The sequence below is a fragment of the Nocardia sp. NPDC005825 genome (assembly GCF_040630175.1).
GTDB lineage: Bacteria > Actinomycetota > Actinomycetes > Mycobacteriales > Mycobacteriaceae > Nocardia.
This window is the reverse complement of sequence record NZ_JBEXXC010000003.1, coordinates 569474-627144: the sequence shown is the minus strand read 5'-3', so window position 1 is coordinate 627144 and position 57671 is coordinate 569474. Positions and strand designations below refer to the sequence as shown.

Sequence of the window (57671 nt, the reverse complement as noted above, 5' to 3'; positions counted from 1 at the left end):
GTGGCGGATCAAGGATCTGCCCTCGGGCGTCATCGTCGAGCAGGCCGCGTTCGCCAAGTTCTACCACCGGTATTCGCTGTTCTTCCCGAATATGGCCGGGGCCGGGATGGTGCCGGACCTGCGCTGGATCTCCGCCCGCAAGGACCAGGTGGCGCAGCGGCTGCTCAGCATGCTCAGCGAGGGACCGCAGTCGGGGCTGGCCCCGGCCGTGCACAACCCGATGGGCGCGCCCGTGTCGCAGCGCGGCCCGGTCACCAAGGCCAATGGCGATCCCGACAGCGTCGGGGTCGGGGGCGGCGGGGTGGCCGTCGACTTCTCCGGCGCGGCCGCGCTCGACCCGGCCAACCGGGACCTGCTCGCCACCCAGGTGGTGCTCACCCTGTCCGGGGCCGACGTGCTGGGTCCGTACCTGATCAACGCCGACGGCAAACCACTGGTCGAGAAGTACTCGGCGGGCTGGCAGCGCGCCGATGTGGAGGCCCGCAGTCCGGATGTGATCGCCCGCAATCGGACCGGTCTGCACGCTGTCCGTGACGGTTCGCTGGTGGCGGTCAACGGCAGCGGCATCACGCCCGCCCCCGGCTTCTTCGGCAGCACCCACGCGCTGCAGTCGGTGGGGCTCTCACCGGACGGGACGCTGGTCGCCGCGGTGGCCCGCTCCGGCCGTCCGGACCCCGAACCCGAGCGCACCCTGATCGTCGGAACCTATGACGGGCAGGGCTTTCCGGTCGCCGCCGGCGGCACCTTCACCCGGCCCACCTGGCCCGCCGACGGCAGTTCGGCCTGGTCGGTGGTGGACGGGGACCGGGTGATCCGGGCCGTGCACGACCGCGGCACCGGCAATGTGTCGGTGCAGGACGTCGACATCGCCGACCTGATGGCGGCGGCGATCAACTCGACCTCGCCGCGCACCCCCATCACCGAACTGCGCATCTCCCCGTCCGGGGCCCGGGCGGCGATCATCGCCAACGGCAAGGTGTACGTGGCGGTGGTGGTCCCGAAGCCGAACGGGAAGTTCGCGCTGTCCTCGCCGCTGCCGCTGGCCATCGGACTGTCCACGCCCGCGGTGTCCCTCGACTGGCTCACCGACGAACGGGTCATCGTGGCCCGCGACGGCACGGTCGACCCGGTGGCCGGGGTGCTGGTGGACGGTTCCGAGTACCGGGCCCAGTCCTCCCAGAACCTCACCCCGCCGGTGCGGGTGGTGAGCGCCGCCCCGGATCAGGAGTACGTGGCCGACTCGCGCGCGGTGCTGGAACTGACCCGCAATCCCGAAGGGCGCGAGGACTACTGGCGCGAAGTTCCGGGTCTGGGGGCCAACGCGGTTCCGGTGCTGCCCGGCTAGGCGCACACTGGGGGCATGGGGGAACTGCTGGATCTGATCCTGCCGCGCGCCTGCGGCGGGTGCGGGCGAGCCGGTATCTGGTGGTGCGCGGACTGCGCCGCCGCGCTGTCCGGCCCGCCCATCCGGATCCGCCCGCGCGCCGATCCCGGGGTGCCGTGCTGGGCGCTGGCCGCGTACGCGGGTCCGCCGCGACGGGCGGTGCTGGGCGTCAAGGAGCAGGGCCGGCGGGAGCTGGCGCGGCCGCTGGGAACCGGATTGGCCAGGGGGCTGGATCATTTGCGGGACGCGTCCCGGCCTCTGGCGCTGGTGCCCGCGCCCAGTCGGGCGGCCGCGGCCCGGCGGCGCGGCGGGGATCCGGTGGTGCGTGCCGCGAGCGTCGCGGCGGGTTGGCTACCGGGTTGCCGCCTGGTACGCGTGTTGCGCATGGGTCCCGGTGTGCGGGATTCGGTCGGCCTCGGGCACCGCGATCGCCAGCACAATCTGCGCGGGCGGATCATGGTAGCCACCACCCGGCCCCCGAGCGCGCTGTTTCCGGCAAATGCCGAGGTAGTGGTGATCGATGACGTGTTGACCACCGGTGTCACGGTGACCGAATCGGTCCGCGCGCTCACCGCCGCGCGGATCGCCGTGTGTGCCGTGCTGGTTACCTGCGCTGCTTGATTCTTCGAAATTTGCGTGAACACTGGCGGACAGGTCGCTGGCGCACTAGGTTGGCGATCAGACACCCGAACCGCAAGTTTGGAGGTGGCGCCTCGGACATATGTGCCGATGCGAGTTCCATCGGTCGGCACACGTTTCAATCCCGCCGCACGAGCGGCTTGTGCGGCCAGATCCGGGAGGTACGCGTGACGACTTCTTCACGACTCTCAGCGAAGAATGCAAGCACTACGGTGCTGCTCGATGACGAGCTCATCGACGAATCAGCCAGTCGGGCCACCACGGCGGACGTCGTGGTCAAGGGCAGGACCCTGGGGGAGGGCGGAGTGCCCGACCATTTCCGAATTCATGTGGCGGACAAGCTGTCTCGGCTCGAGCGCTTCGACCCCACCATTTACCTCTTCGACGTGGAGCTCACCCACGAACGTAACCGTCGTCAACGCAAGAACTGCCAGCGGATAGAGATCACCGCCCGGGGCAAGGGCCCGATCGTGCGGTCCGAGGCCTGCGCGGACAGCTTCTACGCCGCCCTCGAGGGCGCGGTCGAGAAGCTCGAGAGCCGATTGCGCCGGCTCAAGGATCGCCGTCGCGTGCATCACGGGGACAAGACGCCGATCTCGGTCGCGGAGGCGACCGCGGGTCTGGTCGACGAATCGCTGTTCTCCGACAACGGATCCGAGGCTCACGACCATTCGGCTGCGATGGAAGGCGAATCCGCCGGTCCCGGCCATGTCGTGCGCACCAAGCAGCACCCCGCGATACCCATGACGGTCGATGACGCCCTCTACCAGATGGAGCTCGTCGGCCACGATTTCTTCCTGTTCCAGGACAAGGAGACCGACCGACCGTCGGTCGTCTACCGCCGTCACGCCTTCGACTACGGGCTCATCAGGCTCGCGTAGTCGCGGTCATCAGGGACATCCACTTTTCGACCGGGGTCATGGGACAGGCCCCGGTCGCCTGTTGTCCGGGCAAGTCTTGCTGTTACGGCGCGTATCAGTTAAAACTGTGCCATGGCTACCAAGGGCGCTCGCCGTGCTGTCATCGTCGCCGGGGCGCGGACCCCGTTCGTGCGGGCATTCACCGACTTCACACGCATGGACTCCATCGACCTGGCCAGCATCGCCGTGCGCGGGCTGCTGGAACGCACCGGACTGCCCCGGGGTGACGTCCAGGGCATCGTGTGGGGCGGCGTGGTGCTGCCCAGCGCCGCGCCGAACATCGCCCGCGAGATCGCGCTCGACCTCGAACTCGACCCGGGCTGCGAGGGCTACACGGTGACCCGCGCCTGCGCGTCGGGCCTGCAGGCTGTGGTGTCCGCCGCCGCCGCCATCGAGCGCGGCGAACACGACATCATGATCGCCGGCGGCAGCGACTCCACCAGCAATGCCGAGGTCAAGCTGCCGCAGAAGCTGGTGCACGCCGCCGCGCCGCTGGCGCTGGGCAAGCCCAAGGCCAAGGACTACCTCACCGCCGCAACGCAATTGGCCCCGTTCTACGACCTCATGCCGCGCCGACCGCAGATCGCCGAGCGCACCACCGGCGAGGTCATGGGCGAATCCGCCGAGAAGATGGCCCGCATCCACGGCGTCTCCCGCGGCGCGCAGGACCACTTCGCCGCCACCTCGCACCACCGGGCCGCGGCCGCCATCGAATCCGGCCGCTTCGACCGCGAGGTGCTCTCCGTCAGCACCCCCGACGGCGCCGCCGTCACCCGCGACGGCCTGGTGCGCCGCGACACCAGCCTGGCCAAACTCGCCAAACTGGCGCCGGTTTTCGCCGAGAACGGCACCGTCACCGCGGGCAACTCCAGCCCCCTCACCGACGGCGCGTCCGCGGTGCTGCTGATGAGCGAGGAGAAGGCCCGCGCCCTCGGCTTCACGCCGCTGGCCGCCTTCCGCTCCTGGAGCTTCGTCAGCGTCGACCCGCGCGATCAGGTCCTCATCGGCCCCGCCATCTCCATGCCGCGCGCCCTCGATCAGGCCGGAATGTCGCTGGGCGACATCGATTTCGTCGACATCCACGAGGCCTTCGCCGCCCAGACGCTGTCCGTGGTCTCCGCCCTGGCCAGCGACGAATGGGCCAAGACCCGCCTCGACCGGGACACCGCCGTCGGCGAGATCGACCCGGCCACGCTCAATGTGCACGGCGGTTCGGTCTCCCTGGGTCACCCGTTCGGCGCCACCGGCGCGCGCATGGTCACCACCATGGCCAATGAACTCGCCCTCACCGGCAAGTCCACCGCCCTGCTGGGCATCTGCGCCGCGGGCGGCATCGGAGCCTCGGCGGTGCTGGAAGCCGTCTAGCTGACACGTTTCTGTGTCACCGGTGTGAATGCTGGTAGGCCGGTGCCCCGGCGTGGGCTACGCGACCGCGTCGCAGCACCGACATTCGGCACTGATGCGCCTTCGTGCAGGTGAGACCCCGATCCGCCAGGGCGGACCGGGGTCTCCGGCGAGCGGATCGAAAATCGTTGGTGGAGACGCGGCGTCGAATGGGTATCCCTGGGGAAACGAGCTGGGCGGAGGCGGATCATGAACGGCAGGACGATGATCGGCTCCGCGGCGGTCCTGCTCGCGGCGGGGATCGCCGGGGCGGGAAACGCTGCGGCGCTGCCACTTCCGGCGACCGGGTCCGAGGGTGGGCAGCCGGTCTCCGATCTGAAGCTGCGGCTGCACGACGCCGGACGACATGTCGGGGAACGGTATTCCGTCTACGGACTGGTGTACTCGGACGCGGCGGTGTGGACGCTCGGGTTCGTGCACGGCGAGCCGACCAGGTACTACACGATCGACGGGGCGCGCGTGGAGCTCACCGGACCGGTCCGGGATTCGGTCAAACAGGGTGACGAGTTCACCGGGACCATCACCATCAACGGCAAGAACGACTCGGGGGATCCCGTGGTCACCTTGGACGACGTGTCCGTCATCGGGCACCGCGCCACCGACGCGCTGCGCTGAGCCGGGACCCGCCGCGCCCCTCGGAATGATTGCAGCGTGAAACACATCCGGTACACAATCGAGGTGTGGGATTCCGGGAGTGGAAGCAGACGGTATCCAACGGCGACAGTGACCGCGCCATCGCCGCGCGGATGGGCACCAACCAGATGCGGGTGTCCCGGCACCTGAGCAGCGACTCGCCGGTCGCGGAAACGGTCATCGCGTTCAGCCGCACCTACGGTGTGAGTCCGATCGAGGGTTTGATCGCGGCCGGCTTCCTCACCCGCGACGACGTCCTGCGCGCCTCCCTGGTGGAGGCGCTGCGCGAGGCGACCGGCGCGGAACTGGCCGCCGAGGTGACCCGGCGCCTGACCGATCCCGAACCGGACGCCGCCGAGGAGCAGTCCACAACCACAGGACGCGAACGGCTCGGGCGCGAATTGCTGGAGGAATAAGGCCGGGGTTTCGCGTATCAGTCGTCCGAGCGGGGTGTGAACCGCTCCCAGTGGATGGCCGATTCGAGCGGGCGGCGATTGCGCCAGCCGAACCGTTCCAGGTCCGGGACCTGCTGGAACTCGTGCACCGGGCCGACGCAGAGCCAGGCCACCGGCTTCACGCCGGGCGGCAGGTCGAGCAGGTCGGTCAGGAACGGCTCGTCGTAGAAGCTCACCCAGCCCACGCCCACGCCTTCGGCGGTGGCGGCCAGCCACAGGTTCTGGATGGCCAGGATGGTGGAGTAGATGCCGGTCTCGGGCACCGTGGCCCGGCCGAGCACGTGGGTGCCGCCGCGGGCCTGATTGTGGGTCACCACGATCCCGGTGCCGCTCTCGACGATGCCCTCGATCTTGATCGGATTGAAGGTCTCGGCGCGGTCGGCGGGCAGCGAGTCGTTGAACTCCTGCCGCTTCTCGGCCACGTGGTCGGCGAACTTGCCGAGCGTGCCCGGATCCCGCAGCACCACGAAGTCCCACGGCATGGAATTGCCGACGCTGGGCGCGCGATGGGCCGCCTCGAGGATCCGCAGCAGCGTGCCGTCGTCGACCACCTCGCCGGTGAATTCGGCGCGGACGTCACGACGCAACTTGATGGCGTCGTAGACGCTCAGACATTCGAGGGGGCTGATCGGGCCTTCGGAACACACGTGGTCCAGTGAACCAGGCCGGATCCGCGCCGAACCTGGCAGCCCTCCCCAGCGAAAACGCCTCCCGCCGGGAGTCCGGCGGGAGGCGTTTTGCGGTCGTGGGGGACTAGCCCGCCATGGCGGGCTCACGGCGGGCCAGCTTGCGACGGCCCTCCTTGAGCGCGGTGCGCAGGCCCCGGCGGCGGCCGGTCATCGGGTCCACGGTGGTCGCGCCGCCGAACATCTTCTCCGACTTGGTTTCCGGAGCGTCGTCGGTGGAGCGGCGCAGGTACTTGTTGGGCAGCGACAGCTTCATGATGGTGCGCCACGACTTGGCGTACTGCACCGGCAGCGACCCGGTGGTGTACGGCAGGTCGTACTTCTCGCACAGCGCCCGCACCCGCACCGCGATGTCCTTCAGGTGGTTGGACGGGATGTTCGGGTACAGGTGGTGCTCGATCTGGTGCGACAGGTTGCCGGTCATGAAGTGCATGACCGGGCCGCCGGAGATGTTGGCCGAGCCCAGCATCTGGCGCAGGTACCACTCGCCCTGGGTCTCGTTGTCGCAGTCGAACTTGGTGAACTTCTCGGCGCCGTCGGGGAAGTGGCCGCAGAAGATGACCGCGTTGGTCCACACATTGCGGACCACATTGGCGGCCAGGTTCGCGGTCAGCGTGCCCAGGAAGGACGGGCCGGTGAGCAGCGGGAAGATCAGGTAGTCCTTGGCGGCCTGCTTGCCGATCTTCTTCAGAACGGTTTTGCGGTCCTCCTCGAACTGGACACGCTCGGGCGAATCCGGGGCCCACTTCTTCTTGGCGACCTTGCCCAGCTCCAGGTGCTGGATGGCGACGCCGTACTCGAAGAACATCTGCAGCAGCAGGTTGTAGACCGGCTGGCCGAGGTAGAACGGCGTCCAGCGCTGGTCGCGGGTGACGCGCAGCAGGCCGTAGCCGATGTCGTCGTCCATGCCCAGCACGTTGGTGTACTTGTGGTGCAGGAAGTTGTGGGTGATCTTCCAGTGCTCGGAGGGACCGGCGTTGTCCCATTCCCACTTGGTGGAGTGGATTTCCGGATCATTCATCCAGTCCCACTGCCCGTGCATCACATTGTGGCCGATCTCCATGTTCTCGATGATCTTGGCGGTGCCCAGCAGGGCGACGCCGGCCAGCCACGCGGGCGGGAACAGACTAGCGAAAAGCACTGCGCGGCCACTGATTTCGAGGCCGCGCTGGAGACGGATCACATTGCGGATGTAACGGGCATCCTTCTCGCCCAGGGATGACTCGACCTCGCGGCGGATCGCGTCCAGCTCCGCCCCGATCGCTTCGACATCCTCCGGGGTGAGGTGCGCGTATTCCTTGACATCCGAGATCGCCATGCTGGTTACAGTACCGTAGGTTACGGTCCCGTAGGTTACGGCGATCGAATCTCTAACGTGTCGTATACCGCATTGTTTTCGAGATCGTCGTCTGCTAGCGATTGCGGCGGAGTTTACGCGAGAACCAACCCTCGCGCTGAGCTTTCTCGGTCAGCAAAGCCTTTTCCGCCAAAGCCTTTTCGCGCAAAGCCTCCTTGGCCTCGCGCAGCACCTGCTTCTCGTGCGCGGCCTTCTCCTTGAGCGCCACCTTCGCCTCCTGCAGCGCCGACCGCAGCCCGCGCCGCTCACCCGTCTCCGGGTCCAGGCCCCAGGTCGGCTGATGCTCGGCCAGCCACTCCGACGCATTGTGCACGGCCAGCCACTCGCCGGACTTGTTGTGCTCGGCCAGCCACTCGGAGCCGTTCCAGGCCGGCAGCGAGATGCCCGCGAACTTGCGCTCCGAGGAGGTCTCCGGCGCGTCGTCGGCCGTCCGCTTCAGCCACTGATCCGGCAGCGCCAGCTTGTGAATCGTGCGGAACGCCAACAGGTACTGCTTGCCCAGCGAGCCCGTGGTGTACGGCAGGTCGTACTTGTCGCACAGCTCGCGCACCTTCACCGACACCTGCGCGTAGCGGTTGCTCGGCAGGTCCGGGAACAGGTGGTGCTCGATCTGGTAGCTCAGGTTGCCGCTCATGAACGCCATGGCCGGGCCCGCGTCGAAGTTCGCGCTGCCCAGCATCTGCCGCAGGTACCACTCGCCCTGCGTCTCGTTCTCGAACTGCTCCTCGGTGAACTTCTCCGCGCCGTCGGGGAAGTGGCCGCAGAAGATGACCGCGTAGGCCCACAGATTGCGGACCAGGTTCGCGGTCGCGTTCGCCTTCAGCGTCGACTTCCACGCCGGACCGGTCAGCGCCGGATAGATCACGAAGTCCTTGGCGACCTGCTTACCGGCCTTGCGCCAGAACGCCTTGTTCGGCTCGGTCAGGATGTGGCGCGGCGGGAAGAGCTGCGACGGGGGCACACCCATCTGCTCCTTGGTGGCAGCCAGATCGTGCAGCGCGATACCCCACTCGAACAGCGCGGCCAGCACCAGATTCGCGACCGGCTGCACCAGGTTGATCGGCTTCCACTCCTCGTCGCGCGTCATGCGCAGGATGCCGAAGCCCAGATCGTCATCCATGTCGAGGATGTTGGTGTACATGTGGTGCGAGTAGTTGTGCGCGGCCTTCCACTGCGCCGACGTCCCCGTCATGTCCCACTCCCACGTGGTGGAGTGGATCTCCGGGTCGTTCATCCAATCCCATTGCCCGTGGCTGACGTTGTGCCCGAGCTCCATGTTCTCGATGATCTTCGCGACCGACAGCAGGGCGGTGCCGGTCAGCCACGCCCAGCGCTTCCGGGAAGCGAACAGGGTCGCCCGCCCGGCCGCCTCGAGGATCCGCTGCGCGGCGATGGTCCGCTTGATGTAGCGGGCGTCCCGCTCACCCAGCGAGTGCTCGACATCGCGCTTGACGGTGTCGAGCTCCTGGCCCAGGGTCTCGATATCGGCCGCCGTCAAATGGGCGAACGCCTTGATGTCGGTGATGGCCACCGGCAGGTCCTTCCGTGGTTGATCTGCCTCGCACCGCTGCGCGGATGGGCGGCCCCGACAGGGGCCGGTCAGGCTCGATTGCTATCGAGGGTAGCCGTTCTCGGGCCGGTCCGTCTCATACGGTTCGGTGTGGGTCGGACCCCGGGCACTGTGCGTCAGACCTCGAGGGTGCAGTCGCCCGCGGCGGCGGAGATGCAGGTCTGGATCTTGTCCCCGGCACGGTGTTCCTTGCCGTTGCGCAGGTCCCGCACATGACCCTCGGTCACGGTCACCACACAGGTCTGGCAGATGCCCATGCGGCAGCCGAACGGCATCTGCACGCCCGCGTCCTCACCGGCCTGCAGCAGGGTGGTCGCACCGTCCACCTCGACGGCCCGGCCGGTCTTGGCGAAGGTGACGGTGCCGCCCTCGGCGGTGGCGCTGCGCTCGATCTCGAACCGCTCCACATGCAGCTTGTTCGCGATACCGGCGGCGGCCCAATGCTTCTCGATCTCGTCCAGCATGGGCAGCGGGCCGCAGGCCCAGGTCTCGCGCTCACGCCAGTCCGGGCACACGGTGTCCAGATCGGCGAGCGCGAACTTGCCGTTCTCACCGGTGAGGTGCAGGTGGCCGGTGAAACCCGGACGGCGCTCGTGCAATTCGCGCAGCTCGTCGCCGAACATCACGTCGTCGGGGGTGCGGGCGGAGTGCACGTGCAGCACGTCCGGTACCGCGTCGCGGCGATCCATGGTGCGCAGCATGGCCATCACGGGGGTGATGCCCGAGCCCGCGGTCAGGAACAGCACTTTGCGCGGCGCCGGATCCGGCAGCACGAAACCGCCCTGCGGCGCGGCCAGGCGCACGATGGTGCCCGCCGGGACACCGGAGACGATGTGGGTGGACAGGAAGCCCTCCGGCATCGCCTTCACCGCGATGGAGATCAGGCGGCGGCCCTTGTGGGCGCCGTCGCCGGTCCAATCCGGCGGGCTGGTCAGCGAATACGAGCGCCAGTGCCAGCGGCCCTCCACCAGCACGCCGATGCCGATGTACTGGCCGGGGGAGAACTTGAAGTCGAAGCCCCAGCCCGGCTTGATCACCAGGGTGGCCGAGTCGGAGGTCTCCTTGCGGACCTCCACGATGCGGCCGCGCAGCTCGCGCGCCGACCACAGCGGGTTCACCAGGTGCAGGTAGTCGTCGGGCAGCAGGGGAGTGGTGATCCGTGCCGCCGCGCCGCGCAAGGCGTCGAGCGGAGTCCGCCCGGCGTTGCCGCCTTCGGCCACCGGGGCCTCCAGCCATTCGCGCAGTCCCCGCACGGAGAATCCGCCACTCTTCGATGCCATATCCCAGAAGCTTTCTGTCGTCGTGCACGCTGGTCAGCGCCTCGTCGCGCGCATGTCGCCCGTGTGACGAGCGACCGTCACAGCAAGGTTACGGCATCGTAGGTTACGGGGGGTTACCCAGCTCTGGAAGCTCCCGTGACTCCTGTGCGAGCCGCGGGTGTCCGGGCCTCGGAGCGGGTCGAGCGGGAAGGCTCAGAGCAGGTCGAGCAGGAAGGGGAGTTCCTGGGCGGCGTACCAGGCCAGCTGGTGGTCCTCGGCGTCGCCGAGGACGAATTCGGCGTCGGCGTCGCCCATGTCGGCGGCGTCGATGACCTCGACGGCCTTGGCGACCTCGGACTCGGCCTCGGCCAGGTCCACGTGGATGGACGCGATGCGGTCGTAGGGGATGGCGGCGGAGAGCCGGACCACGGCGTCGTCGAGGTCGGGGCGCAGGGTCGCGCCGGTGACGTCGGCGGCGATGACCGCGCGGCGGAAGATCGGGCCGCGGGGCGCGGCCTCGTCGCCCGCGTCCTCGCCGCCCAGGTCCGCGGCGGCCTGTTCCTCGGCGAGCAGTCGCAGCGAGGCGCGCGCGGCCTCGGCCATGGCGACCTCGGCGAGTTCCTCGTCGTCGCCGGAGGCGTAGGCCTCGCGCAGTGCGGGGGTCACCGCGAAGGCGGTGTCGTTGAGGGCGCGGATCTCCCGGTCCTGCACCAGCTCCCGCAGCATCGGCACCGTGGCCGGGACGTAGACCCGTAGCTTCTTCGGCACGGCGGACGACTCACTGGACGCAGGCACCGAGCATCTCCTCCATCGACTCGTGCACCGAAGCGGTCAGTACCGCGATATCGGCCATGGCGTCGCGATCGGCCGTGAGTCCGTAGAACACCCGCCCGTCGTAGGACGTGAGCCCGATACTCAGAGCCTGAAAGCGCAGCAACGGCGACACCGGGTACATCTCCAGCATCCGCGCGCCGCCGATGTACATGGCCTGCTGCGGACCCGGCGCGTTGGTGATCACCAGATTGAACGTGTGTTCTGCAAAAGTACTCGCCGACCGCACGCTCATGGCATGCAGGCTCGCCGGAGCGAATCCGGCCATGTGCACCAGCGTCCGCGCCCGCACCCCGCGCTGATGCCGGGAGTGCGCCTCGGTGGCGTGCTTGATGTGCTCGATGCGGATCACCGGATTCGGTTCGCCCACGGGCAGATCCAGCAGCAGCGAGGTGACCTCGCCCGCGGGTTTCAGTTCGCCGTGCGGGCCGTCGGCGTACACCGACATGGGGACCACCGCGCGCAGCGCGTCGGCCTCGGTCAGCACCTGCCCGCGCGAGAGCAGCCAATTGCGCAGCGCGCCGGTCACCACCGCGAGGATCACGTCGTTGATGGAGCAGTCGAACCGCTTGCGGATCTTGCGGTAGTCCTCGAGATCGGTGCGCACCACCTCGAAGCGGCGATTGCGGGAGGTGCGGGTGTTCAGGGGGCTGTCGGGCGCGCCGATGGCCGCGGTTCGGACCATGGACACCAGCTTCTGCACGGCCTTGCCGGTGGCGTCGACCATGGCGAACGCCTCGGCCATGTGGTGCCGCGCCACCTCCAAACCCTCGCGCGGCTGGGTGGCGAGGTGCCCGACCGCGCCGAGCAGCAGTTCCAGTTCGGCGGGCTCGCGGTGGGCGACCCAGGCGTCGTCCGCGACGTCGCGGGGCGCGGTGGAGGTGTCCAGGATCACATGCCCGATCTCGAGCGCGCTGTCGCCGTCCACCAGGGACGAGTGGGTCTTGGTGAAGATCGCGCAGCGGCCCTCGGACAGGCCTTCGACCAGGTACATCTCCCACAGCGGGCGGCTCGGGTCGAGCGGGCGCGAGGCCAGCCGGGCCACCAGGTCCAGCAGCTGTTCGTCGGTGCCCGGCTCGGGCAGCGCGGAACGCCGCACGTGGTAGGTGATGTCGAAGTGGCTGTCGTCCACCCAGATCGGGCGGCCCAGCGCGAACGGGATCTCCCGCACCTTGCGCCGGTACAACGGCACCAGCGGCAGCCGCGACTCGACCAGCGACACCAGCCGGTCGTAATCCAGCGGCCCGGGCCCGGATCCACCGGTGGGCGCGGGATTGCGCAGGATCGCCAGAGAGCCGATGTGCATGGGGTTGCTGCTGGATTCCAGCCGGTAGAACGACGCGTCCTGCGGCGTCAGTCTGGTGATCACGCTGCCCGCTACTCCCTTATCCCTGCCCGCGCCTCGCAGTTTTCCCCCTGCCGAGGCACCGGCTTTCATGCGGACGAACCGCCTGGAGGCAAGCTATCGCAATCCGGTCACCTGGGGGAATGTATGGGCCGCACTGCCCGAGATCACGCACCGTCGTCGGTGCCGTCGTTCCGGGTGCGCGGACGCGGACCGCCGCACGCCGGACCCCCTACATGGTACGTCAGGGGTGTCGAATCAGCCTCGGCCGCAAGCCCATTCGCTGGGCGTTCGCCGGGGCCGGGAGCTGCGGTGCGGGCGTCGCGCTTTCACAGCTTCTCCTCAGCGCCCGGGCAGTCCCGTGCGCAGTTCAGCACCTACGATGGGGGCCGGATTACCATGGCTTGTGAATGCGCGCCCGCGCGCAGGCCTCCCGCCATGGTGGGGGCTACCGACAACACCGACCAGAGGACTACAAGACCCGTGCCTGCGCTGAGTTTTTCAAGGTTGCTACGGATTGGTGAAGGTCGCACGGTCAAGCGGCTGGCAAGCCTGGCGGACGAGGTCATCGCCCTCGACGAGGAGTACACGGCGCTCTCCGACGCCGAACTCCAGGCCAAGACCGCGGAGTTCAAACAGCGCTTCGCCGAGGGCGAGACCCTCGACGAACTGCTGCTGGAGGCCTTCGCGACCGCGCGGGAAGCGTCCTGGCGAGTGCTCAACCAGAAGCATTACAAGGTGCAGATCATGGGCGGTTCCGCCCTGCACATCGGCAATGTGGCGGAGATGAAGACCGGTGAGGGCAAGACCCTGACCTGTGTGCTGCCCGCCTACCTCAACGCCATCTCCGGTGAGGGCGTGCACGTCGTCACCGTCAACGACTACCTGGCCAAGCGCGACTCCGAGTGGATGGGCCGCGTGCACCGCTTCCTCGGTCTCGAGGTCGGCGTGATCCTGGGCGGCATGACCCCGGCCGAGCGCCGCGAGGCCTACGCCGCGGACATCACCTACGGCACGAACAACGAGTTCGGCTTCGACTACCTGCGCGACAACATGACCCACACGCTGGACGATCTGGTCCAGCGCGGGCACAACTTCGCCATCGTCGACGAGGTCGACTCCATCCTCATCGACGAGGCCCGCACCCCGCTGATCATCTCGGGCCCGGCCGACGCCTCCTCGAAGTGGTACGCGGAGTTCGCGCGCATCGCCCCGCTGCTGAAGAAGGACCTGCACTACGAGGTCGACATCAAGAAGCGCACCATCGGTGTGCACGAGGCGGGCGTCGAGTTCGTCGAGGACCAGCTGGGCATCGACAACCTCTACGAGGCCGCGAACTCGCCGCTGGTGAGCTACCTGAACAACGCCATCAAGGCCAAGGAGCTCTACACCAAGGACAAGGACTACATCGTCCGCGACGGCGAGGTCATCATCGTCGACGAGTTCACCGGCCGAATCCTGGTGGGCCGCCGCTACAACGAGGGCATGCACCAGGCCATCGAGGCCAAGGAAGGCGTGGAGATCCAGCCGGAGAACCAGACGCTGGCCACCATCACGCTGCAGAACTACTTCCGCCTGTACGACAAGCTGTCGGGTATGACCGGTACCGCCGAGACCGAGGCGGCCGAGCTGCACCAGACCTACGGCCTGGGCGTGGTGCCGATCCCGACCAACAAGCCGATGGTCCGTCAGGATCAGTCCGACCTGATCTACAAGACCGAAGAGGCCAAGTTCGCCGCGGTCGCCGACGACATCCAGGAGAAGCACGAGCTGGGCCAGCCGGTCCTGGTCGGCACCACCTCGGTCGAGCGCTCGGAGTACCTGTCCAAGCTGCTCACCAAGCGCGGCATCGCGCACAGCGTGCTGAACGCCAAGTTCCACGAGCAGGAAGCGCAGATCGTCGCCGAGGCCGGGCGCCCGGGCGCGGTCACCGTCGCCACCAATATGGCCGGTCGTGGCACCGACATCGTGCTGGGCGGCAACCCGGACATCATCGCCGACATCCTGCTGCGCCGGCAGGGCCTGGACCCGGTCGAGACCCCCGACCAGTACGAGGCCCAGTGGCACGCCACCCTGGACCGGGTCAAGCAGCAGGTCGACTCGGACGCCGAGGCGGTGCGCGAGGCGGGCGGCCTGTACGTGCTGGGCACCGAGCGCCACGAGTCGCGGCGTATCGACAACCAGCTGCGCGGTCGTTCCGGCCGGCAGGGCGACCCGGGCGAGTCCCGCTTCTACCTGTCGCTGGGCGACGAGCTGATGCGGCGCTTCAACGGCGCGGCGCTGGAGTCGATCATGACCCGGCTGAACCTGCCCGACGACGTGCCGATCGAGGCCAAGATGGTCTCGCGGGCCATCAAGTCGGCGCAGACCCAGGTCGAGCAGCAGAACTTCGAGATCCGCAAGAACGTCCTCAAGTACGACGAGGTCATGAACCAGCAGCGCAAGGTGATCTACGCCGAGCGCGCCCGCATCCTCGAGGGTGAGGACATGGAGGGCCAGGTGCAGGAGATGATCACCGACGTGATCACCGCCTACGTCAACGGCGCCACCGCGGAGGGCTACGTCGAGGACTGGGATCTGGACAAGCTGTGGGGCGCGCTCAAGACGCTGTACCCCGGCGGCATCGACTACCGTGAGCTCACCGGTGAGATCGAGAACGGCGAGCCCGGCGACCTGTCCCGCGAGGAACTGCTGGACGCGCTGCTCGACGACGCGCACACCGCTTACGACAACCGTGAAGCCGAGATCGACGGCCTCGCGGGCGAGGGCAGCATGCGCAACCTGGAACGCCAGGTGCTGCTGAGCGTGCTGGACCGCAAGTGGCGCGAGCACCTCTACGAGATGGACTATCTCAAGGAGGGCATCGGCCTGCGCGCCATGGCGCAGCGCGACCCGCTGGTCGAGTACCAGCGCGAGGGCTTCGACATGTTCGCGGCCATGCTCGAGGGCCTCAAGGAGGAGTCGGTCGGCTTCCTGTTCAACCTCCAGGTCGAGGTGCAGCAGCCGCAGCCGGTGGGTGTGAACGTGGCCGCGGGCCTGCAGTCGCCGGTCGGCAACCGCCCGCTGCCTACCCAGGAGGACGCGGCGCACGCGGGCAACGGCGCTCCGGCGGCGTTGCGCGCCAAGGGAATCGACGAGTCCGGCCCGCGCGGGCTGTCCTACAGCGGCCCGGACGAGGGCGGCCACGCCGCCGTGCGCAGCGACAGCGACGAGTACGGCGCCGAGGACGCGCAGGGCGGCACCCGCCGCGAGCGTCGCGAGGCGGCCCGGGCGCAGTCCAAGGCGGATCGGACCAAGCGCCGCCACTGAGTTCGCGACCCTGTCGAAACGTGCCGCGCCCCGGGTGTTCTCACCCGGGGCGCGGTGTTTTCCGCAGTGCGCCAAGAGTTTTCGCGCGGTCATGAAACGGTCATGATCGGTGCGCTGGAATTGCTTCCGAATCGATCGCCGGGTGGCGATCGAAAAGGAAGGAATCGCACAATGTTCAAGACTTTCGCACTCGCCGCCGCGACCGTCGGTATCCTCGGGGCGGGCGTCGCGACGGCGCACGCGGAGACCCTGACGGTGGACGGCAGCTACGCCTCGCTCGACGGCTGCGCCGCGGACGGCAACAATGGCCAGTTCCAGGCCGGTGGCGTGCAGCTGCGCGGTGAGGACGGCTGGCAGTGGAGCTGCGATCAGGGCGCCGACGGCCTCTGGTACATGACCATCTTCCGCTGATCGGCGAGCCGCCCGGCGAATCCCATTCGGGTGCTTTTCGCTTCAACGGTGACAATAAGGGGCATTTCTATCGCGCGAACTCGGTTGCGTGTTAATTGAATTGCTCCTATTGATCTTGTGATCTGCGTCATTCGGGACAATTTGTGCCAGTTGCTTGCGAAGGGCTTGGTTGCACGCTATTAGCTAGACTAAATTTCCCGAATGTGTGGGAGGATCTGAAGCTCTACGGGAGGGAACGAGAACGCATCCATGTGGATCGCGTTCTCGCGGCGGCACGTTCGGGCCGCGGTGCGGCGCTGGTTCTGTCGGGGGATCCAGCGATCGGCAAGACCGCGCTACTACGCGCCGCGCTCGACCAGGCCGCGGACTTCCGGGTGCTGCGTTGCCAAGGCATCCGCGCCGAATCCGGCCTGGACCACGCGGCCCTGCACGAGCTGCTGCTGCCGGTCGCCGACCGGCTGCCGCTGCTGCCGCCCGCCCAGGCCCGCGCCCTGGGCGTGGTGCTCGGTCTCGACGCCGGTCCCGCCGACCCGTTCCTGGTCGGGGCCGCGCTGGTCCGGCTGCTCACCGAACTCGCCGCCGAGCAGCCGCTGCTGCTGATCGTGGACGAGGCCCGACTGGTCGACCCGGAATCGGCGCGGGCCATCGTCTTCGCCATCCGCCGCCTCACCGCCGCCCCCGTCGCACTGCTGGTGGCCTTGCGTGACGACCCCGCCGACACCCTGTGGCGGGACCTGCCCGCGCTGCGGGTCACCGGCCTGGCCGACGCCGAGGCCCGCCGCCTGCTCGCCGACCGGTACGGCCCGCTGGGCGCGCTGCGCCTGGGTCGCATTCTCTCCGTGGCCGACGGCAACCCCCTCGCGCTGCTCGAATTGCCCGGTGTGGTCGGCGATCTCGCGGGCACCGCCCCCGAACCCATGGCTCTGGGCCCCGGCGTGCGCACCGCGTTCGGCGAACGCGTCGCCGCCCTGCCCGCCACCGTCCGGACCCTGCTGACCGTGGCCGCCACCGAGACCCGTGGCGTGCTGGGCATCGTCACCACCGCCGCGGCCGCCCTCGGCGTGGACTCCCAGGCCTGGGAGCACGTCGCGTCCGCCGGGCTGCTCACCATCAGCGACGGCCGCGTCGAACGCACCCACGCCCTGCTGTGCGCCGCCGTGCACGCGTCCGCGACCGTGGCCGAGACCCGGGCCGCCCAGCTGGCCGTCGCGAACGCGCTGACCGGGACCGGCGACCACGACCTGAGCGCCTGGCACCGCGCCCTCGCCGCGGGCCGCCCCGACGAGGACCTCGCCGCCGCGCTGACCGAACGGGCGACCGGCGCCGCCCACGGGCCGATGGCCGCGGCCGCCATGCTGCGCCAGGCCGCCGCCATCTCGCCGGACCCGGAGCGGGCCGGGGAACGGCTGGCCGCCGCGGCCCGATTCGCCTGGGCGGGCGGCGATATCGCCTCCGCGCACGGCCTGCTCGACCGCGCCGTCGCCCGCCTGGGCCCCGAACGGGCCGCGACCGCCGCCCGGGGTTTGGCCGGACTGCTGGAATTCGTTGCGGGAGAACCGGAACGGGCGAGCCGCCTGCTGCTGCGCGACGCCGAACTGGTGGACCCGGCGACCGCCGCCAACCTGCGGGTCGACGCCGAACGCGCGCGCTGGGTTGCCGGGCACGGCGTGCTCGATCTGGATCCCGCGGAAATGACCGTGCGGGAAGGCATCTCCCGCTTCCACACCATGATCCGGCCGCTGCCGCCCGCGCCGCTGGTGCTGCTGTGGGGACTCGCCGAGACCGCCCTGGAGCCGTACACCCAAGCGGCGGCCTCGCTGCGGGGCAGTGCCGCCCCCGCCGCGGTGTCGCTGCTGCCGCAGCTGGCCATCCTGCAATTCGCCAACGGCCGCTTCCCGGCCGCCGAACGCACCCTGGCCGAGGCGTTCGAGCTGGCCGAGGCCGGCGGAGTGGACAACGTGCTCGCCCAGTGCTGGGCGCTGCGCGCGAAAATCGCCGCCCTGCACGGTGATTCGGATGGGGTGCTGGCGGCCGCCGATCAGGTGCTGGCGCTGGCCCGGCCGCGGCGCGCGCACGCGGTCATCGCGTCGGCGCACTGGCACCTGGGCTTCCACGCCCTCAGCCTCGGCGATCCGGAGACCGCGTATCTGCGCCTGCGCACCCTGGCCCAGCCGGGCCACGACGCCCGGCATCCCACCTACGCGCGGCTGGCCGCCGTGGATCTGGTGGAGGCCGCGGTCCGGGTGGGCCGCCACGACGAGGCCGCCGGGTACTACGAGGAGATCCGGGACTGGGCGCTGCGCTCCCGCGCCGACTGGGCGGTCTCGGCCGCCTACACCTGCCGGGCGCTGCTGTGCACGGACGACCGCGCCGACAAGTACTTCCAGCGCGCGCTGGCCGTGCGGCGCACCCGCCACGATCTGAACCAGGTGCGCACCCGCCTGCTCTACGGCAAGTGGCTGCGCCGGGCCCGCCGCCGCGCGGACGCCGCCGAGCAATTGCGTTCGGCCGCCGAGGCGTTCGAGGGCATGGGTGCGGCCCAGTGGGTGCTGCGCGCCCGGCAGGAGCTCGAACTCACCGGTCGCCGGGCGGCGCCGGTCACCGCGCACGGCGAGACCTCGGTGCTGACCGCGCAGGAGCTGCGGGTGGCCCGGCTGGCCGCCCACGGGCTCACCAATCGGGAGATCGGGACCGAGCTGTTCCTCAGTCCCCGCACCGTCGGGCACCACCTGTCGCGGGTGTTCGGCAAGCTGGGGCTCAGCGGCCGGTCCGATCTGGTGGACGTCGACTTCGACAACGGCATGCGAATCGTGCGGCCGCGCTGACGGTTCCGGCTCGCGGTGGGTGCGGGTTTCGACCGGTCAGTCCAGGTTGACCGACTCGCCCCAGTAGCGCGGGTCCCAGTTGATCAGGATCATGCCGGCCACACTGCCCGCACAGCCGCCGCAGGCGTGCACCTGGATCACGCTGTCCACGTCGGTGTCTCCGGCCAGCACGGCGCGGGTGGACAGCCAGACCGCGCGCAGGTGCAATGCCGCGGGTCTGCCGCAGCGGACGCATTCGGGCAGCGCGTCGTCCGGGTCGTTGCGCCCGATCCGGACCTCCGGGGTGACGGGTGCTCCCGGGCCGAGGGCTGCGTCGAGGAGCGGCGAAAATTCCTTGCGCTCACGGTCTTCCACCTGCGCAGGCTAACTATTTCCTGCGGGGTCCGCACGCTGTGCGACCGAAACGTGTCCTGGGCCGGGCCCGGTGCGGGCCGGAATGTTTAACCGGCGCGCCGCCGGGAATGCAATGGAAAGCGTTTCGGAGCGATGCCCGAATTGGGGTTCTCTATTCGCGCCCGCATTTTAGTCTTCCCGATCGGGAAGAGAATCGGTCATCGTATCGGTCGGTCAATCGGTCGACTGCGAAATGTCCGGAATCGCTTATCCCGGCGGTGATCTCAGCCGCTGGGAAGATCGCGTTTACAGGTTTGTCGGTTGCTCGTAATGCGAGGTACCTTGCGACGTGCGCGAGATCCGGGTGCTCCAGGGGAGGGAACGAGAACAGAACGAACTGTCTCGGGTCCTGACCGAGGCGCGCGCCGGTCACGGCGGGGGAATGCTGCTCTGGGGAGAACCCGGGATCGGGAAAACCGCGCTACTGCGTGACGCCGAACAACGCGCCATCGAATTCAGAGTTCTGCACTGCCGCGGAAATTCCGCCGACAGCGGAGTGGATTTCGCGGCATTACGCGAACTGCTCGGTCCGCTCGCCGATCGCGTGCCCGCGCTGCCCGGTCCGCAGGCCCGCGCCCTGACCGCCGCCCTCGGCCGCGGACCCGGCCCGGCGGACCGGTTCCTGGTGGGGGCGGCCGTGGTCTCCCTGCTGGCAGCGGTGGCCGCGGATCAGCCGGTGCTGCTGGTCGTCGACGACGCGGAGTCGGTGGATCTCGCGACCGCCCGGGCCCTCGCGTTCGCGCTGCGCCGCCTCGGCGGGGTCCGGGTGGCCCTGCTGGTCGCCATGCGGGACAGCCCCGCCACCACGGTGTGGCAGTCACTGCGGGTGCTGCCGATCGCTCCGCTGCCCGACCCGGAGGCGCGGCGGCTGCTGGCGCGGCGGGCGGGCGGCGTCGGCGCGCCCCGGGCGAACCGCATGCTGCGGCTGGCCGGCGGAAACCCCTTGGCCCTGCGCGAATTCCCGATCGACACCGAGGACGGGGCCGGAATCGCATGGGGACCGGCGCCTTTCGGCCCCCGCCTGCGCGCCGCCTTCGCCGACCGGCTCGCCGCCTTGGACCCGGGGATCCGCCTGCTGCTGGTGGTGGCGGCCGCCGAGGACCGCGGCACCCTGAGCCCGATCGCGTCCGCCGCCACCGAACTCGGTGTCGCCCCGGCGGATTGGGAACGGGCCTTCGAGGCGGGCCTGCTGGTCGTCACCGACGGCCGCGTCGACATGCGGCACCGCCTGCTCGGCGGCGCGGCCTACGACGCCGCCCCGCCCGCCCAGCGCCGCGCCGTCCACCTCGCGCTGGCCGCCGCCCTCCCCGGCTCCGGCGCCGACGAACTCCGCGCCTGGCACCTGGCCGCCGGACTCGACACCCCCGACCCCGAACTGGCCCGCGCCCTCGCCGACGGCGCCCCCCGCGTCCTGCGCCACAACGGTCCGCTCGCCGCGGCCGCCGTCCTACGCCGCGCCGCCGCCATCACCGCGGATCCGGCCACCGCCGGTCTCCGCCTCGCGGCCGCGGCCCAATTCGCGTGGGAGGGGGGCGATATCGAATCCGCCCGCCGCCTGCTCACCCTCGCCGAATCCCGCACCACCCCGGCCGCCATCACCACCGCCGCCGCGGGCCTGCCCGGCCTGCTCGAACTCGTCGCCGGCGACCCCGCCCGCGCCCACACCCTGCTGCTCCGCGACGCCGACGCCATCGCCGCCAAGCCGCGGGCGGCGCGCGGGGCCGACCTGGTCGCGGGACTGCGGCTGCTGGCGGAGCGGACCGAGTGGGTGCTCGGGCAGGGTGTCGACCGGCCGATGGACGGGCAGCTCGAGGCGGTGGTGGCGGAGCCGTCGCCGATGCTCGCGGCGCAGCTGCTGCCGCCCGCGGCGCAGCTGCTGGAGTGGGGGCTGGCCGAGGCGGGGCTGGAACCGTATCTGGGGGTGGCGGCCGGACTTCGAGCCTCCGGCGATCGGGCGGCGGCGATCGGGGTGCTGCCGCAGCTGGCCACCATGCAGCTCGCGACCGGACGCTGGGAAGCCGGGGAGGCCACCCTCGAGGAGGCCTTCGACCTGGCGTCCGGTGCGGGCGCCGACAATATCCTGGCCCAGTGCTGGAACCTGCGGGCCCGGCTGGCCGCTCAGCGCGGCGACGCGGACCTGGTGACCGACAGCGTGGAGCGCGCGCTGGCGCTGTCCCGCCCGCACGCGGTGCCGCTGCTCACCGGCGGCGCCTACTGGCACCACGGCTTCCACGCGCTCACCGCCGGTGACGCCGAGGCCGCCTACCGGCGGCTGCGCGCACTGTCGGAGCCGGGCCACGAGGCCGCGCACCCCACGCTGGCCCGGCTGGCCACCCTCGATCTCGTCGAAGCGGCGTGCCGCGTGGGTCGTTTCGACGAGGCCGCCGCGCACTCGGAGCACATCGTGCTCTGGGCGCGGCGGTCCCGGGCCCGCTGGGCGCTGGCCGCCGCCTACGCCTGCCGCGCGCTGCTCGCGGAGGAGGACCGCGCCGAGCACTACTACCGGCGCGCCGTCGCGGTCGGCGATTCCCGGCACGGCAGTTTCGGACGCGCCCGCACCCAGCTGCTCTACGGCAAGTGGCTGCGCCGGGTCCGCCGCCGCCGCGACGCCGCCGAGCAATTGCGCCTCGCCGCGGACGGTTTCGAGCTGATCGGCGCGACCGCGTGGGCCGCGCGCACCCGCACCGAACTCGACCTCACCGGCACCGGGGCCAAACCCGCCGGAGCTTCGGACACACCGCTGACCGTGCAGGAGTCCCAGGTCGCCCGGCTCGCCGCCCAGGGCCTCACCAATCGGGAGATCGGCGCGGAGCTGTTCCTCAGCCCGCGCACCGTCGGCCACCACATGTCGCGGATTCTCGAGAAGCTCGGTCTCACCGGCCGTTCCGAGCTGCGCGGCATCGACTTCGACAACGGCATGCGGCTGACCCGTCCGCCGCTGTGACGCCGCTCAGGCGCGGGTGAGTTCGAACAGCCGGAACCGGCGCGTCCCCGCGAGCCGCTGTTCCATGGCGTAGCCGGGCCAGAATTCCAGCGCCCGCCGCCAGGCCCGGTCCCGATCGCCGCCGGTCAGCTCGCGCACCCGGACCGGGAACCGCTCGCCCCGCACCGTCAGTTCGGCCACTTCGGCGTGCCGCAGATTGGCCGACCAGGACGGCTGTTCGGGCTTGCCCCAATTCGACGAGACGATCAGGAACCGTTTCTCGTCCAGGAGATCGGGCGTATAGAGCAGGCTGACCGTACGCGGCAGCCCGGTCCGGCGGCCCGCCACCGTCAGCTCCACCGCCGGCAGGCCCACCACGTCGAGAATCCCCTTGCGGCCCTTGGTGGTTCGCCGCGCGATCCGTTCCAGCGCGAAGACCAGCGGGGCGGCGCGCATGACCGTGCGGCGACGGGCCAGCGCCCGCCCCAGCCGGGGGAGCGGATTCCAGCGGGCGGGCACGCCGGGGCCGCGCTGCCATTCAGCGAAAACCATGTCCCCGATTATGTTGCCGGGCCGCCGTCAGGGCGCCCAACGCGCCCGGTCCCAGTCCTCGTTCCAGTCGTTCGGGTCGGCGGGGGGGGCGGTCCTCGTCGTGTTCGCGGCGCAGTTGCTTCTTCTCGTCCTCGCGCGAGTCGGCGTCGTCGTCATGCTCGCGCGGCGGAGTTTCCTCGCTCATGACTTCCCTTCGTGCCGGTTATGCACAAAAGGTATCGAATGGGCGATTCTTCAGCTACCGGTGGCGGCCCGTGTCGCCTCAGGATTCGCTGTTGCCGCGGAACCAGGGGTCGTTGGAATTCAGCGCGGTCAGCAGACGGCGGATGGCCGCCACCCGCTGCTCCTTGCCTTCCAGCAGGTCGAGCGCGCATTCCGGATCGGCGGGCGGGCCCAGGTGGGTGCAGCCGCGCGGGCAGTCCTCGATGGCCTCGGCCAGATCCGAGAAGGCGGCGATCACGTCGTCGGGTGTGATGTGAGCCAAACCGAACGATCGCACGCCGGGTGTGTCGACCACCCAGCCATCATCGGGCAACGGCAACGCCACCGACTGCGTCGAGGTGTGCCGCCCCTTGCCGACGCCCGATACCTCGCCGACCGCGCGCTCGGCGTCGGGGACGAGCCGGTTCACCAGGGTGGACTTGCCCACCCCCGAATGCCCGATGAACGCGGTCAGCTTGTCGTCGAGCAGCTCCAGCACCGGTTCCAGGGGATCCTCGATGCCCGCGTAGACGATGGTGAGATCCAGATCCTCGAAGGCCGAGGCGAATTCGGAGTCGGCGGCCAGATCGTGCTTGGTCAGGCACAGGATCGGTTGCAGCCCACCGACGTACGCCGCCACCATGGCCCGCTCCACGAACCCGGTGCGCGGCGGCGGATCGGCCAGCGCCACCACGATGAACAGCTGCTCGGCATTGGCGACCACCACCCGCTCGAACGGGTCGGTGTCATCGGCGGTGCGGCGCAACACCGTTCGCCGTTCGGACACCCGCACGATGCGGGCCAGGGTGTCGGGCTTGCCGGACAGGTCGCCGACCAGATCCACCTGGTCACCGACCACGATCGGGGTCCGGCCCAGTTCGCGCGCCCGCATGGCGACCACGCCGCGCTCCGGATCCCCGTCCAGCACGCACCCCCAGCGACCGCGGTCCACCGAAACCACCATGGCCGCTTCGGCATCCAGATGCTGCGGCCGGGTCTTGGTGCGCGGGCGCGAGCCCTTGCCCGGGCGCACCCGGACATCGGACTCGTCGTACTCGCGGCGCCTCAGTGGTCCGCTCCGGCCAGCATGCTCTCCCACAACTCGACGAATCCCGGCAGCGTCTTGGCGGTGGTGCCGATGTCCTCGATCTCCACGCCCGGGGTCACCAGGCCGATGATCGCGCCCGCGGTGGCCATCCGGTGGTCGGCGTAGGAGCGCCACTGCCCGGCGGTGAGCGGGTTCGGTACGATGGCCAGCCCGTCCTCGGTCTCGGTGACCTTGCCGCCGAGCCGGTTGATCTCGGTGGCCAGCGCCGCCAGCCGGTCGGTCTCGTGCCCGCGCAGGTGCGCGATGCCGCGCAGCCGCGACGGCGAATCCGCCAGGGCCGCAAGGGCGGCCACGGTCGGGGTCAGCTCACCCACGTCGTGGAGGTCGATGTCGATGCCCGCCAGGCGTTCCGGGCCGCGCACGGTGAGCACACCGTCGAAGATCCGCGCCTCCGCGCCCATCCGGACCAGGATCTCGCGGATCACGTCGCCGGGCTGGGTGGTGAGCCGGGGCCAGTGCGGGATGCTCACCTCGCCGCCGGTGACCGCCGCGGCGGCCAGGAACGGGGTGGCGTTGGACAGGTCCGGCTCCACGTCCCAGTCCACCGCGCGGATCGGGCCGGGCGCGACGGTCCAGGTCTGCGCCTTGCGCGGATCGTTGGGGGCGTCGACGCGAACGTCGGCCCGGCGCAGCATCTCCACGGTCATCTCGATGTGCGGCATGGACGGCAGCGCCGCGCCGTCGTGGTTGACGGTGACGCCCTGCTCGAATCGCGCCGCCGACAGCAGCAGCCCCGACACGAACTGCGAGGAACCCGACGCGTCGATGGTGACCGGCCCGCCGCGCAGCGCTCCCATCCCGTGCACCACGAAAGGCAGCTGGTTGCCGTCGATGTCGAGGCCCAGCGCCCGCAGCGCGTCCAGGATCGTGCCCAGCGGCCGCGCCCGCGCCTGCTCGTCGCCGTCGAAGGCGACGTCGCCGCGCGCCAGCGCCGCCACCGGCGGCAGGAACCGCATGACCGTGCCCGCCAGCCCGCAATCGACCATGGCGCTACCGAATTCGGCGGGCGGAGTGACCACCAGCGTGCTGCCGTCACCCTCGATCCCGGTGCCCATGGCCCGCAGCGCCGCGATCATCAGATCGGTGTCCCGGCTGCGCAACGCCCCGGTGATGGTGGACGGCCGATCCGCCAGCGCGGCGAGGATCAGCGCCCGATTGGTAATCGATTTGGACCCGGGCAGGGTCACGGAAGCATGGACGGGAACTCGGACATGGGGCGCGGGCCAGAAAGTCACCGCCCTATCTTCCCAAATGACCGGGGTCCCGCGGGGCCCACATCCCTATCCCGCCGTCAGGCCGTTATTCGGCCGATCCCGGCGGCCGGCGCGCACACGCACAACGCCGGTCCCCATCGCGGGGACCGGCGTCTCGTGCGCAGGCTGCAACTCACGCCTGGTGGGCGGGCGGGAATCCACACCGGCGCTCGGCCGGGACCCGCGCCTGGCGGCCTACCGGGGTTTCAGGGGTTTACCCCTGAGAGTCCCCGAGAGTTGGGTTTTCCTACTTCGCGCGGCCGTGCACCAGGGGCACGATCTTGCGGAGCAGCTTCATGGTGCGGTCGGTGCGGGTGTAGGACAGCAATGCCATGCCCGGAATCGTGAAGCGCTGCACCGCGATCGAGTGCGGGCGGGCGAATTCCAGCAGGCCGGGGGCGCCGTGGATGCGGCCGATGCCGGAATCGCGGACGCCGCCGAAGGGCAGGCCGGAGATGGCGGCGTAGGACAGCACCGAGTTCACCGAGGTGCAGCCGACCTCCAGGCGCCGGGCGATCTCCATGCCCTGCTTCTTGGAGTAGACCGCCGAGCCCAGGCCGTACTTGCTCTTGTTGGTGAGCTCCACGGCCTCGTCCACGCCGCTGACGGTGCGGATGGTGACGGTCGGGCCGAAGGTCTCCTCGCACACCGCTTCCGAGGACTCGTCCACGTCGACCAGGATGACCGGGTCGATGAAGGAGCCCTTGACGGACTCGGGCCCGCCGAGCACCGCGGTGCCGCCGTTCTTCAGCGCGTCGTCGATGTGCCGGCGCACGATGTCGACCTGGCTGGGCATGGTCATCGGCCCGTAGGAGGCCTTGTCGTCCGAGCCGGGCTTGATGTCGGTGAGGATGCGCTTGACCTCGGCCACGAACTCGGTGGCGATGGACTTGTCCACGTACACGCGCTCGACGCCCGCGCAGGTCTGGCCGGAGTTGGCGGTGGCGCCCCAGGCGACGGCGTCGGCGGCGGCCTTGATGTCGGCGTCGGCGGCCACGATCACCGCGTCCTTGCCGCCGCACTCCAGCAGCACCGGGGTGAGGGACTCGGCGGCCGAGGCCATGATCTTCTTACCGGTCGCGGTGGACCCGGTGAACGCCAGCTTGTCGACGCCGGACTTGACCAGCGCCGCGCCGGTGGCCCCGTAGCCGTTGATGGTGATGAACACCCCGTCCGGCAGTTCCGGGTTCGCCTCGGCGAACGCCTTGGCCACGAAATTGCCGATGCCGGTGGAGAATTCGCTCGGCTTGAACACCACGCAGTTGCCCGCGGACAGCGCGTAGGCGATGGAGCCGTTGGGGGTGTAGACCGGATAGTTCCAGGGGCCGATGATGCCGACCACGCCCAGCGGGCGGTACTCCAGGTGGGCGGCGAAGTTGGCCATGAACGCGCCCGGCGCGACCTTGCGCGGCTTGAGCACCTTCTCGGCGTTGGAGGCGGCCCACTTGATGTGCTCGAGCGCCAGCATGAGCTCGAGGAAGGCGTCGTCGACGGGCTTGCCGTTCTCGGCGTGGATGAGCTCGCACAACTCGTCGGACTTCTCGACGAGCTTGCTGCCCCAGCGCAGCACGTGCTTCTTGCGCTCGGCGTAGCTCAGCGCGCCCCAGGTGGCAGCGGCGCCGCGGGCTTTGGCGACGGCAGCGCGCACGGCCGCCTCATCATCGATCCGGTAGGTGGCGAGGGCCTCGCCGGTGGCAGGGTTGACGGAAGTCAGCGTCTCGGCCTGATCGAGCGGGGCGGCTTCGGTTGCAGTCATTGTGCGGCGATCCCTTGATGAGAGGTTGATGAGACGAACGTCTCACACCGCCCAAGTGATGTCAATTGCCATCACATCGACCGCGATTCATTCGTGGTGAGTGTCGGAGGGCGGTGGCAGCATGGTCGGCATGTGCGGTAGATACGCGACCACGACGAATCCCGCGAAGCTGGCCGTCGAGCTCGACGCGATCGACGAGACCGGCGACAAGGGATTCAGCCCCAACTACAACGTGGCCCCCACCAACCAGGTGCTCACCGTCGTCGAACGCCACGACCGCGACCACCCGGACGACCCGGCGGCCCTGCGCATCCGCGCCATGCGGTGGGGATTGATCCCGGTCTGGACCAAGACCGCCGAGCCGGGTGTGCCGGTGAAGGGCAAGCCCCTGTTCAACGCCCGCGCCGACAAGGCCGCCACCACGGCCTCCTTCCGGGACGCGGTGAAGAAGCGCCGCTGCCTGGTCCCCATGGACGGCTGGTACGAGTGGGTGACCGAGGCGGGCGATTCCGGGAAAGCCGTCAAGCGGCCGTACTTCATGTCCCGCGCCGACGGCGGCCGCCTCTATATGGCGGGCCTGTGGTCGGTCTGGCGCGACCGCGACCAGGGTGACCGGGCGCAGCCGCTGCTCTCGTGCACGATCCTGACCACGGACGCGGTCGGCGACCTGACCAAGGTCCACGACCGCATGCCGCTGCCCATGCCGCGCGAGCACTGGGCCGCCTGGCTGGACCCGGATCACCCCGCGCCCGCGGAACTCTTGGAAACCCCTGCCGCGGCAGCGGTTTCGGACATCGTGATCCGCGAGGTGCCCTCGCTGGTCAACAGCGTCAAGAACAACGGGCCGGAGCTGCTGGATCGGGTGGCCGAACAGCCCGGGCAGATCTCGCTGATCTGACTCCGGTCCCGCACAACCGTGCCCCGCCGCGGAACACGACGGGGCACGCGAGTCTCGCGGGTTCGGATCAGCTGCACCTCACGGTCGGGATGCCGATATTGAGCGCGCACTTCAAGGTGTCCGCCGCCGAGTCGATCATCTTGGTGATCATGCCGCCGCCGAGCTTTTCCGCCTTCTCCGCCTGCGGGTCCTTCTTCTGCTGCTGTCCGCCGCCCGGCGCTCCCGGATCCGGGAAGCTGGGCCCCTGCGGCGCCGTGGGTATCGGGAAGGCCGTCGCGGTGGCGACCGTCAAGGGACCTGCGCCCAGCGCCAGCACCAGCATCCCGGTGGCGACAGCCGTGCCAATGCGCCGATAGTGAGACATAACCGCATCACATCCTCGGGTTCGAATCGGACCTGCGGACCGCAACGTTCACAACAACCTCACTGCTCGTTCCCCAGTAACTCACAGAAAACCGCCGGGATAGTGAAATGACAGTGCCCCCGCCGCGTCGTCGCGGCGGGGGCACTGGGTATTCGGTTGTCGCAGGTCAGACCTTCGCGGGATCCGCCTTGTCGGCGGCCTCGTCCCGGGCCTGGATGCCGCCCGCGGTCCGCAGCGGCACCTCCTTCCAGAACAGCACCAGCAGGAACGCGATCAACGCGACCGCGGTGGCCGCCAGGAACACCCGGTCCATGGACTTGGCGAAGCCCACCTTGAACGGATGCGCCAGGGTCGGGTCCAGCTTCTGGATGACCGAGCTGTCATTGAGCACCTGGTTCGCGACCGCCGGATCCTTGGCGATCAGCCCGTTGGCGACCTGCTTATCGACCGCGTTGTCGCTGGTGCGGCCCTCCTGGATGGCCTGCACGTAGGCGGGCTGCTGGGCGGCGTCCTGGAGCGAGGTGGTGATGTTCGGGGCGAGCTGGGTGAACAGCACCGACAGGAACACCGCCACACCCAGGGTGCCGCCGATCTGCCGGAAGAAGGTGGCGGCGGCGGTGGACACGCCCATGTCCTTGGGCGGCAACGCGTTCTGCAGCGCCAGGGTCAGCGGCTGCATCAGGTTGCCCAGGCCGAAGCCGGTGATGGCCATGAAGATCATGACGATCCACAGCTTGGTGTCGGCCGAGACCAGGTGCAGCAGGAACAGGCCCGCGGTGAGCAGTCCGGCGCCGACGGGCGGGAAGAACTTGTACCGTCCGGTCCGCGAGATCAGCTGACCCGCCAGGATCGAGCCGGTCATCATGCCCGCGACCAGCGGCAGCATCAGCAGACCCGCCTTGGTCGGGCTCGCGCCCTGCACCACCTGCAGGTACTGCGGCAGCAGGGTGATGCCGCCGAACATGGCCGCACCGACCACCACCGAGATGAGCACGCCCAGGGCGAAGGTGGAGTTCTTGAACATGCGCAGCGGGATCAGCGCGGCGTCGCCCTGCTTGGCCTCGACGGCGATGAAGGTCAGCACACCGAACGCGCCGAGGGCGTAGCAGATGATGGCGTGTCCACTGGTCCAACCCCATTCGCGGCCCTGCTCGGCGATCACCAGCAGCGGCACCAGGCCGACGATCAGCGCCGAGATGCCCATCCAGTCGATGGCCACCTTGGTGCTGGGACGCTTGGGCAGCTTGAGCACGCGGGTCACCACGGCCAGCGCGAGGATGCCGACCGGCACGTTCACCAGGAACACCCAGCGCCAGCCGGTGACGCCCAGGATCTGGTCGGTGCCCGAGAGCAGACCGCCGATGACCGGTCCCACCACGCTGGAGGTGCCGAACACGGCCAGGAAGTAGCCCTGGTAGCGGGCGCGTTCCCGTGGGGACACGATGTCGCCCATGATGGTCAGCGCCAGCGACATCAGACCGCCCGCGCCCAGACCCTGGAAGGCCCGGAAGGCGGCCAGCTGGTACATCGAGGTCGCGACGGAACAGGCCAGCGAACCGGCCACGAAGATGGTGATGGCGGCGAGGTAGAACGGCTTGCGGCCGTACATGTCCGACAGCTTGCCGTAGAGCGGGGTGGCCAGCGTCGAGGTGATCAGGTAGGCGGTGGTGACCCACGCCTGCGCCGAATAGCCCTGCAGCTCATCGGCGATGGTGCGGATGGAGGTCGACACGATGGTCTGATCGAGGGCGGCCAGCAGCATGCCCATCATCAGGCCGCTCATGATCACCAGGATCTGCTTGTGGGTGAAGCCGGCCGAATTGAGTTCCGGCTCCGCCACTGTCGCTTGGGTTGTCACGAATTGCTCTCCGCGGGTTCGTAATAGGATTTCAGGTCTTTGTGGGCCGCGATATCGGCCAGCATGCGTTGCCGGGTCCCCTCGTAGCCGTCGACGAAGCGATGCAGCAGCCGGGAGAAGACCTCCCGTTCGCCGGGGGTCCAGTCGGTGAGCATGTCGCGCAGCGAGTCGTTGCGGCGGGCCCGGATCTGGGCGGCCACGGTGCGTCCCGCGGGGGTCACGTCGAGCACGCTGGCGCGGCCGTCGGCGGGGTCGGCGCGGCGTTCGATGAGGCCCCGTTTGACCAGGCTCGCTACCTGGCGGCTGATGGTCGAGGCGTCGGAGTAGAGGGCCTCGGCGAGCGCGCCCGAGCGTTTCGGGCCGCCGTGGATCAGCTGGAACAGGATGCCGTAGGCGGCCGGTTCGATCTCGCCCCCGGTGAGGGCCGAGATCTGCGCGTTGGTGCGATCGCGCAGCTTGGTGAGCCGGGCGATCTCGTAGGCGATGGCATCGACAAGGCCGTCGTCGATGTCGGTGGTGGTCGCCGGGTCATCGTCGGTCACGGTCGGTCTCACCTCCTTGCGTCGGGCAATTGCTTGTAAAAGGCAACTAGTTGTACGGCGCAAGTATTCCGACATAGTTGTCACTTGGCAAGGGATTTCCGGAGGTTGTGTCTCCGCTCACGGCCGAATCGGACAATTCGCCCAGGAATCGGCAGGTCAGGCCACCGCGACCGCCGCGGTCACCGCCCCCGTCAGCTGCACCAGATCCGCCGGCGCGAGCTCGATCTCCAGTCCGCGCTTCCCCGCGCTGCACAGCACCCGATCCCACTCCAGCGCCGAGGAATCGACGACCGTCGGCAGTCGCTTCTTCTGCCCCAGCGGCGAAATCCCGCCCAGCACATAGCCGGTCGTGCGCTCGGCCTTCGCCTTGTCCGCCATCGCCGCCTTGCCGCCGCCCAATGCCGCGGCCGCCGCCTTCAGCGACAGCGTGGTCGGCACCGGCAGCACCGCCACCGCGAGCCCGCCCGAACCCAGGTCGATCACCAGCGTCTTGAAGATCTGCCCGGCGCTCACCCCGACCTCGGCCGCCAGCGCGTCCACCGCCTCCGCGCCGTACGAATCACTGCGCGGGTCATGGGCATACGCGTGCACCCGATGCTCCACCTTCGCCTGTACCAGGGCTTTGATCGCGGGAGTAGAAGCGGCCATGCGGCTCACCCTAGACACCGCGCGCAAGCCGATTTCACAGTGTGGGAACAGGCGGAGCGTTCACCCTGTTGCATGCGATACGCGCTTCTCGGCAACCGTCGGGCCCACGGACGGGAAGCACTCGATCCCATGACCAAGGAGGAGTCGGTGTCCGTTCTGCTCGAGGAGCGACCAACCGGTTTCCGGGCCGAATCCCTGTTCGCGGTAGATTCAATTGCTACGGCGATCGAAGGGATTAGCGTGACGAGCGACGACGACATGGTCGATCGCCGGCGTGATGACGATGCGGACAGCATCGACGCCGGTGACGACCAAGCGGTCGACTATGACGACGAAGTGAGCGAATCCGGGGCCAGAAGCTCCGAATCGACGGCCGAACTGGCCGCCCGGTTCGAACGCGACGCGCTGCCGCTGCTGGACCAGCTCTACGGCGCGGCCCTGCGCATGACCCGCAACCCGGCCGATGCCGAGGACCTGGTGCAGGAGACCTTCGCCAAGGCCTACCAGGGCTTCAAGTCCTTCCGTGAGGGCACCAACCTGCGGGCCTGGCTGTACCGCATCCTCACCAACACCTACATCAACTCGTACCGGAAGAAGCAGCGCCAGCCCGCGCAGTATCCGACCGACGAGATCACCGACTGGCAGCTCGCCGCCACCGCCGAGCACACCTCCCAGGGCCTGCGCTCCGCGGAGATGGAGGCGCTCGAGGCGCTGCCGGACGACGACATCAAGGCCGCTCTGCAGTCGCTGCCGGAGGAGTTCCGGATGGCGGTGTACTACGCCGACGTGGAGGGCTTCCCCTACAAGGAAATCGCCGAGATCATGGGTACTCCCATCGGTACTGTCATGTCCCGCCTGCACCGGGGCCGCAAGCAGCTCAAGGGCCTGCTCGCGGACGTGGCGCGGGAACGTGGATTCAACCGGTCGGGCAGCGATGCGGCGCGCGAGGAGGTAACCCAGTGAGCGATGAGATGGAAGAACTGGACTGCTCGGCGGTGCTCGCCGATGTGTGGCTGCTCCTGGACAACGAGTGCGACGAGACCGTGAAGGCCCGGCTGCGGGAGCACATCGACCGCTGTTCGCCGTGCGTCGAGGCCTACGGCCTGGAGGAGAAGCTCAAGTCGCTGCTGAACCGCAAGTGCGGCGGCGACCGCGCCCCGGACTCGCTCCGCCAGCGCCTGACCATGGAGATCCGGACCAGCTACACCGTGGTCGAGACCCGGATCGAACCGGCCGAATAGCGCATCCCGGATACAGCTGAGCGGCACCCTTCCCTGGTGGGAAGTGGTGCCGCTCAGCAGTTTTCGAGCTTATCGAAGCAGCTCAGGCGTTCGGCCGCTTGCCGTGGTTGGCGGCATTCTTCTTGCGGCCACGCTTCTTACGTCCACGCTTACCCATAGGTAATCTCCCTTCAGTCGGTCGCCATTCTTTCACGCGGGATCTGCTGTACCTTCAGGGGCTACAGGTCACTCGAAAGCGAGAGGTGTTCATGGCTGAGGAAGTGCTGGCCGAGATGGTGTCGACCGTGCAGGAGATCCTGGTCTCCGTCGGCGACGAGGTGAAGGCCGACGACCCGGTCGTCATGCTGGAGTCGATGAAGATGGAGATCCCCGTCATCGTCGAGGGCCCCGGCACCGTCGCTTCCATCAACGTCAAGCCCGGCGACGTCCTCCAGCCCGGCGACCTCATCGCCGTCATCTCCTGAAAAGACCCTCGTTTCCCGGTCGTGTGGCCGGGGCCGCTCCTGACGCATCCTGGCCGTGTCGCGTGGGAACATACACCCGACGTGGGAACAGAGGAGTGTGGGTGAATGTCGACCCTGAGTGAGCTACTGGCCGAGCACACCGATCTACCGGGCGCGGCGGTCGACCATTTGCAGCGGGTGGTGGGGGATTGGCAGCTGCTGGCGGATCTGTCCTTCGCGGATCTGCTGCTGTGGGTGGGCACCGGTCCGGTGACCGAGGGCGCGGAGGTGGTCTGCGTGGCGCAGTGCCGCCCCACCACCGCCCCCACCGTGCACCCGGAGGACCTGGTCGGCGGCTACGCCACCAAAGAGGCGAATCCGCACGTGTTCGAGGCCCTGCTGAACGCCGATATCCAGCGCTTCGAGGCCGACACCGCCCTGACCGGGGTCTATCACCCGCATCCCGTGCACGCCATGCGCGAGGCCATTCCGGTGCGGGTCGGCGACGACATCATCGCCGTCCTCGGCCGCGACACCGACACCCAGCGCCGCAAGATGCGGTCCAGTCTCGAGATCGCCTACATGTCCTGCGCCGACGACCTGTGCCAGATGGTCGCCGACGGCACCTGGCCGGCGCTCGAGGACCGCACCGGCTCGCATTCCAGCCCGCGCGCGGGCGACGGTTTCATCCGCCTCGACACCGAGGGCACCGTCGTCTACGCCAGCCCCAACGCGCTGTCGGCGTATCACCGCATGGGTCTGCAGAACGATCTGGTCGGCCAGGATCTGGCGTTGACCACCCGCTCGCTCATCACCGACCCGTTCGACGCGCAGGAGGTGGTCGGCGACATCCAGGCGGCCCTGGCCGGAAAGGGCGGGCGCCGAATGGAAGTCGAGGCGCGCGGCGCCACCGTGCTGCTGCGCACCCTGGTGCTGCGCCCGCACGGTGAGCTCGGCGGCGCCGCCGTGCTGGTCCGCGACGTGACCGAGGTGAAGCGCCGCGACCGCGCGCTGCTGTCCAAGGACGCCACCATCCGCGAGATCCACCACCGGGTGAAGAACAACCTGCAGACGGTGGCCGCGCTGCTGCGCCTGCAGGCCCGCCGCACCGAGAACGAGGAGGCCCGCCTGGCGCTGACCGAATCGGTCCGCCGGGTCACCTCCATCGCGTCCGTGCACGAAATGTTGTCGATGTCGGTTGACGAAGAGGTCGATCTGGACGAGGTGGTGGACCGCCTGCTGCCGATCATGGCCGACGTGGCGACCGTGCACACCGCCCGCATCAAGGTGCGCCGCGCCGGATCCCTGGGCGTCTTCTCCGCCGAACGCGCCACCCCGCTGGTCATGGTGCTGACCGAGCTGGTGCAGAACGCCATCGAGCACGCCTTCGATGCGGGTGAGAACGGTACGGTCACAATCCGTTCCGAGCGTTCGGCCCGCTGGCTCGACGTCATCATCAGCGACGACGGCCGCGGCCTGCCCGACGGATTCAGCCTGGAGGCCTCCGACCGGTTGGGCCTGCAAATCGTCCGCACACTGGTCACGGCGGAATTGGGCGGTTCGATCGGACTTCACCCCGGAGCCGATGTCGGAACCGACGCGGTGCTGCGAGTTCCGCTCGGCCGGCGCTCCGCGCGCTGAAATATCAACTTCGACGCATAAGTTCGGGCGTGCGCTGAAAAGCCGCGCCCGAACTTTCGTTCGAGGCGTGAATCCCGTTGAACGGGAATTGCCCCGGGAATTCTTGGGGGTTCGGGGGCGGAGCCTCGGAGAGTCCCGCGAGTTGGTCTTCCCCTTTACACACTGAAGCCCGGCACCTGTGTTGGTGCCGGGCCGAATTGCGCTGCGGCCCCGAGGCTGGGTTGGGCCGTAACGCCTTGTCGTCTAGGTGGTTAGACGACGCTGCGGGTGCGCGTGCGCGCGTTGCGACGCTTCAGCGCGCGACGCTCGTCCTCGCTCATTCCACCCCACACGCCGGCATCCTGGCCCGACTTCAGGGCCCAGGAAAGGCAGTCAGCGGTGACAGGGCAGCGAGCGCAGACCAGCTTGGCATCGGCAATCTGCGCGAGCGCCGGACCACTGTTACCCACCGGGAAGAACAGCTCGGGGTCCTCGTCGCGACAGATGGCCTTGTGGCGCCAGTCCATTCCTCTGCTCCTTTGCTAGGGCGCGCATGGCGCTGCCCCTCGGGTTTGTGGTCCGTTCACTTGTGCGACTCGAATGTTTCCGCACGGTTGCTTGTGAATGCTTTCACGAACACCGTAGATGTCAATAGATACCTGGTGCACCGTGGGGAAGCTCACGCTGTAAGACCCCTACATGGGGGTCCGCCGTGTCATTTGTACTCGGTCGAGCGGGTTTTCGCAGCGCAACAACGAGTTTTCTCAGGTGTGTCGAGCCGACTAGGGCTTCGGCGCGACCACATCGAGGATATCCGGGACGGCTGTGAAATTCACCATGTTGCGGCGACCGATGAAGTCGCCGTCGATTTGCAACCCGATCGGTTCTTCCGCCGTGACGGTTACGCCCGGAACGTCGTCCTCGCGAAACAATGTGGGGCCCTTGGGATCCCCCTGGGCCGCCAGCAACTGTCTCGCGACCATCAAGGTGGGGAGAACCCCCATGGTGCGCATGGCAAACACCCCGAGACCGGATTCGAATCTGGTCCCCGGGTTGGTGACCACGGGCGTGTTGTCGAGATACGTCCAGGGACTGGCGTTGGTCACGAATGCGTAATGCACATCCGTGACCGGTTCGTGACCTGGAATGTCCAAGGTCACTTGCGGGGCACGACGTTTGGCGCGGAAGAACTGCTTGACCGTGGTGCGCAGATAACGAGCGGGCGTGGCTGACTTGCCCTTCGCGCGCTTCTCGTCGATCGCCTCGCACACGTCCGCGTCCAGGCCCACTCCCGCGCTGAAGCAGAACCAGCGATCGTCGGCCACGCCCAGACCGATGCGGCGGTCCGCGCTGTCGGCCACCAGATCGATGAGCTGATTGGTCGCGGTCACCGGATCCGGCTCGATGCCGAGCGAGCGCGCGAACACGTTCGCCGAACCGCCGGGAATGATGCCCAGCCGCGGCAGCCATTCGCGCTGCGGCTGCCCGGGCAGCGGGAGGAAGCCGTTGATGGTCTCGTTCACGGTGCCGTCGCCGCCGTGCACCACGATCAGATCCATCCGATTGTCGGCGGCCCAGCCGGCCAATTCGGCGGCGTGTCCCCGGTACTCGGTCTGGCGGACGGTGAGTTCGGTGCGGCTCTCCAGTGCGTGGGCGAGCAGATCGCGAGTGGACCGAGTGGTCGAAGTGGCATTCGGGTTCACGATCAGCAAGGTCCGCACCCCCGCAGCCTAACGAGGTCCGCCGCGACACGAATGCCCGAGGCAGTTGACAATGCCGGTGAATGCGGGTGGGCGGGTCCAGGATTCGCCAACGACGCTCGGTCGTAGGCTGGGGGCGTGGCTGAGCAGAACCAGGGCGAGAGCAAGTCGGCGGGCGACACCGGGGCCGGGGCCGCACAGGCCGGGGGCGTGCCCACGACCGTGCGGGTCGCGGGGGCGCTGGTCGCGCTCGAAGGCGCGGCCGGGCTGGTGGCGATGGTCATCCTGATCGCCGTCGGCCTGAACGGGGAGGCGCAGAGCGCGAAGAACAGCTACCTCACCGCCGGGTACGCGGCGATCCTCGGCGGCGCGGTGCTGGCGGCGGGGCTCACCCTCATGCGCGGCAAGCGCTGGGGGCGGGCGCTGGCGACGTTGACCCAGCTGTTGCTGCTGGGTGTCGCGTATTACATGTTCACCTCGGGGCGGCCCGAATTCGGGACGCCGTTGGGGTTGCTGGCGCTGGGCACCCTGGGCGCGCTGTTCGCGCCCGCCTCGGTCAAGTGGATGGCCGAGGGGTACGGCTCGGACTCGGAGTAGCGCGGCGCGCCCGGCTCGGTGGCCGCTGAGCCGATTTTTGGACGCTCGCCCACCTTCCTGGGTGAGCGAGCGCTTTCCAGGGCCTCTCGGGCCCTCAGTCGTCGGCGTGCGTCGCCAGGCGCGCGAGGGGAGCGCCGGAGAGCCGGTAGCCGGTCCACTCGTGCTGGTGCTCGGCCCCGATGGACCGGTAGAAGTCGATGCTCGGGGTGTTCCAGGTGAGGACCGACCAGTCCACCCGCGCGTACCCCTGCTCCACGGCCTCACGGGCCAGCGTCGCCAGCAGGCTCTTGCCCAGCCCGCGCCCGCGCGCCTCCGGCTTGACGTAGAGATCCTCCAGGTAGATCCCGTGCACGCCCTTCCAGGTGGAGTAGTTCAGGAACCAGATGGCGCAGCCCACCACGCCGTGATCGCTCTCGGCGACATGCGCGTACAGCGCGGGCGTGGGCCCGAACAGCGCGGTCCGGAGCTGCTCCTCGGTGAGCGTGCACTCCTCGGGGGCCTTCTCGTACTCGGCCAGATCGTGGACCAGACCCACCAGCGCGGGAACGTCGTCGGGGGTGGCGCGGCGGATCATGCTGGGGTCCCTTCCATCGGTTCTAGCGGCGCGACCAGATTGTGCGCGAGCACGGTTCGCGCTCGATGATCGTGTCCCAGCACCGTAACCGCGGCGGTCGAGAGGAAGAACCGGCGACCCTCGGTCACCTCGAACTCGGCCCAGCGGGCGATGAGCGCCCGCGAGAAGTGGCCGTGCCCGACCAGCACCACGTCGCGGGTGGCGAGTTCGGGGATGACCGTGGCCAGCACGTGGTCGGCGCGTTTGCGGACGTGGTCGGCGGTCTCGCCCTCGGGGACGTCCCCGGTCCAGATGGTCCAGCCGGGCGACATCCGCTGGATCTCCGGCGTGGTCAGGCCCTCGTATTCGCCGTAATCCCACTCCACCAGATCGTCGTCGACGATGACCCCGCTCAGCCCGGCCAGTTCGGCGGTCCGCAGCGCCCGCTGCCGGGGACTGCTCAGCACCAGGGGATTCGACAGGTCCAGGTCGTACAGCAGTTTTCCGGCCGCCCGAGCCTGGGCCTCACCGATCTCGGTGAGCGGTATATCGGTGCGCCCGGTGTGGCGCCGCGCGGCCGACCAGGCAGTCTCCCCGTGTCGAAGCAATACCAGCCGAAATTCGCCACCGCTCATGAATCGATCATGCCGGACGAGTCAGGAATGCGCCCCCACGCCGTACACCTGCGTGCCCCGGCGTTCCAGGAACACCGTTCCCGACACTCCTAGTGAGATGGGTTCCTTGTGATAGTCACTGCGCTGCAACGGGATTCGTGAGGTCTGCGCGCCGGTGGCGGGATCCAGGATGGCCAGTCCGTCCGGGATCGGGGCGATCAGCTGGCCGGACATCATCGCGGCGGTGCCGAGCACATTGTGGGTGCCCCACAGCGGGTCCAGGGTGGAGAGGTTCAGCGCGACCAGCGCCTCACCGGTGAAGACGAAGTAGCCCGACGACAGCCGCGCCACCATGGCGGTGTCGGAGAACGCCGGCATCTGGTGCGTGGCGACCAGATTGCCGTTCACGTCGTAGAGCGCGAGAACCGGTGTGGTGGACGGGGTTCCGGGTAGGTAGAGCGCGATCCTGGTGTCGGACACCGCGATCACCTTCGCACCGTCGACCGCGCCGCCCGGCTCGGTGAGCACGTGCGAGCTGTACTCCTCCGGCGTGGTGCCGTCCTTGGGCGCGGGATTGAGGATGGTCAGCCGCGCGGCCGCCTCGTTCGGGCAGCGTTCCAGCACCGCCACCCGACTGGGAGCCGACGCCGCCGACAGCAGGGTGCAGCCGCTGCGCGGCTGGGTGTGCGGATTCACCGGGGCGTCGACATAGCCGTACTCGAGGGTGCGGACCATGTCCGAACGCCACAGTTCCAGCCGCCGCGGACCCTGCGCCAGCATGTAGGTGCTGTCGGGGGTCAGAGTGATCTTGTCGTCCATGTAGCTGGACCGGGCCGCCACCCGAGATCCGCTCTCGGCGTTGAGCAGTGTGGTCTGACTGCACCCGCGCTGATCCCGGTAGGTGGCGATGACCGTGCCGAACTGGACCTCCACCGCGCACAACGGCAGATCCCGCTCGTAGCTCCAGACCTGCTCGCCGGTGCGGGGATCGCGCCCCGACACCGTGCCGCCGTCGGCGGTGACGGCCACGCCGCCCACCACCAGCGACCGCTGGGTCGCCCCGTCGGGGGCGTGCCACAGCTCCGCGACCTGCTGGGGCACCGGATCGGTGGAGATCGGCGCGGGCAGGGTGCGGGTGGCGGTACTGGCGTGAGTACCGCGAACACCGCTGGTCAGCACCACGACCACTGTCGCGATCGCCACCAGAGCGGCGATCGCGACAGCAGTGAGAATATCGGCGCGCGTCCGCCGCTCGGGTGCGAGCACGACAGCGAGAGTAGCCGATCCGGCCGACTAGGCCGAGGCCGCGACCGCGGTGTCGGCCACCGTGACGGCGCCCTCCGCCCCGTCCTCGGTCTTCTTGCGACGCGTCCGTTTCACCGGGGCCGCCTCGGAACCGCTTGCCGCGGCTCCCGACTCGACAGCCTCGACCTCGGACTTCGCCGCCGCCTTCACGGCCTTGCGAACCCGCTTCTTCGGCGCCTCCGCCTCGGCCACGACCTCACCGGTCGCGGCGGTGGCCTTCTTCGCCCCGGCCTTGGCCTTGGCGGGCGCGGCCTTCGCGGCGGCGGCCTTCGCCGTCCCGTTGGTGGCCGGCTCCGCCTGGTTGTCGGCTGATTCGGCCTGGGCGTCGACAGCGGCGGCGGCGACCTTGCGAGTCCGCTTGGCCGGAGCCTTCTTCGGCGCCTCGACGGTCTCCGCGGCCGAAGCCTCGGCGACAGCGGCGGTCTCGGCCGGGGCCTTGCGAGTGCGCTTGCGCGGCGCCGCCTCGGCGACCGCACCCGACTCCTCGGCCACCGCCTCGACGGCGGCCTTGGCGCGGCTCGCCCGCTTCTTCGGCGCGCTCATCGCGGCCTCGCCCGAATCGGCCTGGACCGCAGCCGATTCCACCGCGGTGGTCTCGGCCACGACGGCCGCGTCCGATCCGGCGGCGGAACCCGCTGCGCCGGTGCCGGATTCGGCCACGGCCTTGGTCCGGCGCACGCGCTTCTTGGGGGCTTCGGCCGGAGCCTCGGCCACGACCGCGTCCGCGGCGGACGAATCCGCGACGACCTCGGCGGCGGCCTTGGTGCGGCGAGTGCGCTGACGGGGCGCCTCGGCGACGACCACATCGGCACCGGAGTCCGCGGCGACCGGCGCCGCGGGGGCCTCGGTCTCCGCCTCGGCGGTGGTCTGCACCGCGTCCGCGGCGTCACCGGAGTTCTTGCCGCGGCGGGTGCGCTTGCGCCCGTTGCTCGCCGGGTTCGACTCCGCCTCGCCGGTCACGGCCTGATCCCCGGCGACGTCGGCCGTCGCGTTCTCGGTCACGGCGACATCGGTCGCGGTGCCGTTCTCGGAACCCTTGCCACGGCGGTTGCGGCGGCGGTTGCGGCCGCCCTCGGCAGCTGCCTCGCCGGCCGGTTCGGCGGCGGCTTCGGTCTCCACCGAGGTGGTGGCCACGACCGTGCCGTTGGCCTCCGCACCGTTCGCGCCACCCTTGCCGCGGCGCCGGCGGCGCCGGCGGCGGCCGGTCTTCTCCGGGTCGCCGGTGGCCGAATCCGCCTCGGTGGCAATGGTTTCGGTGGTGGTCGCGGCCGGGGCCGCGTCACCCTCGGGGCGGCCGCCACGGGTGCGGCGGCGGTTGCGTTCGCGGGGCGCGCGGCGCTCGCGTTCGACGACGACGGCGTCCTCGTCACGCGGGGCCGGGCCCTTGCGCACGGTGCCGGTGACGCCCTGCGGGATGCCGAGCTCCTCGTACAGGTGCGGGGAGCGGGAGTAGGTCTCCGCCGGTTCCGGGATGCCGAGGCCCAGGGCCTTGTCGATCATGGCCCAGCGGTTCAGTTCGTCCCAGTCGACCAGGGTGACCGCGACGCCGGTCTTGCCCGCGCGGCCGGTGCGGCCGATGCGGTGCACGTAGGTCTTCTCGTCCTCGGGGCACTGGTAGTTGACGACGTGGGTGACGTCGTCGATGTCGATGCCGCGGGCGGCCACGTCGGTGGCGACCAGCACGTCGATCTTGCCTTCGCGGAACTTCTTCAGCGCCTTCTCGCGGGCGATCTGCCCGAGGTCGCCGTGGACCGCCCCGACCGCGAAGCCGCGCTCGGCCAGATCGTCGGCGACTTTCTGCGCGGTCCGCTTGGTGCGCGCGAAAATCATTGTCGCGCCGCGGGTCTCGGCCTGCAGTATGCGGGCGACCAGCTCGCTCTTGTCGAGCGCGTGGGCCCGGTAGATCAGCTGGGTGATCCGGTCGTGCACCGCGGACTCGTGGTGCTCCTCGGCGCGGATGTGGGTGGGCCGGCTCAGGAAGGTACGGGCCAGGGTGATGATCGGGCCCGGCATGGTGGCCGAGAACAGCAGCGTCTGCCGCTGCTCGGGGACCATGTTCAGGATCCGCTCGATATCGGGCAGGAAGCCCAGATCGAGCATTTCGTCGGCCTCGTCGAGGACGAGCACCTCCACCTTGCCCAGGATCAGGTGGTTCTGCTGGGCCAGATCCAGCAGCCGGCCCGGGGTGCCGACGACCACGTCGACGCCGGCGCGCAGCGCCGCGATCTGGGTGTCGTAGGGGCGACCGCCGTAGATGGCGGTCACGCGCACCGGGGTGCCCTGGTCGTCCTTCAGGTACTTGCTGGCGTTCTCCAGATCCTCGGTGACCTGCATGCAGAGTTCGCGGGTCGGCACGATGATCAGGGCGCGCGGGGTGCCGTCGAGGGTCTTGGTGCCGGAGCCGGCGGTGGCGATCCGGTTCAGCAGCGGCACACCGAAACCGAAGGTCTTACCCATACCGGTGCGGGCCTGGCCGATGAGATCCTCACCGGCCAGCGCGAGCGGCAGGGTGAGTTCCTGAATGGCGAAAGTGCGTTCGATGCCGATGTCGGCGAGGGCCCGGACGATTTCGGGGCGCACGCCCAATTCGGCGAAAGTGGGAGCGAGGTGGGTGTCGTCGAGTTCCGCGGTCAGCAGCGTGTCCGCCACACCCGGTTCCTGCTCTACGGTGATCTTGCTCAGGTTCTTGCCTTTCCTCGTTATCGCGTCTCGCGCGCACGAGGCGTGGGGCGGGCCCGGACGGCCCGCGACGACCACTAGATCCGGTTTCTCGCCGCTGCTGGGATGCCTGTCCGGGGGGATGGGCGTCGACCTGGCGCGGCGGTGCAGTGCTGCGGATCGGAGTGCGCGCACATTTTCCATGGACCGGCGGGTATGAATTTCCACCGTCCGCGGAGATTGTAGCGTGATACAACCTTCGCCCCGTTTTCCGCCACCGCCGATGTGCGGCATTATTGCGCTGGTAGGCGCGCTTATCGATATCCCACAGGGGTCTGATCCGGGGTTTCGAAGTAGCGTTAATGATTGCGGCGCACCATAATTCGGTCCGGGAGCCGGTGTGAGCCGCGTCATCGGCAGTTGAGTTGCTCACATGTGTGATACGTCGTGTACCACTATCTGCCATGGTGGTGCCGTGAGCTTGGCAGACACCGTGACAACCGCAGCGCGCAACGCGTGGGCCCTGACGTTCGGCGACGGCATCGAGGCCCCCGATCCCACCCCCTCGACGGTGCTGTCCGATGCGCCGCACCGCGAACTGCGCCGCTACGACGGCGCGGGCCCCGACGATCCGGCCGTGCTGCTGGTGCCGCCGCTGGCCGCGCCCGCCTTCTGCTTCGACCTGCGCCCCGACCAGAGCCTGGCCCGGTTCCTGCTGGACTCCGGCCGCGCCCCCTACCTGGTCGACTACGGCGACATCACCTTCGACGACCGCCGCATGGGCTTCGAGACCTGGATCGACGACATCCTGCCCGAGGCCATCCGCCAGGTGTCCGCCGATCGCGGCGGCCGCCCGGTGGACCTGGTGGGCTGGTCCATCGGCGGTGTGCTGGCCCTGCTGACCGCCGCGGCCGACCAGACCCTGCCGATCCGCTCGATCACCGCGGTGGGCGCGCCCCTGAGCTACGACCACATGTTCGGCGCGCGCGAACTGCGCACACTGGCCCGCCTCGACGGCGGCCGCACCGCGACCACCGCGATCCGCGCCCTCGGCGGCATCTCGGCACAGCTCACCCGGTTCGCGTACCGGGCCACCGCCTGGAACCGGGAACTCGAGCGCCCGCTGTTCATCGCGAGCAATATCGCCGACACCGCGACCCTGGCCCGCATGGAGACCATCGACCGGTTCCAGAATTCGCTGCCCGGCTATCCGGGACGGTTCTACAACCAGCTGTGGGGTCGCTTCATCCTCAACAACGACATCGGCAAGGGCGGGCTGCGGCTGGGCGAGCGCGAGATCGCGCTGGCCGAGGTCACCCAGCCGGTGCTGCTGGTCGGCGGACCGCAGGACGCGATCACCGCGGCCGCGGCCGTGGAGCACGGGACGAGCACCCTGACCGGGTCGCCGGATGTGCGGTACGAGACCGCCCCGGGCTCGCACCTCGGCATCCTCATCGCCCGTGACACAACATGGACCTATCTGGACAAGTTCCTGCGCGACCTGGCCTGATCGGTGACCGGTGCGCGTCAATTTCTGGGGCTAGGGTGGTGACCCATGGGAGCAAACTCGTCCACCGCCCCGGAGCCCACGGGCCACCTCATCGCCGCCGAACACCCGGGTGTCACCGACCTTTTCGCCGTTCTCGCCTACGGTGAGATCTCCGCCTTCTACCGTCTCGCCGAAGAGGCCAAGCTGTCGCCCACGCTGCGCGGCAAGGTGGCCGTCGCCAAGATGGCGGGCAACGAGGCCGAGCATTTCCAGACCCTGGAAAGCGCCCTCGCCGACCGTGGCGCGGATGTCTTCGACGCCATGGCCCCGTTCGTGCGCGCCCTGGACGCCTATCACGCCTCCACCGACCCCTCCACCTGGCTGGAGTCGATGGTCAAGTTCTACGTCGGCGACGGCATCGCCGCCGACTTCTACACCGAGATCGCCGGCGCCCTGGCTCCCGAGGTCGCCGACGTGGTGCGCGATGTGCTGGCCGAGACCAGCCACTCCGAGTTCGTGATCGAGGAGGTGCGCGGCGCGGTCGCGCAGAACCGCTCCGAACGCGACCGGCTGGCGCTGTGGGGTCGCCGGCTGCTGGGCGAGGCGATCACCCAGGCGCAGTACGTGATGGCGCAGCGCGATGAGCTCACCGAGCTGGTGCTCACCGCGACCGGCGACCTGAACGGCATCGCCACGCTGTTCGAGCATATGCAGAACAGTCACGCCGAGCGCATGCGCGTACTCGGCCTGGGCTGAGTTTCGCTATCAGCGCAGGCGGTCGGGGCCGATGCCGGTCGCGCCTGCGCTAGCGTGATCGGGACAGGACTACGACTCTAGGTTCGGAGGTTGGCCGTGGAGGTCAAGATCGGCATTTCGGATAGCCCGCGTGAGCTCGTCATCAACAGCTCGCAGACCCCGGCCGAGGTCGAGGCGCTCGTCAGCGGTGCGCTGCAGGGTGAGGGCGGCGTCGTGGCGCTCACCGACGAGAAGGGCCGCAAGTTCCTGATCCAGGCCGCGAAGGTCGCCTATGTCGAGATCGGCGCTCCGTCCTCGGGTCGTGTCGGCTTCGCCGCCGTCTAGTTTCCCGCGCGCGACGCGGTAGATCGCGCGAAAAGAATTGGCCCGCCGACTTTGTCGGCGGGCCATTCTTTTTGATTCAACGAGAGTTGTTATCTCTCAATCGATCGGGTGCAGCGGAACGTGCTTGAGCCCGCCCCAGCACAGCGCGACCGTGGTGTCGACGGCGTCGTCCTTGGGGATCGGGCGGTCCGCCTCGAGCCAGTACCGCGCGCTGAGCTGGCTGGCGCCGACCAGGCCGACCGCGAGGACACGGGCCCGGTAGGGGTCCAGACCGGAGTCGTGGGCGACCAGGTCGAACACCGCGTCCACACAGGCCTCGGTGGCCTGCTCGACCCGGCGCTGCACCTGCGGCTCATTGGTCAGATCCGATTCGAAAACCAGCCGGAAACCCTGGGTTTCATGGTCGACGAAGTCGAAGTACGCGGCGACGGCGGCGCGCACGCGCTGCTTGTTGTCGGTGGTGGAGCGCAGCGCCTGGCGCACGCTCGACACCAGCACGTCGACGTAGTTCTGCAGCACCGCCAGGTACAGCTCGAGCTTGCTCGAGAAGTGCTGGTAGAGCACCGGTTTGCTGACGCCGGCGCACTGCGAGATCTCATCCATGCCGGCGGCGTGATAGCCGCGTTGCACGAAGACCTCGCTGGCTGCGGCGAGAAGCTGCGCGCGGCGCGCCTCGCGGGGCAGACGGGTGCCGCGCTTGCTCGTCGCCATGGCCTCGGGCGACATGCGGTGCGATGTCATCCGGTCCACGAGGTCAGTCATTGCCTATTTCTCCCAGTTGATTCCCGGTGGGAAGGATGTTCACCGGTATCCCACGAACGATACGCGCTCAGGGGGCCGCTGCCGATCCAGGTTCCGAATATTGGTCGCGTGATGCTCGCATTGATTATGCGAGGCCGATCACAACTGTGTAGCACATGTTCCGATTTGTGAGGTCTGCCGCAATAGCGTGAGATATCTCGCAGCAATGATCACGGGCTGGGACGGCAGCTCTCGGCGACCGGGCGGGCTGTGAGAGTCTGTCAGGCGTGACCGAGAAGGCCGCCGGCAACAAGCGACGGGGTAGACCGAGCGGGCCGATCTACGATCCGCTCGGTTTGTACGACGACGACGGCGCATCGGAGACCGGCCCGTCGGTATCTTCTGGGCTCATCACGCAACCCGATCCGGACCTCCCCGCCGAGGACCGCCCGCTGCCGCATCAGCCGCTGCGCGCCCGCTGGGACCCCACCGCCCCGCCCGCCGACGCCCGCAATCGCCCGCGCCCCGACCGCGAGACCAAGAAGCAGAGTCCGCTGGGCCGGTTCGTGAACACTTACGGCTGGCGCGCCTACGCCCTGCCGGTGCTGCTGGTGATCACCGTCGTGGTCGCCGTCGACGCCTTCCGCCACACCGGTGACAGCGATGCCGGGCTGCCCGGATTCGGACGCTTGAGCGAGTACACCGACAAGCCGGGCCGCATCATCGGCGGCGCACCCAAGGGCGACGGCAAGTACGCCGTCGACCTGCCCACCGGCGCGGTCCCGCCCGGCGGGGCCTATACCGACACCGGCGCCGGCACCTGGCGGGTGATCCCGGGCACCACCGCGCAGGTCGGCACCGGCACCCAGCACGCCTTCACCTACTCGGTCGAGATCGAGAACGGGGTGGACACCGCGTCCCTGGGCGGTGACGCGGCGGTGGCGCAGATGATCGACGCCACCCTCGCCAATCCCAAGTCCTGGACCCATGATCCGCGCTTCGCGCTGCGTCGCGTCGACACCGGCAACCCGGACTTCCGCATCTCGCTGACCTCGCGCGACACCACCCGCAAGTCGTGCGGTTTCGAGATCCCGGTCGACTCCTCCTGCTACAACACCGAACTGGGCCGCGTCGTGCTCTCGGAGGTGCGATGGGTGCGCGGGGCCCCGGCCTTCGAAGGCGACGTCGGCTCGTATCGGCAGTACCAGATCAATCACGAAGTGGGCCATGCCCTCGGCTACCACGAGCATCAGCCGTGCGAGACCGACGGCGGGCTGGCCCCGGTCATGATGCAGCAGACCTTCGGGACCCGGAACAACGACATCGCGAAGCTGGATCCCGAAGGCGTGGTGCCGATGGACGGCAAGACCTGCCGCTTCAACCCCTGGCCCTACCCCCGCGCCTGAGCGACCTCGGGCCTGGCACCGGGCAGCTCGGCCGCGGTCACGGGTCGCGCGGATTCCATTGCGCCGGAACGCCGCTGTCGCGCCACTCCCAGCCCGGCCAGCGCCCCCAGGGCAGCGCTCGCCGCGGCGGTGAGGACCGCCGCCCGGAACCGCATGGATCTGTTCCACGCGCCCGCCCTGTTCCCGGCGTTCGGGCTACCGAGCGGCCTCTGATCACCCCCGGGTTCGTCAGGGGCCTAGGCTTGGGGAAGAACGGCCCCAATCTCTGTGTTGCAGAAATGGCCGCGAGTTTCCGGCGAATTCGATTGAGGAGTCCGCACACGTGACAGCATCGCATCCCTCCCTGCCGCCCCTGGTGGAGCCGGCGGCGGAGCTGACCCGGGACGAGGTCGCCCGCTACAGCCGCCATCTGATCATCCCGGATCTCGGGGTGGACGGTCAGAAACGTTTGAAGAACGCCAAGGTGCTGGTGATCGGCGCGGGCGGGCTCGGCTCCCCGGCGCTGCTGTACCTGGCCGCCGCCGGTGTCGGCACCCTCGGCATCGTCGAGTTCGACGAGGTCGACGCGTCGAACCTGCAGCGGCAGATCATCCACGGCGAATCCGATATCGGCCGCTCCAAGGCCGACAGCGCCCGCGACTCGATTCTGGAGATCAATTCCGGAATCACGGTGGAGCTGCACAAGATTCGGCTCGAGCCCGATAACGCGATCGAGCTGTTCCGGCAGTACGACCTGATCGTGGACGGCACCGACAACTTCGCCACCCGCTACCTGGTCAACGATGCCGCCGTGCTGGCGGGCAAGCCGTACGTGTGGGGTTCCATCTACCGTTTCGAGGGCCAGGTCTCGGTCTTCTGGGAGGACGCCCCCGACGGCCGCGGCATCAACTACCGCGACCTGTATCCGGAGGCCCCGCCGCCGGGCATGGTCCCGTCCTGCGCCGAGGGCGGCGTACTGGGCGTGCTGTGCGCGTCCATCGGCTCGGTCATGGTGACCGAGGCGATCAAGCTGATCACCGGTATCGGCGACCCGCTGCTCGGCCGGCTCATGGTGTACGACGCACTGGACATGAACTACCGCACCATCAAGCTGCGCCGCGATCCGGAGCGTCAGCCCATCACGGAGCTCATCGACTACGACGCGTTCTGCGGCGTGGTGTCGGAGGAGGGCCAGGCCGCGGCCATCGGCTCCACCATCACCGCCCGTGAGCTCAAGGAGATGCTGGACGCGGGCAAGGATGTGGCCATCATCGACGTGCGCGAGCCCGTGGAGTGGGACATCGTCCGGCTCGAGGGCGCGACCCTGATCCCCAAGGACCGCATCCTCTCGGGTGAGGCGCTGTCGGAGCTGCCCCAGAACACCCCGATCGTGCTGCACTGCAAGACCGGTATCCGCTCCGCGGAGGCGCTCGCGGCGCTGAAGAACGCGGGCTTCTCCGACGCGACCCACCTGCAGGGCGGAATCATCGCCTGGGCCAACCAGATCGACCCCTCGCTGCCGGTCTACTGAGTCCGCGCGGACGGCCCTCGGCGGTAGCGCGGGGGCCTGTCCGGGGGCGGTCCGGGAGCCGGGAGGTAACGCCTCGGTCGCCGGTGTTTCACACCATGGTTTCGGCGTGTGGAACGGTCGGCGCGGCGAGGGTCGCGAAAACCTGGCCAGCGGTACCGTACGCGCGTGACGATGACTGTTGTGGAACCTCCTGAGCATGTGCGCTCAACCTTCGGGTTGCGCGAGGAACCGCCGGTCCCGTTGGGGAACTGGGATGGCGGCTGGCGATGTGGCGATGTCGTCTTGAGCCCGGTGACCGATCATGCGCGTGCCGCCTGGTCGGCGAAGGTGCGCGAGACGCTGCGGGTGGACGGGCTGCGCCTGGCGCGGCCGGTACGGGCCACCGATGGACGGTATGTCGTATCCGGGTGGCGCGCCGACACCTACCTCGAAGGCGTGCCGGAGCCGCGGCACGACGAAGTGGTGTCGCTGTCGCTGCGGCTGCACCAGGTGACCGCGCAGCTGGAACGCCCGCGTTTTCTGGCCGCGCAGCCGGTCGCGCCGTGGGCCGACGTGGACGTGTTCGCGGCCGCCGATCGGGCGGCGTGGGAAGCGGTTCCGCTGCGCAGCCTGAAGCTGGGCGGCATGCTGCCGTCCACCTCACCGGACGGCGACCGCAGCCTGACCCTGATCACCCAGTTGTCGACCCTGCGCAAGCCGGTGACGACGCCCCCGCAGCTGGTGCACGGCGACCTGTTCGGCACCGTGCTGTTCTCCGGCGGTTACGCGCCGGGCCTGACCGACATCACCCCCTACTGGCGTCCCGCGCCGTGGGCGGCGGCGGTCATCGTGGTGGACGCCCTGTCCTGGGGCGGCGCGGACGACGGTCTGTTGGAGCGCTGGGCCCAGTTGCCCGAGTGGCCGCAGATGCTGGTGCGCGCGGTCATGTTCCGGCTGGCCGTGCACGCCCTGCACCCGCGCTCGACCCCCGAGGCGTTCCCGGGTCTGGCCCGCACCGCGGACATGACCCGCCTGCTGCTCTAGGGACCCCTGCGAAACCATGCGGAAAGGCCGCACCGGGCGACGAATTCCGGTGCGGCCTTTCCGTTCCCCAGGGGCGGTTGGGGAGTCTTACACGTTCGCGTGGGCGAGCGAGGGCGCCCGGCCGACAGCGAACGAGGATCGCAGGTAGAACCACCAGCACAGCGCGCCCATGGCGAGGTAGGCCACCACATAACCCCAGAAGGCCGGATTCATGCTGTGGTAGTGGGTGTTCGACAGTCGCAGCGCCTGCTGCAGGATCCAGCCGCCCGCCGCGCCGACCGCGCCGATCACGCCGATGGCCGCGCCCGCCTGCCGTTTGGCCGAGATCAGCGCGTCACCGATGTCCTGCCCGGTCTCCGAGGCGTGCCGCCGCGCTTCCGCGGTGAAGATCATCGGGATCATCCGGTAGGTCGATCCGTTGCCGATGCCGCTGAGCACGAACAGCAGCAGGAACGAGGCCAGGTAGAGCGGAAAGTTCTTGGCGGACAACGACGCCACGATGAGCGCGGTGGCGAAGGCCATGCCGCCGAAGACGTAGAGCGTGATCCGCGCGCCGCTGAGCTTGTCGGCGATCCACCCGCCGAAGGGCCGGCTGAAGGATCCGACCAGCGCGCCGAGGAAGGCCAGGTTGCCCAGCGTGCTCATCCAGCCGATCTTGGCCAGGCTCGGGAAGTTGGCCTTGAGCAGGGTCGGGAAGGCGAAGGAGAAGCCGATGAAGGAGCCGAAGGTGCCGATGTAGAGGATGGCCATCACCCAGGTGTGGCGGTTGGCCAGCGCCCGCTTATAGGACGTGCCATCGGATTTCGCGCCGGACAGCGAGTCCATGTAGCGCAGTGCGCCGACGAGGGCGGCCAGGATGAACGGAATCCACACCAGCACCGCGAGCGTGATGCCGAAGCGGTATCCGGCGGCGTCCTTGGCCATGATGTGGGTGCCCAGGGTGATGATGAGCGGTACGAACAATTGTGTCTGTGCCACACCGAGATTGCCGCCCGCGGCATTGATGCCCAGGGCCGCGCCCTTCTTGCCCTCGGGGAAGAAGAAGTTGATATTCGCCATGGAGGACGAGAAGTTGCCGCCGCCGACACCGGCGATGGCGGCCAGCAGCATGAACACCCACATCGGGGTGCCGGGCTGGTTGATGAAATAGGCCAGGCCCAGTGTGGGCAGCAGCAGCATGCCCGCGCTGAACGCGGTGAACGCGCGGCCGCCGAAGCGGGGGATGGCGAAGGTGTAGGGCACCCGTAGCGCCGCGCCGACCAGGGTCGGGGTGGAGGTGAGCAGCAGGGCGTTGTTCACGGCGTCGGGATTGTTCTTGCCCAGGAAGGCGAATCCGGCCGAGCCCATGGCGGTGACGACGCTGGCCCAGAGCACCCAGACGCTGAATCCGAGGTTTTCGGCGAATACCGAGAAGATCAGATTCTTGCGGGCGGTCTGTTTACCCCCGTTTTCCCAGAATTCGGTGTTATCGGGTTCCCAGCGGTCGATCCAGCGCCCGCGTTTCTGATAAGTGATTTCGGTAGGCTCGATAACTGTTGCCATGAGCGGTTGTCCTCTCGGCTGATGCGACCGCCCTCATCTGCGGTCCCGTCAACCGTAGGAAGCCCGTTTTACGTCCGGGTGTTTTTCCGTGACGGAGAAGACAATTCGGGCTCACTTGGCCCAGATTCGCATGGTGACCCTTCGGTTACCCGAAATTCTTATCGAGCGTCCGGTATTCAGCCATGAGCGAGTCCAGGAAGCAGTTGGCCGTGCGGGCCGCCCGGTCGGGGTCGCCGTCGATCACCGCGGCCACCAGTTCGGCGTGCTCGTCGTGGTAGTTCTCGCCCTCGCGCGCGGAGCGGAAACGGATGCCCGCGGCGATCACCGGCAGCAGTGAGTCGTAGAACTCGAGGTACACCGCGTTGTGGCTGGCGACCACGATGGCGCGGTGCAGTTGCACGTCCGCCTCGATGGCGGCGTCGAAGTCGCTGTCCCACAGCCGGGTCCGGTCGTCGAGCAGTCGCCGGAGTTCGGCGATGTCGTGGTCGTCGCGGCGGGCGGCGGCCAGCCGGGCGGCCGTGGTGTCCAGGGCCTGGCGCAGTTCGAGCACGTCGCGCTGCTGGGCGTCGGCGAAGTACTCGGTGAGGGTGCCGCCGAGGGTGGAGGTCGAGATGACGTAGGTGCCCGAGCCTTGTCTGCGTTCGAGCATGCCGGCGTGGACGAGGGCCTGCACGGCCTCGCGCACGGTATTGCGGCCGGTGCCGGTGAGTTCGGTGAGTTCGGGCTCGGTGGGGATGCGCGAGCCGACGGCCCAACGGCCGGAACGGATTTCGGCACGAAGCTGCTCGGTCACCTGGGCGATGAGGCTCGTGCGCCGGACTGGTTGCACGGGGGACAGCGTACCTTGCCTCACATTCGTTGCATCACATCATCGGGTCATCCTATGATTTCGTGGTGACTGCGACGATGGATGAGACGATGGCCCCCGGGCGGGGCACGACCCGTACCCCTGCCGAGCCGGGGCGCGTCCATCTCGAAGCGCCGAACCCCCGGTCCGCGATGTCGAAGCGCGCTCTCATCGAGGGCCGTCTGCTGGTGCTGGTCGCCATCGTCATGTCCGCGCTGACCCTGCGTATCGCGGTCACCGCGTTCACCCCGCTGGCCGCCCGAATCGGCGACGACATCGGCTATTCCACCGCCGTGGTCGGCGTCTTCGGCATGCTGCCGACCGCCATGTTCGCCCTCGGTGGCCTGCTCACCCCCGTGCTCTCGCGCCGTTTCGGCCTGGAGATGACCGCGCTGGCGGCCATGCTCATGACCGGCATCGGCTCGGTACTGCGCGCCCTGGTGCCCGACACCTGGCAGCTGCTGGCCTTCTCGGCCTTCGCGCTGGCCGGCATGGGCATCGGCAATGTGGTGATCCCGCCGCTGGTCAAGCGGTACTTCTCGGATCGGCTGGCGCTGCTCAGCTCGGTCTACATCGTGATGGTGCAGCTGGGCACGGTGTTCCCGGCGCTGATCACGGTCCCGATCGCGGACGCGCACGGCTGGCGGTTGTCGCTGGGCATGTGGGCCGCTTTGGCCTTCGCCGCCGCGCTGCCGTGGATCGCGGTGCTGCGCACCCGCCGCGCGAACGCCCGGTTCGACACCACCGAGCTGCCCGCGGACGCGGCCGAGTCCACCGGCCGGGTGTGGCGTTCGCCGCTGGCCTGGGGCATGGCCTTCATGTTCGGCATGACCTCGCTGATCACCTATTCGATGTTCACCTGGCTGCCCACGATCTTCGGCGACGCGGGCGCGGACGCGGCGTTCGGCGGTTCGATGGTCGGCATCTTCGCGCTGATCGGCCTGGTCGCGGCGTTGAGCGCGCCGATCGTGGTGGGCCGCATGGCCAATCCGTTCCCGGTGGTGATCGGCTGCGCGTTGTTCTTCTTCATCGGCTTCGCGGGCCTGCTGTTCGCGCCGATGAGCGCCCCGCTGGTGTGGGTGCTGGCGCTGGGCCTGGGCCCGTCGACCTTCCCGATGGCGCTGACGCTGATCAACCTGCGGACCCGCACCGGCGCCGGTTCGGCCGCGTTGTCCGGCTTCACCCAGGGTGTCGGCTATTCGGTGGCGTGCGTGGGCCCGCTGCTGTTCGGCACGCTGCACACCATGACCGGCGGCTGGCCGGTGCCGTTCGCCTTCCTCACGGTGGCGGTGCTGATTCTGATGGCCGGCGCGTGGGTCGCGTGCAAGCCGCGTTTCCTGGAAGACAGCTGGAACTGACGGTCACCCGGAGCTAGCCGGAATTTCACTTTTCGAGTTGCCGAGTCGTGAGGTTGGGACCATGCTGTGTGGCAAGGCTCTCACCTCACGGCTCGGAAACTCGTTTTCAGGCGTTTTGTGACCGCCGGAAACCCTTGTGTCACATAGGCGAAACATAAGACCGGATCTCACGCCGTAATCCCGGATTTCGTGAGCAACCGTTGATTTGCCGGACATTTCGCGCAGCACGGGCGCAATACCCGTTTTCTACCTTGGGGCCATCCAGATTTCAGGAGGGCCTCTTGTTGACGACGCTGACCCGCAAGCGCGACATCGAGCATTGGGATGCCGAAGATGTCGTGGCTTGGGAAGCCGGTGGTAAGGACATCGCGCGCCGCAATCTGATCTGGTCGGTCTTCGCCGAGCACATCGGGTTCTCGGTGTGGTCGATCTGGTCGGTCATGGTGCTGTTCATGCCGACCGACGTCTTCCACATCGATCCGGCGGGCAAGTTCTTCCTGGGTGCGATCCCGACGCTGGTCGGCGGGTTCATGCGGATCCCCTACACCGTGCTGACCGCGAAGTTCGGCGGCCGCAACTGGACCATCGTGTCCGCGCTGCTGCTGCTCATCCCGGCGCTGCTGACGCTGTACTTCATCAACCAGCCGGGCACCTCCTACACGACGTTCCTGATCGTGGCGGCCTTCGCCGGCCTGGGCGGCGGCAACTTCTCCTCGTCGATGTCCAACATCAACGTCTTCTACCCGCAGCGGCTCAAGGGCTGGGCGCTGGGCATGAACGCGGGCGGCGGCAATATCGGCGTTCCGGTGGTGCAGCTGATCGGCCTGGCGGTCATCGCGACCCTGGGCAACCACTACGGCAATGCCTCGGTGGTGTGCGCGGTCTACCTGGTCCTGATCGTGGTGGCGGCGCTGGGCGCGGCCCTGTTCATGGACAACGTCAAGAACCAGAAGGCCGACCTGTCCTACATGATCAAGGCGCTGCGGATCCCGCAGTCGTGGGCGATCGCCTTCCTCTACATCGGCACCTTCGGTTCGTTCATCGGCTACAGCTTCGCGTTCGGCCAGGTCCTGCAGATCACCTTCAAGGCCGACGGCGCGACCGTCGCCGCCGCCGCGCTGCACGCCGCGCAGATCGCCTTCATCGGCCCGCTGCTGGGTTCGCTGGCCCGCCCCTACGGCGGCAAGTGGGCCGACCGCATCGGCGGCAGCAAGGTCACGCTGTTCACCTTCGTCGCGATGACGGCCGCGGCCGTGGTGGTCGCGGTGGCCTCGACTCTCGGCGATCGCGCCGGGCACCCGACGGGCGGGGTGCTGATGGCCATGATCATCGGCTTCACCGCGCTGTTCGTGATCTCCGGTTTCGGCAACGGCGCGGTCACCAAGATCATCCCCTCGGTGTTCGAGGCCAAATCCCGCTCGCTGGAAGGTGATTCGGCCAGCCGCGCGGCCTGGGCCCGCAACACCTCGGGCGCGCTGATCGGGTTCGTCGGCGCCATCGGCGCCCTGGGCGGCGTCGGCATCAACCTGATGCTGCGCACCTCCTACGCCTCCACCAAGTCCGCGACCACCGCCTTCTGGGTCTTCATGGCCTTCTACGTGCTGTGCGGCGTGGTCTGCTGGGCGGTCTTCATGCGCCGCCCGAGCCTGCGGGCACTGTCCGCCGAGACCTCTGGCGCCGATGTCGTCGTCGAGGCGGAGGCCATGGTCCTCGAGGCCGAATCGCACTCCGCCGCAACCGATCCTGCATCCAACCCCGCCTCGTCCGCTACGTCGGCTCGCGCCTGACCTGCCCGTTCTCGAAAGGGACCGTCATGACCAACAACATCGAACGCAAGACCGTCGTAGTGGTCGGCCACGGCATGGTCGGACACCGCTTCGTGGAAGCCCTGCGCTCCCGCGACGAGGCCGGCGTGTGGCAGGTCATCGTGCTCAGCGAGGAGAAGCTGGCCGCCTACGACCGCGTCGGGCTCTCGTCCTACGTCGGCATCTGGGAGACCTCGGCGCTGGCGCTGCCCGGCAACGACTACGAGGGCGACGAGCTGGTCGAGGTGCGGCTGGGCCAGCGCGCCGACAGCATCGACAAGGCGGCCCGCAAGGTCACCACCTCCACCGGCGACGTGATCGGCTACGACGCGCTGGTGCTGGCCACCGGCTCCTACGCCTGGGTGCCGCCGGTGCCGGGCGCCGACTCCGAGGGCTGCTACGTCTACCGCACCCTCGAGGACCTCGACGGCATCCGGGCCACCGCCGAGGCGGCCGGTCCGGGCGCGGTCGGCGTCGTGGTCGGCGGCGGTCTGCTCGGCCTGGAGGCGGCCAACGCGCTGCGCCTGCTGGGCATGACCCCGCACGTGATCGAGTACAACAACTGGCTGATGCCCGCCCAGGTCGACGAGGGCGGCGGCGCGATCCTGGAGAAGCTGGTCACCGAGCTCGGCCTGGAGGTGCACACCGGCGTCGGCACCTCCTCGGTCGAGATCGTCGCCGATGCCGCGCTCGCGGAGAAGCTGTCGGTCAAGCTGTCCGACGAGAGCGAATTGCGGGCCGCGCTGGTGGTTTTCGCCGCCGGTGTGCGTCCCCGCGACGAGATCGCCAAGACCGCCGGCATCGAGGTCGGCCCGCGTGGCGGCGTCATCACCGACCTGGGCCTGCGCACCTCGGACCCGAGCATCTACGCCATCGGTGAGGTCGCCGCGGTCGAGGGCGTCTGCTACGGCCTGGTGGCCCCGGGTTACAGCACCGCCGAGGTGGTCGCGGACCGCATGCTCGGCGGCGAGGGCGAGTTCCCGGGCGCGGACATGTCGACCAAGCTGAAGCTGCTCGGCGTGGACGTGGCCTCCTTCGGTGACGCGCACGCCAAAACCGAGGGCGCGCTGTCGGTGGTGCTGCACGACGCCGCCAAGGGCACCTACGCCAAGCTGGTCGTCTCCGACGACGCGCAGACCCTGCTCGGCGGCATCCTGGTCGGTGACGCCACCCAGTACTCGGCGCTGCGTCCGCTGGTCGGCCGCCCGCTGCCCGCCGATCCGGCCGCGCTGATCTCCCCGGCCGGTGCGGAACTGGGCGCGGACGCGCTGCCCGACGACGCGCAGATCTGCTCCTGCAACAATGTCTCGAAGGGTTCCATCTGCGGCGCGATCGCCGACGGCGCCTGCGACGTCCCGGCCATCAAGAGCTGCACCAATGCCGGAACCTCCTGCGGCGGTTGCGTTCCCATGCTCAAGAAGCTGCTGGAGCAGTCGGGTGTGGAGGTCTCCAAGTCGCTGTGCGAGCACTTCTCGCAGTCGCGCGCCGAGCTGTTCCACATCATCCAGTCGACCGGTATCCGCACCTTCTCGGCCCTGATCGCCAAGTACGGCAAGGGCACCGGCTGCGATATCTGCAAGCCGACGGTGGCCTCCATCCTGGCCTCCACCTCGAGCGATCACATCCTCGACGGCGAGCAGGCCTCGCTGCAGGACACCAACGACCACTTCCTGGCCAACCTGCAGAAGAACGGCACCTACTCGGTCGTGCCGCGGATGCCCGGCGGTGAGGTGACCGCCGACCAGCTCATCACCATCGGTGAGATCGCCAAGGAATTCGACCTGTACGTGAAGGTCACCGGCGGTCAGCGCATCGACCTGTTCGGCGCCCGCGTCGAGCAGCTGCCGCTGATCTGGAAGCGCCTGGTGGACGTGGGCATGGAGTCCGGTCACGCCTACGGCAAGTCGCTGCGCACGGTGAAGTCCTGCGTCGGCTCGACCTGGTGCCGCTACGGCCAGCAGGACTCGGTCGGCATGGCGGTGCTGCTCGAAAAGCGTTACCGCGGTTTGCGTTCCCCGCACAAGCTGAAGCTGGCTGTGTCGGGCTGCGCCCGGGAGTGCGCGGAGGCGCGAGGCAAGGACGTCGGCGTCATCGCCACCGAGAACGGCTGGAACCTCTACGTCGGCGGCAACGGCGGTCTGACCCCGAAGCACGCGGTGCTGCTGGCCGGTGAGCTCGACGACGAGACGCTGATCAAGTACATCGACCGCTACCTGATGTTCTACATCCGCACCGCGGACCGCCTGCAGCGCACCGCGCCGTGGCAGGAGGCCCTGGAGGGCGGCATCGACTACCTCAAGGCCGTCGTCTGCGAGGACAGCCTGGGCATCGCCGCCGACCTGGAGGCCGCCATGGCCAAGCACGTGGACGGCTACAAGGACGAGTGGGCCGCCGTGCTCGAGGACGAGGGCAAGCTGTCGCGCTTCGTGTCCTTCGTCAACGCCCCCGAGGAGTCGGATCCGACCATCGGCTTCGACGAGAGCGGCGAGCGCAAGGTGCCCGTCCTGCTCGGCATCCCGGAGCTTCCGGTGAGTGCGGCCCAGGCCACAGAAGCCGCCACAACCGGGAAATGACTGCTTAACGACTTGGAAACAGGGCGCCGGTACCAATAGGTA

At 69.0% G+C, this 57671-nt stretch carries 50 protein-coding genes and 1 pseudogene (1 of these 51 cut by a window edge); 25 read left to right on the top strand and 26 right to left on the bottom strand.

The window, feature by feature from the left end:
* The 6 genes from lpqB to ABZ382_RS11700 all read left to right on the top strand — a co-directional run.
* Positions 1-1345: the 3' portion of an MtrAB system accessory lipoprotein LpqB gene (gene lpqB, locus ABZ382_RS11725; RefSeq protein ID WP_357087074.1), read on the top strand. It extends 455 nt beyond the left edge of the window; 1345 of the gene's 1800 nt are visible here — the last part of the coding sequence; its start codon lies beyond the left edge, outside the window; its stop codon occupies positions 1343-1345.
* A 15-nt stretch (positions 1346-1360) separates the two neighbouring features.
* Positions 1361-2005 carry a ComF family protein gene (locus tag ABZ382_RS11720; RefSeq protein WP_357087072.1) on the top strand — a complete coding sequence of 215 codons (645 nt, stop codon included), beginning with the start codon at positions 1361-1363 and terminating at the stop codon, positions 2003-2005.
* A gap of 233 nt (positions 2006-2238) precedes the next feature.
* The gene (gene raiA / locus ABZ382_RS11715) at positions 2239-2904 is read left to right on the top strand and encodes a ribosome-associated translation inhibitor RaiA (protein ID WP_357087356.1); all 666 of its coding nucleotides are present in this window, start codon (positions 2239-2241) and stop codon (positions 2902-2904) included.
* 111 nt (positions 2905-3015) lie between these two features.
* Positions 3016-4308 (top strand): acetyl-CoA C-acyltransferase, encoded by a 1293-nt coding sequence (locus ABZ382_RS11710; protein WP_357087070.1) that lies wholly within the window; start codon positions 3016-3018, stop codon positions 4306-4308.
* A gap of 228 nt (positions 4309-4536) precedes the next feature.
* On the top strand, positions 4537-4962 hold the full coding sequence (locus ABZ382_RS11705; protein WP_357087067.1) for a hypothetical protein: 426 nt from the start codon (positions 4537-4539) through the stop codon (positions 4960-4962).
* A 65-nt stretch (positions 4963-5027) separates the two neighbouring features.
* Positions 5028-5396: a hypothetical protein gene (locus tag ABZ382_RS11700; RefSeq protein ID WP_357087064.1), complete on the top strand. Its 369-nt coding sequence runs from the start codon at positions 5028-5030 to the stop codon at positions 5394-5396.
* A gap of 17 nt (positions 5397-5413) precedes the next feature.
* On the opposite strand, the gene bluB is transcribed toward ABZ382_RS11700, so the two are convergent.
* From bluB to ABZ382_RS11670, 6 genes are all read right to left on the bottom strand, one after another.
* Positions 5414-6046 (bottom strand): 5,6-dimethylbenzimidazole synthase, encoded by a 633-nt coding sequence (gene bluB / locus ABZ382_RS11695; RefSeq protein ID WP_357087355.1) that lies wholly within the window; start codon positions 6044-6046, stop codon positions 5414-5416.
* Between the two features lie 142 nt (positions 6047-6188).
* Positions 6189-7439, bottom strand: coding sequence for a fatty acid desaturase (locus ABZ382_RS11690; protein WP_357087062.1), 1251 nt, complete (start codon positions 7437-7439; stop codon positions 6189-6191).
* Positions 7440-7533: 94 nt separating this feature from the next.
* A complete protein-coding gene (locus ABZ382_RS11685; RefSeq protein ID WP_357087060.1) occupies positions 7534-9009 on the bottom strand; it encodes a fatty acid desaturase in 1476 nt (491 codons plus the stop codon).
* A 155-nt stretch (positions 9010-9164) separates the two neighbouring features.
* Positions 9165-10328: a ferredoxin reductase gene (locus ABZ382_RS11680; protein WP_357087058.1), complete on the bottom strand. Its 1164-nt coding sequence runs from the start codon at positions 10326-10328 to the stop codon at positions 9165-9167.
* Between the two features lie 192 nt (positions 10329-10520).
* Positions 10521-11033, bottom strand: a complete 513-nt coding sequence (locus ABZ382_RS11675; protein WP_357087353.1) for a hypothetical protein — start codon at positions 11031-11033, stop codon at positions 10521-10523.
* A gap of 52 nt (positions 11034-11085) precedes the next feature.
* Positions 11086-12507: a wax ester/triacylglycerol synthase family O-acyltransferase gene (locus ABZ382_RS11670; RefSeq protein ID WP_357087056.1), complete on the bottom strand. Its 1422-nt coding sequence runs from the start codon at positions 12505-12507 to the stop codon at positions 11086-11088.
* A gap of 459 nt (positions 12508-12966) precedes the next feature.
* On the opposite strand from ABZ382_RS11670, the gene secA reads away from it, so the two are divergent.
* The 3 genes from secA to ABZ382_RS11655 all read left to right on the top strand — a co-directional run bounded on the left by secA (position 12967) and on the right by ABZ382_RS11655 (position 19028).
* Positions 12967-15792, top strand: coding sequence for a preprotein translocase subunit SecA (gene secA / locus ABZ382_RS11665; protein ID WP_357087054.1), 2826 nt, complete (start codon positions 12967-12969; stop codon positions 15790-15792).
* Positions 15793-15963: 171 nt separating this feature from the next.
* A complete protein-coding gene (locus ABZ382_RS11660) occupies positions 15964-16203 on the top strand; it encodes a hypothetical protein (protein WP_357087052.1) in 240 nt (79 codons plus the stop codon).
* A 203-nt stretch (positions 16204-16406) separates the two neighbouring features.
* The gene (locus ABZ382_RS11655) at positions 16407-19028 is read left to right on the top strand and encodes a LuxR C-terminal-related transcriptional regulator (protein WP_357087049.1); all 2622 of its coding nucleotides are present in this window, start codon (positions 16407-16409) and stop codon (positions 19026-19028) included.
* A 36-nt stretch (positions 19029-19064) separates the two neighbouring features.
* Here ABZ382_RS11655 and ABZ382_RS11650 read toward each other — a convergent pair whose 3' ends face one another.
* On the bottom strand, positions 19065-19382 hold the full coding sequence (locus ABZ382_RS11650; protein ID WP_357087046.1) for a hypothetical protein: 318 nt from the start codon (positions 19380-19382) through the stop codon (positions 19065-19067).
* Between the two features lie 328 nt (positions 19383-19710).
* Here ABZ382_RS11650 and ABZ382_RS11645 point away from each other — a divergent pair, with 328 nt between their 5' ends.
* Complete coding sequence (locus ABZ382_RS11645) at positions 19711-22365, top strand: AAA family ATPase (protein WP_357087043.1); 2655 nt, start codon at positions 19711-19713, stop codon at positions 22363-22365.
* Positions 22366-22371: 6 nt separating this feature from the next.
* On the opposite strand, the gene ABZ382_RS11640 is transcribed toward ABZ382_RS11645, so the two are convergent.
* The 5 genes from ABZ382_RS11640 to ABZ382_RS11620 all read right to left on the bottom strand — a co-directional run bounded on the left by ABZ382_RS11640 (position 22372) and on the right by ABZ382_RS11620 (position 27214).
* Positions 22372-22896 (bottom strand): nitroreductase family deazaflavin-dependent oxidoreductase, encoded by a 525-nt coding sequence (locus tag ABZ382_RS11640; protein WP_357087040.1) that lies wholly within the window; start codon positions 22894-22896, stop codon positions 22372-22374.
* The gene (locus ABZ382_RS11635; RefSeq protein WP_357087039.1) at positions 22883-23080 is read right to left on the bottom strand and encodes a hypothetical protein; all 198 of its coding nucleotides are present in this window, start codon (positions 23078-23080) and stop codon (positions 22883-22885) included. The genes ABZ382_RS11640 and ABZ382_RS11635 overlap by 14 nt, the downstream gene beginning before the upstream one ends.
* 78 nt (positions 23081-23158) lie before the next feature.
* On the bottom strand, positions 23159-24166 hold the full coding sequence (rsgA, locus tag ABZ382_RS11630) for a ribosome small subunit-dependent GTPase A (protein WP_357087350.1): 1008 nt from the start codon (positions 24164-24166) through the stop codon (positions 23159-23161).
* Positions 24163-25440 carry a 3-phosphoshikimate 1-carboxyvinyltransferase gene (gene aroA / locus ABZ382_RS11625; protein WP_357087037.1) on the bottom strand — a complete coding sequence of 426 codons (1278 nt, stop codon included), beginning with the start codon at positions 25438-25440 and terminating at the stop codon, positions 24163-24165. The genes rsgA and aroA overlap by 4 nt, the downstream gene beginning before the upstream one ends.
* Positions 25441-25705: 265 nt before the next feature.
* A complete protein-coding gene (locus ABZ382_RS11620) occupies positions 25706-27214 on the bottom strand; it encodes an aldehyde dehydrogenase family protein (RefSeq protein ID WP_357087035.1) in 1509 nt (502 codons plus the stop codon).
* 130 nt (positions 27215-27344) lie between these two features.
* On the opposite strand from ABZ382_RS11620, the gene ABZ382_RS11615 reads away from it, so the two are divergent.
* Positions 27345-28112: an SOS response-associated peptidase gene (locus ABZ382_RS11615; protein WP_357087033.1), complete on the top strand. Its 768-nt coding sequence runs from the start codon at positions 27345-27347 to the stop codon at positions 28110-28112.
* A 67-nt stretch (positions 28113-28179) separates the two neighbouring features.
* Here the strand turns inward: ABZ382_RS11615 and ABZ382_RS11610 are convergent, their stop codons facing one another.
* The 4 genes from ABZ382_RS11610 to ybaK all read right to left on the bottom strand — a co-directional run bounded on the left by ABZ382_RS11610 (position 28180) and on the right by ybaK (position 31524).
* The gene (locus ABZ382_RS11610) at positions 28180-28476 is read right to left on the bottom strand and encodes a hypothetical protein (RefSeq protein WP_357087030.1); all 297 of its coding nucleotides are present in this window, start codon (positions 28474-28476) and stop codon (positions 28180-28182) included.
* 166 nt (positions 28477-28642) lie between these two features.
* The gene (locus tag ABZ382_RS11605; RefSeq protein ID WP_357087027.1) at positions 28643-30334 is read right to left on the bottom strand and encodes an MDR family MFS transporter; all 1692 of its coding nucleotides are present in this window, start codon (positions 30332-30334) and stop codon (positions 28643-28645) included.
* On the bottom strand, positions 30331-30876 hold the full coding sequence (locus tag ABZ382_RS11600; RefSeq protein WP_357087025.1) for a MarR family winged helix-turn-helix transcriptional regulator: 546 nt from the start codon (positions 30874-30876) through the stop codon (positions 30331-30333). The genes ABZ382_RS11605 and ABZ382_RS11600 overlap by 4 nt, the downstream gene beginning before the upstream one ends.
* 156 nt (positions 30877-31032) lie before the next feature.
* A complete protein-coding gene (ybaK, locus tag ABZ382_RS11595; protein ID WP_357087022.1) occupies positions 31033-31524 on the bottom strand; it encodes a Cys-tRNA(Pro) deacylase in 492 nt (163 codons plus the stop codon).
* Between the two features lie 129 nt (positions 31525-31653).
* Between ybaK and ABZ382_RS11590 the strand changes: the two genes are divergently transcribed.
* The 4 genes from ABZ382_RS11590 to ABZ382_RS11575 all read left to right on the top strand — a co-directional run bounded on the left by ABZ382_RS11590 (position 31654) and on the right by ABZ382_RS11575 (position 34849).
* On the top strand, positions 31654-32487 hold the full coding sequence (locus ABZ382_RS11590) for a sigma-70 family RNA polymerase sigma factor (RefSeq protein ID WP_357087019.1): 834 nt from the start codon (positions 31654-31656) through the stop codon (positions 32485-32487).
* A gap of 8 nt (positions 32488-32495) precedes the next feature.
* Positions 32496-32765, top strand: a complete 270-nt coding sequence (rsrA, locus tag ABZ382_RS11585; RefSeq protein WP_246598627.1) for a mycothiol system anti-sigma-R factor — start codon at positions 32496-32498, stop codon at positions 32763-32765.
* Positions 32766-33013: 248 nt separating this feature from the next.
* Positions 33014-33229 (top strand): biotin/lipoyl-binding carrier protein, encoded by a 216-nt coding sequence (locus ABZ382_RS11580; protein ID WP_213559751.1) that lies wholly within the window; start codon positions 33014-33016, stop codon positions 33227-33229.
* Positions 33230-33334: 105 nt separating this feature from the next.
* Entirely contained in the window at positions 33335-34849 is a 1515-nt protein-coding gene (locus ABZ382_RS11575; protein ID WP_357087016.1) for a histidine kinase N-terminal domain-containing protein, read from the top strand.
* A gap of 251 nt (positions 34850-35100) precedes the next feature.
* Here the strand turns inward: ABZ382_RS11575 and ABZ382_RS11570 are convergent, their stop codons facing one another.
* A complete protein-coding gene (locus tag ABZ382_RS11570) occupies positions 35101-35355 on the bottom strand; it encodes a WhiB family transcriptional regulator (RefSeq protein WP_033087439.1) in 255 nt (84 codons plus the stop codon).
* A gap of 255 nt (positions 35356-35610) precedes the next feature.
* Positions 35611-36549 (bottom strand): diacylglycerol kinase family protein, encoded by a 939-nt coding sequence (locus ABZ382_RS11565; RefSeq protein WP_357087013.1) that lies wholly within the window; start codon positions 36547-36549, stop codon positions 35611-35613.
* A 117-nt stretch (positions 36550-36666) separates the two neighbouring features.
* Here ABZ382_RS11565 and ABZ382_RS11560 point away from each other — a divergent pair, with 117 nt between their 5' ends.
* A complete protein-coding gene (locus tag ABZ382_RS11560; protein WP_357087011.1) occupies positions 36667-37125 on the top strand; it encodes a hypothetical protein in 459 nt (152 codons plus the stop codon).
* 94 nt (positions 37126-37219) lie between these two features.
* Here ABZ382_RS11560 and ABZ382_RS11555 read toward each other — a convergent pair whose 3' ends face one another.
* From ABZ382_RS11555 to ABZ382_RS11540, 4 genes and pseudogenes are all read right to left on the bottom strand, one after another.
* On the bottom strand, positions 37220-37699 hold the full coding sequence (locus ABZ382_RS11555; RefSeq protein ID WP_357087009.1) for a GNAT family N-acetyltransferase: 480 nt from the start codon (positions 37697-37699) through the stop codon (positions 37220-37222).
* Positions 37696-38313 (bottom strand): acid phosphatase, encoded by a 618-nt coding sequence (locus ABZ382_RS11550; protein WP_357087006.1) that lies wholly within the window; start codon positions 38311-38313, stop codon positions 37696-37698. The genes ABZ382_RS11555 and ABZ382_RS11550 overlap by 4 nt, the downstream gene beginning before the upstream one ends.
* Before the next feature lie 21 nt (positions 38314-38334).
* Positions 38335-39558, bottom strand: a complete 1224-nt coding sequence (locus ABZ382_RS11545; protein ID WP_357087004.1) for a hypothetical protein — start codon at positions 39556-39558, stop codon at positions 38335-38337.
* 1200 nt (positions 39559-40758) lie between these two features.
* A pseudogene (locus ABZ382_RS11540) lies at positions 40759-42300 on the bottom strand (DEAD/DEAH box helicase); the annotation flags it as partial.
* 430 nt (positions 42301-42730) lie between these two features.
* Between ABZ382_RS11540 and ABZ382_RS11535 the strand changes: the two are divergent.
* The 3 genes from ABZ382_RS11535 (at position 42731) to ABZ382_RS11525 (ending at position 44824) form a co-directional block, all read left to right on the top strand.
* Entirely contained in the window at positions 42731-43765 is a 1035-nt protein-coding gene (locus ABZ382_RS11535) for an alpha/beta fold hydrolase (RefSeq protein WP_357087002.1), read from the top strand.
* Positions 43766-43810: 45 nt separating this feature from the next.
* Positions 43811-44500: a ferritin-like fold-containing protein gene (locus ABZ382_RS11530; protein WP_357087000.1), complete on the top strand. Its 690-nt coding sequence runs from the start codon at positions 43811-43813 to the stop codon at positions 44498-44500.
* A gap of 96 nt (positions 44501-44596) precedes the next feature.
* The gene (locus ABZ382_RS11525) at positions 44597-44824 is read left to right on the top strand and encodes a DUF3107 domain-containing protein (protein WP_213559758.1); all 228 of its coding nucleotides are present in this window, start codon (positions 44597-44599) and stop codon (positions 44822-44824) included.
* A 96-nt stretch (positions 44825-44920) separates the two neighbouring features.
* Here the strand turns inward: ABZ382_RS11525 and ABZ382_RS11520 are convergent, their stop codons facing one another.
* Positions 44921-45586: a TetR/AcrR family transcriptional regulator gene (locus tag ABZ382_RS11520; RefSeq protein WP_357086998.1), complete on the bottom strand. Its 666-nt coding sequence runs from the start codon at positions 45584-45586 to the stop codon at positions 44921-44923.
* A 389-nt stretch (positions 45587-45975) separates the two neighbouring features.
* Here ABZ382_RS11520 and ABZ382_RS11515 point away from each other — a divergent pair, with 389 nt between their 5' ends.
* The gene (locus tag ABZ382_RS11515) at positions 45976-46971 is read left to right on the top strand and encodes a DUF3152 domain-containing protein (RefSeq protein WP_357087347.1); all 996 of its coding nucleotides are present in this window, start codon (positions 45976-45978) and stop codon (positions 46969-46971) included.
* Here the strand turns inward: ABZ382_RS11515 and ABZ382_RS11510 are convergent.
* A complete protein-coding gene (locus tag ABZ382_RS11510; protein ID WP_357086995.1) occupies positions 46956-47126 on the bottom strand; it encodes a hypothetical protein in 171 nt (56 codons plus the stop codon). The two genes, ABZ382_RS11515 and ABZ382_RS11510, sit on opposite strands and share 16 nt — an antisense overlap.
* Positions 47127-47293: 167 nt before the next feature.
* Between ABZ382_RS11510 and moeZ the strand changes: the two genes are divergently transcribed.
* Positions 47294-48481 carry an adenylyltransferase/sulfurtransferase MoeZ gene (moeZ, locus tag ABZ382_RS11505; RefSeq protein ID WP_357086993.1) on the top strand — a complete coding sequence of 396 codons (1188 nt, stop codon included), beginning with the start codon at positions 47294-47296 and terminating at the stop codon, positions 48479-48481.
* 171 nt (positions 48482-48652) lie between these two features.
* The gene (locus tag ABZ382_RS11500; RefSeq protein ID WP_357087345.1) at positions 48653-49504 is read left to right on the top strand and encodes a TIGR02569 family protein; all 852 of its coding nucleotides are present in this window, start codon (positions 48653-48655) and stop codon (positions 49502-49504) included.
* 87 nt (positions 49505-49591) lie between these two features.
* Here the strand turns inward: ABZ382_RS11500 and ABZ382_RS11495 are convergent, their stop codons facing one another.
* Together ABZ382_RS11495 and ABZ382_RS11490 are read right to left on the bottom strand one after the other, a co-directional pair.
* The gene (locus ABZ382_RS11495; RefSeq protein ID WP_357086990.1) at positions 49592-51046 is read right to left on the bottom strand and encodes a nitrate/nitrite transporter; all 1455 of its coding nucleotides are present in this window, start codon (positions 51044-51046) and stop codon (positions 49592-49594) included.
* 145 nt (positions 51047-51191) lie between these two features.
* On the bottom strand, positions 51192-51875 hold the full coding sequence (locus tag ABZ382_RS11490; protein WP_357086987.1) for an FCD domain-containing protein: 684 nt from the start codon (positions 51873-51875) through the stop codon (positions 51192-51194).
* Positions 51876-52045: 170 nt separating this feature from the next.
* Between ABZ382_RS11490 and ABZ382_RS11485 the strand changes: the two genes are divergently transcribed.
* The 3 genes from ABZ382_RS11485 (at position 52046) to nirB (ending at position 57629) form a co-directional block, all read left to right on the top strand.
* Positions 52046-53251, top strand: a complete 1206-nt coding sequence (locus ABZ382_RS11485) for an MFS transporter (protein ID WP_357087343.1) — start codon at positions 52046-52048, stop codon at positions 53249-53251.
* Between the two features lie 284 nt (positions 53252-53535).
* On the top strand, positions 53536-55038 hold the full coding sequence (locus ABZ382_RS11480) for a nitrate/nitrite transporter (RefSeq protein ID WP_357087341.1): 1503 nt from the start codon (positions 53536-53538) through the stop codon (positions 55036-55038).
* Between the two features lie 38 nt (positions 55039-55076).
* Positions 55077-57629 carry a nitrite reductase large subunit NirB gene (gene nirB, locus ABZ382_RS11475; RefSeq protein WP_357087339.1) on the top strand — a complete coding sequence of 851 codons (2553 nt, stop codon included), beginning with the start codon at positions 55077-55079 and terminating at the stop codon, positions 57627-57629.
* The last annotated feature ends 42 nt before the right edge of the window (positions 57630-57671 follow it).

What these genes read in the sequence shown, in the direction of transcription:
- ABZ382_RS11720 (WP_357087072.1), top strand. Translation starts at nt 1,361, where the DNA reads ATGGGGGAACTGCTGGATCTGATCCTGCCGCGCGCCTGCGGCGGGTGC.
- ABZ382_RS11710 (WP_357087070.1), top strand. Translation starts at nt 3,016, where the DNA reads ATGGCTACCAAGGGCGCTCGCCGTGCTGTCATCGTCGCCGGGGCGCGG.
- ABZ382_RS11705 (WP_357087067.1), top strand. Translation starts at nt 4,537, where the DNA reads ATGAACGGCAGGACGATGATCGGCTCCGCGGCGGTCCTGCTCGCGGCG.
- ABZ382_RS11690 (WP_357087062.1), bottom strand. Translation starts at nt 7,439, where the DNA reads ATGGCGATCTCGGATGTCAAGGAATACGCGCACCTCACCCCGGAGGAT.
- ABZ382_RS11680 (WP_357087058.1), bottom strand. Translation starts at nt 10,328, where the DNA reads ATGGCATCGAAGAGTGGCGGATTCTCCGTGCGGGGACTGCGCGAATGG.
- ABZ382_RS11675 (WP_357087353.1), bottom strand. Translation starts at nt 11,033, where the DNA reads ATGCTGCGGGAGCTGGTGCAGGACCGGGAGATCCGCGCCCTCAACGAC.
- ABZ382_RS11660 (WP_357087052.1), top strand. Translation starts at nt 15,964, where the DNA reads ATGTTCAAGACTTTCGCACTCGCCGCCGCGACCGTCGGTATCCTCGGG.
- ABZ382_RS11640 (WP_357087040.1), bottom strand. Translation starts at nt 22,896, where the DNA reads ATGGTTTTCGCTGAATGGCAGCGCGGCCCCGGCGTGCCCGCCCGCTGG.
- ABZ382_RS11635 (WP_357087039.1), bottom strand. Translation starts at nt 23,080, where the DNA reads ATGAGCGAGGAAACTCCGCCGCGCGAGCATGACGACGACGCCGACTCG.
- ABZ382_RS11620 (WP_357087035.1), bottom strand. Translation starts at nt 27,214, where the DNA reads ATGACTGCAACCGAAGCCGCCCCGCTCGATCAGGCCGAGACGCTGACT.
- ABZ382_RS11615 (WP_357087033.1), top strand. Translation starts at nt 27,345, where the DNA reads ATGTGCGGTAGATACGCGACCACGACGAATCCCGCGAAGCTGGCCGTC.
- ABZ382_RS11610 (WP_357087030.1), bottom strand. Translation starts at nt 28,476, where the DNA reads ATGTCTCACTATCGGCGCATTGGCACGGCTGTCGCCACCGGGATGCTG.
- ybaK (WP_357087022.1), bottom strand. Translation starts at nt 31,524, where the DNA reads ATGGCCGCTTCTACTCCCGCGATCAAAGCCCTGGTACAGGCGAAGGTG.
- ABZ382_RS11590 (WP_357087019.1), top strand. Translation starts at nt 31,654, where the DNA reads ATGACCAAGGAGGAGTCGGTGTCCGTTCTGCTCGAGGAGCGACCAACC.
- rsrA (WP_246598627.1), top strand. Translation starts at nt 32,496, where the DNA reads ATGGAAGAACTGGACTGCTCGGCGGTGCTCGCCGATGTGTGGCTGCTC.
- ABZ382_RS11580 (WP_213559751.1), top strand. Translation starts at nt 33,014, where the DNA reads ATGGCTGAGGAAGTGCTGGCCGAGATGGTGTCGACCGTGCAGGAGATC.
- ABZ382_RS11575 (WP_357087016.1), top strand. Translation starts at nt 33,335, where the DNA reads ATGTCGACCCTGAGTGAGCTACTGGCCGAGCACACCGATCTACCGGGC.
- ABZ382_RS11570 (WP_033087439.1), bottom strand. Translation starts at nt 35,355, where the DNA reads ATGGACTGGCGCCACAAGGCCATCTGTCGCGACGAGGACCCCGAGCTG.
- ABZ382_RS11555 (WP_357087009.1), bottom strand. Translation starts at nt 37,699, where the DNA reads ATGATCCGCCGCGCCACCCCCGACGACGTTCCCGCGCTGGTGGGTCTG.
- ABZ382_RS11550 (WP_357087006.1), bottom strand. Translation starts at nt 38,313, where the DNA reads ATGAGCGGTGGCGAATTTCGGCTGGTATTGCTTCGACACGGGGAGACT.
- ABZ382_RS11530 (WP_357087000.1), top strand. Translation starts at nt 43,811, where the DNA reads ATGGGAGCAAACTCGTCCACCGCCCCGGAGCCCACGGGCCACCTCATC.
- ABZ382_RS11520 (WP_357086998.1), bottom strand. Translation starts at nt 45,586, where the DNA reads ATGACTGACCTCGTGGACCGGATGACATCGCACCGCATGTCGCCCGAG.
- ABZ382_RS11510 (WP_357086995.1), bottom strand. Translation starts at nt 47,126, where the DNA reads ATGCGGTTCCGGGCGGCGGTCCTCACCGCCGCGGCGAGCGCTGCCCTG.
- ABZ382_RS11500 (WP_357087345.1), top strand. Translation starts at nt 48,653, where the DNA reads ATGACTGTTGTGGAACCTCCTGAGCATGTGCGCTCAACCTTCGGGTTG.
- ABZ382_RS11495 (WP_357086990.1), bottom strand. Translation starts at nt 51,046, where the DNA reads ATGGCAACAGTTATCGAGCCTACCGAAATCACTTATCAGAAACGCGGG.
- ABZ382_RS11485 (WP_357087343.1), top strand. Translation starts at nt 52,046, where the DNA reads ATGTCGAAGCGCGCTCTCATCGAGGGCCGTCTGCTGGTGCTGGTCGCC.